The 57,671-nt window shown below is 40.5% G+C and carries 58 protein-coding genes (2 of these 58 running past the window's edge); 40 read left to right on the forward strand and 18 right to left on the reverse strand.

Features of this window, described 5'->3' with window-relative positions; translation table 11 throughout:
• From E6C50_RS07840 to E6C50_RS07870, 7 genes are all read left to right on the forward strand, one after another.
• On the forward strand, nucleotides 1-779 hold the 3' portion of the coding sequence (locus tag E6C50_RS07840) for an AIR synthase related protein (protein WP_136402648.1). The gene continues 400 nt to the left of window position 1, outside the view; only the last 779 of its 1,179 coding nucleotides appear in the window; the start codon falls outside the window, past its left edge; its stop codon occupies nucleotides 777-779.
• Between the two features lie 87 nt (nucleotides 780-866).
• Nucleotides 867-1,307, forward strand: a complete 441-nt coding sequence (locus E6C50_RS07845; protein WP_136402649.1) for a hypothetical protein — start codon at nucleotides 867-869, stop codon at nucleotides 1,305-1,307.
• Between the two features lie 3 nt (nucleotides 1,308-1,310).
• On the forward strand, nucleotides 1,311-1,874 hold the full coding sequence (locus E6C50_RS07850; RefSeq protein ID WP_136402650.1) for a Crp/Fnr family transcriptional regulator: 564 nt from the start codon (nucleotides 1,311-1,313) through the stop codon (nucleotides 1,872-1,874).
• 68 nt (nucleotides 1,875-1,942) lie between these two features.
• Nucleotides 1,943-2,269 (forward strand): DMT family transporter, encoded by a 327-nt coding sequence (locus tag E6C50_RS07855; RefSeq protein ID WP_136402651.1) that lies wholly within the window; start codon nucleotides 1,943-1,945, stop codon nucleotides 2,267-2,269.
• A 105-nt stretch (nucleotides 2,270-2,374) separates the two neighbouring features.
• Nucleotides 2,375-3,118: a class I SAM-dependent methyltransferase gene (locus tag E6C50_RS07860; RefSeq protein ID WP_136402652.1), complete on the forward strand. Its 744-nt coding sequence runs from the start codon at nucleotides 2,375-2,377 to the stop codon at nucleotides 3,116-3,118.
• Nucleotides 3,119-3,127: 9 nt separating this feature from the next.
• Nucleotides 3,128-3,544, forward strand: coding sequence for a Holliday junction resolvase RuvX (gene ruvX, locus E6C50_RS07865; protein ID WP_136402653.1), 417 nt, complete (start codon nucleotides 3,128-3,130; stop codon nucleotides 3,542-3,544).
• A gap of 106 nt (nucleotides 3,545-3,650) precedes the next feature.
• Nucleotides 3,651-5,147 carry a malate:quinone oxidoreductase gene (locus tag E6C50_RS07870; RefSeq protein WP_136402654.1) on the forward strand — a complete coding sequence of 499 codons (1,497 nt, stop codon included), beginning with the start codon at nucleotides 3,651-3,653 and terminating at the stop codon, nucleotides 5,145-5,147.
• Nucleotides 5,148-5,252: 105 nt separating this feature from the next.
• Here the strand turns inward: E6C50_RS07870 and E6C50_RS07875 are convergent, their stop codons facing one another.
• Nucleotides 5,253-7,469 carry an FUSC family protein gene (locus E6C50_RS07875; RefSeq protein ID WP_136402655.1) on the reverse strand — a complete coding sequence of 739 codons (2,217 nt, stop codon included), beginning with the start codon at nucleotides 7,467-7,469 and terminating at the stop codon, nucleotides 5,253-5,255.
• Nucleotides 7,470-7,667: 198 nt separating this feature from the next.
• Between E6C50_RS07875 and def the strand changes: the two genes are divergently transcribed.
• The 5 genes from def to E6C50_RS07900 all read left to right on the forward strand — a co-directional run bounded on the left by def (nucleotide 7,668) and on the right by E6C50_RS07900 (nucleotide 11,058).
• A complete protein-coding gene (def, locus tag E6C50_RS07880) occupies nucleotides 7,668-8,255 on the forward strand; it encodes a peptide deformylase (protein ID WP_136402656.1) in 588 nt (195 codons plus the stop codon).
• Nucleotides 8,256-8,311: 56 nt separating this feature from the next.
• Complete coding sequence (locus E6C50_RS07885; protein ID WP_136402657.1) at nucleotides 8,312-8,740, forward strand: DUF5606 family protein; 429 nt, start codon at nucleotides 8,312-8,314, stop codon at nucleotides 8,738-8,740.
• A 70-nt stretch (nucleotides 8,741-8,810) separates the two neighbouring features.
• Nucleotides 8,811-9,584 (forward strand): nucleoside triphosphate pyrophosphohydrolase, encoded by a 774-nt coding sequence (gene mazG, locus E6C50_RS07890; protein ID WP_136402658.1) that lies wholly within the window; start codon nucleotides 8,811-8,813, stop codon nucleotides 9,582-9,584.
• A 1-nt stretch (nucleotide 9,585) separates the two neighbouring features.
• Entirely contained in the window at nucleotides 9,586-9,903 is a 318-nt protein-coding gene (locus E6C50_RS07895) for an antibiotic biosynthesis monooxygenase family protein (RefSeq protein ID WP_136402659.1), read from the forward strand.
• An 18-nt stretch (nucleotides 9,904-9,921) separates the two neighbouring features.
• The gene (locus tag E6C50_RS07900) at nucleotides 9,922-11,058 is read left to right on the forward strand and encodes a hypothetical protein (RefSeq protein WP_136402660.1); all 1,137 of its coding nucleotides are present in this window, start codon (nucleotides 9,922-9,924) and stop codon (nucleotides 11,056-11,058) included.
• A 94-nt stretch (nucleotides 11,059-11,152) separates the two neighbouring features.
• Here the strand turns inward: E6C50_RS07900 and fabF are convergent, their stop codons facing one another.
• The 6 genes from fabF to E6C50_RS07930 all read right to left on the reverse strand — a co-directional run bounded on the left by fabF (nucleotide 11,153) and on the right by E6C50_RS07930 (nucleotide 16,600).
• A complete protein-coding gene (gene fabF / locus E6C50_RS07905; RefSeq protein ID WP_136402661.1) occupies nucleotides 11,153-12,391 on the reverse strand; it encodes a beta-ketoacyl-ACP synthase II in 1,239 nt (412 codons plus the stop codon).
• Between the two features lie 37 nt (nucleotides 12,392-12,428).
• A complete protein-coding gene (locus E6C50_RS07910; RefSeq protein WP_136402662.1) occupies nucleotides 12,429-12,974 on the reverse strand; it encodes a TetR/AcrR family transcriptional regulator in 546 nt (181 codons plus the stop codon).
• A gap of 47 nt (nucleotides 12,975-13,021) precedes the next feature.
• Nucleotides 13,022-13,456 carry a PaaI family thioesterase gene (locus tag E6C50_RS07915; RefSeq protein WP_230978974.1) on the reverse strand — a complete coding sequence of 145 codons (435 nt, stop codon included), beginning with the start codon at nucleotides 13,454-13,456 and terminating at the stop codon, nucleotides 13,022-13,024.
• A gap of 14 nt (nucleotides 13,457-13,470) precedes the next feature.
• Nucleotides 13,471-14,643 (reverse strand): acetyl-CoA C-acyltransferase, encoded by a 1,173-nt coding sequence (locus E6C50_RS07920; RefSeq protein WP_136402663.1) that lies wholly within the window; start codon nucleotides 14,641-14,643, stop codon nucleotides 13,471-13,473.
• A gap of 43 nt (nucleotides 14,644-14,686) precedes the next feature.
• Nucleotides 14,687-15,271, reverse strand: a complete 585-nt coding sequence (locus E6C50_RS07925) for a TetR/AcrR family transcriptional regulator (RefSeq protein WP_136402664.1) — start codon at nucleotides 15,269-15,271, stop codon at nucleotides 14,687-14,689.
• A 156-nt stretch (nucleotides 15,272-15,427) separates the two neighbouring features.
• On the reverse strand, nucleotides 15,428-16,600 hold the full coding sequence (locus E6C50_RS07930) for an MFS transporter (RefSeq protein ID WP_136402665.1): 1,173 nt from the start codon (nucleotides 16,598-16,600) through the stop codon (nucleotides 15,428-15,430).
• Between the two features lie 277 nt (nucleotides 16,601-16,877).
• Between E6C50_RS07930 and E6C50_RS07935 the strand changes: the two genes are divergently transcribed.
• From E6C50_RS07935 to E6C50_RS07945, 3 genes are all read left to right on the forward strand, one after another.
• Nucleotides 16,878-17,285 (forward strand): hypothetical protein, encoded by a 408-nt coding sequence (locus E6C50_RS07935; RefSeq protein WP_136402666.1) that lies wholly within the window; start codon nucleotides 16,878-16,880, stop codon nucleotides 17,283-17,285.
• Nucleotides 17,286-17,448: 163 nt separating this feature from the next.
• Nucleotides 17,449-17,913, forward strand: a complete 465-nt coding sequence (locus tag E6C50_RS07940) for a protease complex subunit PrcB family protein (RefSeq protein ID WP_136402667.1) — start codon at nucleotides 17,449-17,451, stop codon at nucleotides 17,911-17,913.
• Between the two features lie 165 nt (nucleotides 17,914-18,078).
• Nucleotides 18,079-19,728, forward strand: coding sequence for a patatin-like phospholipase family protein (locus tag E6C50_RS07945; RefSeq protein WP_136402668.1), 1,650 nt, complete (start codon nucleotides 18,079-18,081; stop codon nucleotides 19,726-19,728).
• Here E6C50_RS07945 and E6C50_RS07950 read toward each other — a convergent pair.
• On the reverse strand, nucleotides 19,712-20,701 hold the full coding sequence (locus E6C50_RS07950; RefSeq protein WP_168732768.1) for an alpha/beta hydrolase: 990 nt from the start codon (nucleotides 20,699-20,701) through the stop codon (nucleotides 19,712-19,714). The two genes, E6C50_RS07945 and E6C50_RS07950, sit on opposite strands and share 17 nt — an antisense overlap.
• Before the next feature lie 130 nt (nucleotides 20,702-20,831).
• Here E6C50_RS07950 and cls point away from each other — a divergent pair, with 130 nt between their 5' ends.
• Both cls and E6C50_RS07960 read left to right on the forward strand, forming a co-directional pair.
• The gene (gene cls / locus E6C50_RS07955) at nucleotides 20,832-22,307 is read left to right on the forward strand and encodes a cardiolipin synthase (RefSeq protein WP_136402670.1); all 1,476 of its coding nucleotides are present in this window, start codon (nucleotides 20,832-20,834) and stop codon (nucleotides 22,305-22,307) included.
• Between the two features lie 83 nt (nucleotides 22,308-22,390).
• Nucleotides 22,391-23,137 (forward strand): metallophosphoesterase family protein, encoded by a 747-nt coding sequence (locus E6C50_RS07960; RefSeq protein WP_136402671.1) that lies wholly within the window; start codon nucleotides 22,391-22,393, stop codon nucleotides 23,135-23,137.
• Between the two features lie 7 nt (nucleotides 23,138-23,144).
• On the opposite strand, the gene E6C50_RS07965 is transcribed toward E6C50_RS07960, so the two are convergent.
• Complete coding sequence (locus E6C50_RS07965) at nucleotides 23,145-23,591, reverse strand: nuclear transport factor 2 family protein (protein ID WP_136402672.1); 447 nt, start codon at nucleotides 23,589-23,591, stop codon at nucleotides 23,145-23,147.
• Nucleotides 23,592-23,735: 144 nt separating this feature from the next.
• On the opposite strand from E6C50_RS07965, the gene E6C50_RS07970 reads away from it, so the two are divergent.
• Nucleotides 23,736-24,320 carry an HdeD family acid-resistance protein gene (locus E6C50_RS07970; protein WP_136402673.1) on the forward strand — a complete coding sequence of 195 codons (585 nt, stop codon included), beginning with the start codon at nucleotides 23,736-23,738 and terminating at the stop codon, nucleotides 24,318-24,320.
• Between the two features lie 124 nt (nucleotides 24,321-24,444).
• On the forward strand, nucleotides 24,445-25,140 hold the full coding sequence (locus E6C50_RS07975) for an alpha/beta fold hydrolase (protein WP_136402674.1): 696 nt from the start codon (nucleotides 24,445-24,447) through the stop codon (nucleotides 25,138-25,140).
• Nucleotides 25,141-25,283: 143 nt separating this feature from the next.
• On the opposite strand, the gene E6C50_RS07980 is transcribed toward E6C50_RS07975, so the two are convergent.
• Nucleotides 25,284-25,964 carry a hypothetical protein gene (locus E6C50_RS07980; RefSeq protein WP_136402675.1) on the reverse strand — a complete coding sequence of 227 codons (681 nt, stop codon included), beginning with the start codon at nucleotides 25,962-25,964 and terminating at the stop codon, nucleotides 25,284-25,286.
• A gap of 408 nt (nucleotides 25,965-26,372) precedes the next feature.
• Between E6C50_RS07980 and E6C50_RS07985 the strand changes: the two genes are divergently transcribed.
• The 11 genes from E6C50_RS07985 (at nucleotide 26,373) to E6C50_RS08035 (ending at nucleotide 39,258) form a co-directional block, all read left to right on the forward strand.
• The gene (locus E6C50_RS07985; RefSeq protein WP_136402676.1) at nucleotides 26,373-28,181 is read left to right on the forward strand and encodes a hypothetical protein; all 1,809 of its coding nucleotides are present in this window, start codon (nucleotides 26,373-26,375) and stop codon (nucleotides 28,179-28,181) included.
• A gap of 36 nt (nucleotides 28,182-28,217) precedes the next feature.
• Nucleotides 28,218-29,339, forward strand: a complete 1,122-nt coding sequence (locus tag E6C50_RS07990) for a ferritin-like domain-containing protein (protein ID WP_136402677.1) — start codon at nucleotides 28,218-28,220, stop codon at nucleotides 29,337-29,339.
• 17 nt (nucleotides 29,340-29,356) lie between these two features.
• Nucleotides 29,357-30,184, forward strand: a complete 828-nt coding sequence (locus E6C50_RS07995) for an EboA domain-containing protein (RefSeq protein WP_136402678.1) — start codon at nucleotides 29,357-29,359, stop codon at nucleotides 30,182-30,184.
• Between the two features lie 31 nt (nucleotides 30,185-30,215).
• Complete coding sequence (locus tag E6C50_RS08000) at nucleotides 30,216-31,121, forward strand: TatD family hydrolase (RefSeq protein ID WP_136402679.1); 906 nt, start codon at nucleotides 30,216-30,218, stop codon at nucleotides 31,119-31,121.
• An 8-nt stretch (nucleotides 31,122-31,129) separates the two neighbouring features.
• Nucleotides 31,130-32,020 carry a UbiA-like protein EboC gene (gene eboC, locus E6C50_RS08005; protein WP_136402680.1) on the forward strand — a complete coding sequence of 297 codons (891 nt, stop codon included), beginning with the start codon at nucleotides 31,130-31,132 and terminating at the stop codon, nucleotides 32,018-32,020.
• 23 nt (nucleotides 32,021-32,043) lie between these two features.
• Nucleotides 32,044-33,204 carry a 3-dehydroquinate synthase gene (locus E6C50_RS08010; protein ID WP_136402681.1) on the forward strand — a complete coding sequence of 387 codons (1,161 nt, stop codon included), beginning with the start codon at nucleotides 32,044-32,046 and terminating at the stop codon, nucleotides 33,202-33,204.
• Between the two features lies 1 nt (nucleotide 33,205).
• Nucleotides 33,206-34,501: a metabolite traffic protein EboE gene (eboE, locus tag E6C50_RS08015; protein ID WP_168732769.1), complete on the forward strand. Its 1,296-nt coding sequence runs from the start codon at nucleotides 33,206-33,208 to the stop codon at nucleotides 34,499-34,501.
• Nucleotides 34,446-35,870, forward strand: coding sequence for an alkaline phosphatase family protein (locus E6C50_RS08020; protein ID WP_136402682.1), 1,425 nt, complete (start codon nucleotides 34,446-34,448; stop codon nucleotides 35,868-35,870). The genes eboE and E6C50_RS08020 overlap by 56 nt, the downstream gene beginning before the upstream one ends.
• An 11-nt stretch (nucleotides 35,871-35,881) precedes the next feature.
• Complete coding sequence (locus tag E6C50_RS08025; RefSeq protein WP_136402683.1) at nucleotides 35,882-36,304, forward strand: VOC family protein; 423 nt, start codon at nucleotides 35,882-35,884, stop codon at nucleotides 36,302-36,304.
• A 162-nt stretch (nucleotides 36,305-36,466) separates the two neighbouring features.
• Nucleotides 36,467-38,899 (forward strand): outer membrane beta-barrel protein, encoded by a 2,433-nt coding sequence (locus tag E6C50_RS08030; RefSeq protein ID WP_136402684.1) that lies wholly within the window; start codon nucleotides 36,467-36,469, stop codon nucleotides 38,897-38,899.
• Between the two features lie 131 nt (nucleotides 38,900-39,030).
• Nucleotides 39,031-39,258, forward strand: a complete 228-nt coding sequence (locus tag E6C50_RS08035) for a hypothetical protein (protein WP_136402685.1) — start codon at nucleotides 39,031-39,033, stop codon at nucleotides 39,256-39,258.
• Here E6C50_RS08035 and E6C50_RS08040 read toward each other — a convergent pair.
• On the reverse strand, nucleotides 39,253-39,786 hold the full coding sequence (locus E6C50_RS08040; RefSeq protein WP_136402686.1) for an HdeD family acid-resistance protein: 534 nt from the start codon (nucleotides 39,784-39,786) through the stop codon (nucleotides 39,253-39,255). The genes E6C50_RS08035 and E6C50_RS08040 overlap by 6 nt on opposite strands.
• Nucleotides 39,787-40,123: 337 nt before the next feature.
• Here E6C50_RS08040 and E6C50_RS08045 point away from each other — a divergent pair, with 337 nt between their 5' ends.
• From E6C50_RS08045 to E6C50_RS08060, 4 genes are all read left to right on the forward strand, one after another.
• The gene (locus tag E6C50_RS08045; protein ID WP_136402687.1) at nucleotides 40,124-40,591 is read left to right on the forward strand and encodes a GNAT family N-acetyltransferase; all 468 of its coding nucleotides are present in this window, start codon (nucleotides 40,124-40,126) and stop codon (nucleotides 40,589-40,591) included.
• A gap of 48 nt (nucleotides 40,592-40,639) precedes the next feature.
• Nucleotides 40,640-41,473, forward strand: coding sequence for an EamA family transporter (locus E6C50_RS08050; RefSeq protein WP_230978975.1), 834 nt, complete (start codon nucleotides 40,640-40,642; stop codon nucleotides 41,471-41,473).
• 118 nt (nucleotides 41,474-41,591) lie between these two features.
• The gene (locus tag E6C50_RS08055) at nucleotides 41,592-43,289 is read left to right on the forward strand and encodes a T9SS type A sorting domain-containing protein (protein ID WP_136402689.1); all 1,698 of its coding nucleotides are present in this window, start codon (nucleotides 41,592-41,594) and stop codon (nucleotides 43,287-43,289) included.
• A gap of 64 nt (nucleotides 43,290-43,353) precedes the next feature.
• The gene (locus tag E6C50_RS08060; RefSeq protein ID WP_168732770.1) at nucleotides 43,354-45,048 is read left to right on the forward strand and encodes a T9SS type A sorting domain-containing protein; all 1,695 of its coding nucleotides are present in this window, start codon (nucleotides 43,354-43,356) and stop codon (nucleotides 45,046-45,048) included.
• Nucleotides 45,049-45,869: 821 nt separating this feature from the next.
• Here E6C50_RS08060 and E6C50_RS08065 read toward each other — a convergent pair.
• Nucleotides 45,870-46,766 (reverse strand): 3-hydroxyacyl-CoA dehydrogenase, encoded by an 897-nt coding sequence (locus E6C50_RS08065; RefSeq protein ID WP_136402691.1) that lies wholly within the window; start codon nucleotides 46,764-46,766, stop codon nucleotides 45,870-45,872.
• Between the two features lie 202 nt (nucleotides 46,767-46,968).
• Between E6C50_RS08065 and dapB the strand changes: the two genes are divergently transcribed.
• Nucleotides 46,969-47,769: a 4-hydroxy-tetrahydrodipicolinate reductase gene (gene dapB / locus E6C50_RS08070; protein ID WP_136402692.1), complete on the forward strand. Its 801-nt coding sequence runs from the start codon at nucleotides 46,969-46,971 to the stop codon at nucleotides 47,767-47,769.
• A gap of 42 nt (nucleotides 47,770-47,811) precedes the next feature.
• On the opposite strand, the gene E6C50_RS08075 is transcribed toward dapB, so the two are convergent.
• The 6 genes from E6C50_RS08075 to E6C50_RS08100 form a co-directional block, all read right to left on the reverse strand.
• A complete protein-coding gene (locus E6C50_RS08075) occupies nucleotides 47,812-48,663 on the reverse strand; it encodes an aldo/keto reductase (protein ID WP_136402693.1) in 852 nt (283 codons plus the stop codon).
• A gap of 78 nt (nucleotides 48,664-48,741) precedes the next feature.
• Nucleotides 48,742-49,128, reverse strand: a complete 387-nt coding sequence (locus tag E6C50_RS08080; RefSeq protein ID WP_136402694.1) for a DUF1634 domain-containing protein — start codon at nucleotides 49,126-49,128, stop codon at nucleotides 48,742-48,744.
• Between the two features lie 12 nt (nucleotides 49,129-49,140).
• Nucleotides 49,141-49,974, reverse strand: coding sequence for a sulfite exporter TauE/SafE family protein (locus E6C50_RS08085; RefSeq protein ID WP_136402695.1), 834 nt, complete (start codon nucleotides 49,972-49,974; stop codon nucleotides 49,141-49,143).
• A 109-nt stretch (nucleotides 49,975-50,083) separates the two neighbouring features.
• On the reverse strand, nucleotides 50,084-50,725 hold the full coding sequence (locus tag E6C50_RS08090; RefSeq protein ID WP_136402696.1) for a FadR/GntR family transcriptional regulator: 642 nt from the start codon (nucleotides 50,723-50,725) through the stop codon (nucleotides 50,084-50,086).
• A 145-nt stretch (nucleotides 50,726-50,870) separates the two neighbouring features.
• Nucleotides 50,871-52,571, reverse strand: coding sequence for a ribonucleoside-diphosphate reductase subunit alpha (locus E6C50_RS08095; RefSeq protein ID WP_136402697.1), 1,701 nt, complete (start codon nucleotides 52,569-52,571; stop codon nucleotides 50,871-50,873).
• A gap of 15 nt (nucleotides 52,572-52,586) precedes the next feature.
• Nucleotides 52,587-53,561 (reverse strand): ribonucleotide-diphosphate reductase subunit beta, encoded by a 975-nt coding sequence (locus E6C50_RS08100; protein WP_136402698.1) that lies wholly within the window; start codon nucleotides 53,559-53,561, stop codon nucleotides 52,587-52,589.
• 529 nt (nucleotides 53,562-54,090) lie between these two features.
• On the opposite strand from E6C50_RS08100, the gene E6C50_RS08105 reads away from it, so the two are divergent.
• The 5 genes from E6C50_RS08105 to E6C50_RS08125 all read left to right on the forward strand — a co-directional run.
• Nucleotides 54,091-55,002 (forward strand): NAD(P)/FAD-dependent oxidoreductase, encoded by a 912-nt coding sequence (locus E6C50_RS08105; RefSeq protein ID WP_136402699.1) that lies wholly within the window; start codon nucleotides 54,091-54,093, stop codon nucleotides 55,000-55,002.
• Between the two features lie 125 nt (nucleotides 55,003-55,127).
• Nucleotides 55,128-55,304, forward strand: a complete 177-nt coding sequence (locus tag E6C50_RS08110; RefSeq protein WP_136402700.1) for a histone H1 — start codon at nucleotides 55,128-55,130, stop codon at nucleotides 55,302-55,304.
• A gap of 185 nt (nucleotides 55,305-55,489) precedes the next feature.
• Nucleotides 55,490-56,101, forward strand: coding sequence for a phosphorylase family protein (locus E6C50_RS08115; RefSeq protein ID WP_136402701.1), 612 nt, complete (start codon nucleotides 55,490-55,492; stop codon nucleotides 56,099-56,101).
• A 94-nt stretch (nucleotides 56,102-56,195) separates the two neighbouring features.
• Complete coding sequence (locus E6C50_RS08120; protein ID WP_136402702.1) at nucleotides 56,196-56,738, forward strand: GNAT family N-acetyltransferase; 543 nt, start codon at nucleotides 56,196-56,198, stop codon at nucleotides 56,736-56,738.
• A 202-nt stretch (nucleotides 56,739-56,940) separates the two neighbouring features.
• On the forward strand, nucleotides 56,941-57,671 hold the 5' portion of the coding sequence (locus E6C50_RS08125) for an NAD(P)-dependent alcohol dehydrogenase (RefSeq protein WP_136402703.1). It continues 295 nt past the right edge of the window; the window shows 731 of its 1,026 coding nt (coding positions 1-731); its start codon is at nucleotides 56,941-56,943; its stop codon lies beyond the right edge, outside the window.

The following is a 57,671-nucleotide window of genomic DNA, read 5'->3' on the forward strand; positions in this document are numbered from 1 at the left end:
CCGAATTAAAATCGTTTGGCGTAACCATTCATTCCACCGGAGGCGAAACGGCCGATGTGGGTGATTTGGTACGTACCCTGATTGTCGATTCGACCGTAACGGCACGAATGAAACGCGCTGATGTGATCGATAATGCCAATATTAAAGCCGGTGACGTAATTGTCGGTTTGGCTTCTTTCGGACAGGCAACGTACGAAACCGAATACAATGGCGGAATGGGAAGTAACGGACTAACATCGGCACGTCATGATGTATTTCATAACTACCTGGCGCAAAAATACCCGGAAAGTTTTGATGCTTCCGTACCGGCAGATTTGGTGTATTCCGGAAATGTAAAACTAACGGATGCGGTCGAAAACGCACCGATCGATGCCGGAAAACTGGTATTGTCGCCTACGCGGACGTATGCACCGGTGATCAAAAAAATACTGGAAAAATACAACGCTACTCAAATCCATGGAATGGTACATTGTAGTGGTGGGGCGCAAACTAAAATCCTACATTTTGTAGAAAACCTACATATCATAAAAGACAATTTATTTCCGGTGCCTCCTTTATTTCAATTGATTCAGGAGCAATCCAAAACCGATTGGAAAGAAATGTATCAGGTGTTTAATTGTGGTCATCGTATGGAATTGTACGTGCCGGCCGAAATTGCAGCAGACATTATTGCGATTTCAAAATCGTTTAATATCGAGGCACAAATCGTAGGACGCGTAGCAGCAGCCGAAACAAAAAAGCTCACGATAAACAGCGAATACGGACAATTCGAATATTAATAAAATACCAAAAAATCCCTCAAATGAGGGATTTTTTTTATAAGGAATACCACTAAAAGAAATATCTTTGAAGGAAACAAATTGACTATGAAAATCAACTTAAAAACAGGAATAGCCGAACTGGTTTTCGGAATGAAACAGCAGGATGTGGAAGGGGTTTATGGCAAACCGGACCGTCAGTATAAAGATGATGATAACAACATCATTTACCTGTATAACGACAAGTATTTACGCCTTACGTTTTATGAAGATGAAGATATGAAATTGGGCTATATTATCGGTTCGCATCCCGAATTGGAATTATTTGACGTCAAACTGATCGGTAAGGATATTAAAACGGTACAGGAAGCGATTTTAGCAAAAGGAATCAAAGACTGGGAAACCGAAACATTCGATACGGTGGATAACGTATTCAACGAAAGCAACTGGCTGATTTTACAATCGGAATTTGGAAAAATCATCCGTGTTGAGGTTGGTGCGATTATCAACGATAAGGACGAATTCGACTGGAAATTCAAATCAAAATAGGCGATGACAGCCACAGAGATTGTACAATCCATCCAGCCATTGCCGGAAAAATCCCTGCAAAAAATCCTTGATAAACTGTCGGAAGTGGCCTATCCCAAAGGCCATCATCTGATTGAAAGCAATAAAATCGAAAACGATATTTATTTTATCAAAAAAGGAATGGCAAGGGCATTTTGTTATACCAGTGATACCGAAGTAACCTTTTGGTTTGGTCGGGAAGGAGGGGTTGTACTGTCATTTAACAGCTATATCTTTGGGAAAACAGGATACGAAACAATAGAACTGCTCGAAAATGCCGAATTATACCATATTAAGGCATCCGAGTTAAAAGCGTTGTACGAAGAAGATATCCATATCGCCAATTGGGGGCGAAAACTCAGTGAATACGAACTGGTCAAAACGGAAGAACGACTCATTTCTCGTCAGTTTAAATCGGCTTTAGAACGCTATGAAGAATTGATAAAAGGCGATCCGGAGTTATTAAATCGGGTATCGTTGGGACATATTGCGTCCTATTTGGGCGTTACTCAGGTCACTTTAAGTCGGATTCGAGCCGAAATTCGCTAGCTTTTTTATCATTTGTTAAAAAATAACCGATTAAAAAAACGGAATTTTGCAGTCTAAAATAAATGCAAATGAACTGGATTTTAATTGTTATCGCCGGACTGTTTGAAGTAGGATTCGCTTCTTGTCTTGGAAAAGCCAAAGATACCACCGGAAATGAATCCGTTATGTGGTATTCCGGATTTTTTATCTGTCTAACCATTAGTATGTTGTTATTGATCAAAGCAACACAAACCTTACCAATTGGTACAGCTTATGCGGTGTGGACCGGAATAGGTGCAGTAGGTACCGTATTGGTCGGCATTATTTTCTTTAAAGAACCGGCCGATTTCTGGCGATTGTTCTTTATTGTGACCCTGATTGCCTCAATCATCGGATTAAAATACGTATCCCACTAAGAGCAAAAACTTTAAGAAATATTTAAAGCCGTCTTCCGTTTAATTTTACATTGTTGGAAGTAACTTTGTATAGCATTAGGTTTTATAGTGCTTAACAAAGAAAAGATGAAAGACAATTTTTCAAAAATAGCATCGGAATACGCTGTTTTCAGACCGGGATATCCACAGGAAATTATCGACTATATAGTAGCGTTGGCGCCACGTACGGAACAGGCGTTGGACATGGCTACGGGAAACGGTCAGTTGGCCCGGAAGTTAGCTTTATATTTTGATCAGGTGTATGCGACCGATATCAGTGCTCAGCAAATTGAAAATGCCGAAAAAGCAGCCAATATCACCTATAGCCTGCAACCGTCTGAAAAAACCGATTTTACCGACAAACAATTTGACCTGATTGCGGTAGCGCAGGCGATACACTGGTTTGATTTTAATACGTTTAACAAGGAGATTTACAGAATTCTGAAAAATGATGGGATTTTTGTGGTATTGGGTTACGGATTGCTAAAAACAAACCCGAAAACCGATGTCATTATTAAAAAACTATATAAAGAAATTTTAGGTGACTATTGGGATAAGGAACGGCGGTATATCGACGAGAATTATAAAACGATTCCATTCCCGTACGAAGAAATCAAAACCAGATCGTTCGAAAACCATTACGAATGGGATTACGAACAATTGTTAGGCTATCTGGGAACCTGGTCGGCCGTACAACATTATAAAAAGCAAAATCAAACCGACCCGTTGGAACTTATCCGGAAAGAACTGAAAACATCCTGGAAAGAAAGCGATAAAAAAGTAACATTTCCACTACTTTTGCGGATAGGAAAATTACAGAAAACACTTTAACGACTAGTTATGCCGAGAATAGTAGCCATAGATTACGGACAAAAGCGAACCGGAATAGCGGTAACCGACGAATTGCAGATTATCGCATCGGGACTTACAACCGTTCCTTCCGAAGAGGTAATCGCGTTTTTAAAAACATATTTTGAAAAAGAAGACGTAATAAAAGTACTGATTGGAGAACCCTTACAAATGAACGGTCAGCCGTCTGAAAGCACTCCGGTAATCGAAGCTTTTGTAACCCGGTTTAAAGCGGCTTTTCCCGACATGAAAGTGGAGCGTGTAGACGAACGTTTTACATCAAAAATGGCTTTTCAGACCATGATCGATAGTGGATTAAAAAAGAAACAACGACAAAATAAAGCCCTTATTGATGAGATTTCTGCAACAATTATGCTTCGGGATTATTTAACTCGAAAAATGATTTAGAAAAAAACTATAATTTACTAAAAGTGCGTTTTGCATTGTAAAGGTTGGAAAAAAGTGATAGTTTTTTCAAACTTTCTAAAGTAACTTTGCACTTTAAAATACTGCGATGACTACTACAATACAAAAAACTGAGGCCGATGTGGTCTTAATTGGAGCAGGAATAATGAGCGCAACATTAGGACTACTACTAAAAGAACTACAACCAAACTTAAAAATTGAAATCTTTGAACGTTTAGATGTTGCGGCTGCCGAAAGTTCGGATGCCTGGAACAATGCCGGAACAGGGCACTCAGCGTTTTGTGAATTGAACTACACTCCGGAACTGGAAGACGGTTCCGTAGAAACCAAAAAAGCCGTAAAAATCGTGGAATCCTTTGAAGTTTCCCGTCAATTCTGGGCCTATCTGGTAGAACAGGGATTGTTGGATAATCCGGAAAGTTTTATCAGAAGCGTACCGCATATGAGCTTTGTTTGGGGCGAAAAAAATGTAAAGTACCTTAAAAAACGATTTGAGGAACTACAAAAATACCATCTTTTTAAAGGGATGGAATATACAGAAGACCCGAACCGGATTCGCGAATGGGCTCCTTTGATCATGGAAGGCCGTAAAGGAACCAAAAAACTCGCGGCTACCTCGATGAAAATCGGTACCGATGTGAACTTTGGAGCGTTGACCCGTAGTATTTTTAATCACCTGCAAAAACAGGACGGTGTAAAAATGCACTTTAATCACGAGGTAAAAGATCTTAAAAAATACGAAGACGGAAGCTGGAAAGTAAAAGTAAAAGACGAAACCAACGGACAGAAAAAAAGAGTAAAAGCGAAATTCGTTTTTATCGGAGCCGGTGGCGGATCCTTATTATTACTGGAAAAAGCGAATATCCCGGAAGGAAACGGTTTTGGTGGGTTCCCGGTAAGCGGACAATGGCTAAAATGTGTGAATTCGGAAATCATCGAAAAACACCAGGCCAAAGTATACGGAAAAGCATCGGTTGGCGCGCCACCAATGTCGGTTCCGCATATCGATACGCGTATGATCGATGGAAACAAGGCTTTATTATTCGGACCGTATGCCGGATTTTCGACCAAGTTTTTGAAAAATGGATCGTATTTCGATTTGGCACAATCCATCAAATTAAACAATATCAAACCGATGCTTTCTGCCGGTATTAAAAATATTCCGTTGACGAAATATTTAATTGATCAGGTATTTCAGTCCTCGGAAGATCGTTTAAAAGCCTTAAAAGAATATTTACCGGATGCGAAAAAAGAAGACTGGGTATTGGAAAATGCTGGTCAGCGTGTACAGGTAATTAAAAAAGACAAAGAAGGAAGAGGTGTTTTGGAATTCGGAACTGAAGTAGTGAATGCAGCCGATGGTTCACTGGCGGTATTACTGGGCGCTTCTCCGGGTGCTTCGACTACCGTTTCGATCATGTTGGATTTGTTGGGACGTTGTTTCCCGGAACAATTGGCAACTCCGGAATGGCAATCCAAACTAAAAGAAATGATCCCTTCTTACGGTACTTTACTGAATGATCAACCTGAATTGGCGGATTCATTACGCGCCCATACGGCTAAAGTATTAAAACTGGAAAATTAGAGTATAGTTTAAAATAAACGAATAAAAACCGGCACTGTTATAATAGTACCGGTTTTTTGTTTTATACCCGACAGGTTTTTAAAACCTGTCAGGTATGGATAAACGTTATTCCGCATTTTTATTTTTTAGTGCGATAGTAGCTTTTAAAATATTTTCCGAAAGGTTGGTCAGCCAGATTAATTGTTCGATAACCAATTGCGCTTCTTCCAGTTTTAGTTTAAAGTCGACATCATTTTCCAGATCTTCGTGAAGCTCTTTCGCCCGAATGCTTTTTAATTCCGAAAAACTGACTTCCAGTTTGGTGCGTTCTTCTTCCGAAAGCAAATCACTTTTCGTATTATTCAATACGGCAATCGCCTGATCAAGATTTCGAACCACGGTATTGACCACAATATTAAAAGCCTCCGAAGCCTTAGTGGTTTTATGGGACTGCACATAAGTACCTATCGATGCCAGCGACGACAATAAGGTATGATTAAGTACGGCCAGTTTAAAAACCTGCGACTTCTGACGCTGTTTGGATTTCGGTTCCTGAATCATACGCTGAAACGAAGCCATCAGGTTTCCGATTTCAATAAAAGCATGCTTTCGCGCCAGTTTATACGACGTGGTTACATCGCCTTTTTTATTGTAAAAAGCACTGATTTCCAATAAGTATTCCCGGTTGGCGGCGATCGCTTTTTCCAGAAAAGTCTGTACATTCAGGAATTCCCAGGACGGCCATAGCAGGTAACTAGCGGTAAAGGATAGCACCGCACCTACAAACGTATCGAGAATACGGTATTGAATTACTTCGTTTACATTTGGAGTTAATATGCCGTAAATAAAAATCACATAAATCGTCACAAAAGTCGCTCCGATTTTATAATTGGTATTCGAAAACGTAAAACCCAAAAGCATCGAAATCACACACAAAACGCCTAATATCGTATGATTGTTGGTGATATATAGGAAACCGAAAGCGATAATACCACCTAAAACAGTTCCCAATATCCGTTCGATGGAACGCTGTTTCGTAAGCCCATAACCCGGACGCATGATCACCACAATCGTTAACAGGATCCAATACGGGTTTTGAAACGGTAAAAACTGTCCGATGATATAACCCAGTAACAACGTGATTGTCATCCGTAGGGAATGGCGGAAAAACGTAGAGGAAAAACTCAGGTTTTCGACCAATGTATTCCAACGGTAATTTTGGGGTGTCAGGAATTTTTCAATGTCCTTGTTTCGGTTTTTATAATCCTGAAGGTTGATGGAATCGGAAAAAACGCGTTCCAGTACCTTGATTTTTTCAATCTGACGTTCGGCATAATGCAACATATTGTTAAGCATCAATACGCCTTCATAAGCTTCGGCTTTACCCACGTTTTGTTCGTAAGCTGCGATAACTTTTTGCAACGCCTCCAAATCTTCCAATAGCGAATGCCGGGACGTATATTTGGTGCCTTTTTCGATGCTTCGGGCAATTTTCTTCAGACTGGCGGCAAGGTTATACGCCAGATTCTGATAGGTTGCCAATACTTTCTGATGCTCGGCAAACTTTTTATGTAATTTATCGTAATCGAATGCTGTGGATAAAGCGAGTTCCAAAATATCGACCATCGTGGTAAACACGATCAGCATCTTACGGTTATGATTCGAGTTGGACGAGCTGTTGTTTCGGATTAAAAACTCGCGTAGATTCTCGTGAATTGTATTGATTTCAACCTGTAAGTGCAATTGCTTTTCGATGATTTTAGATTTATTGGCATCGATATTCCAGAGATCACCTCTCAATTTCAGATATTTTGAAGTCAATCGGATACAATCTACGGTGAGCAGTTCTACATAGCGTTTCGGTCGGATAAAATAGAAAAGCAATGAAATCAGAATATAAAAAAGACCACCAACGGCAATCCAAATACTGTGCATGATCAAGTCCCATCCTTTATAATCGTGACTGAAAGCCAGTGCAATAGCGATAAGTCCTGAAAAAGCCACCAGATTCGCCCGTTGCCCATAGGCCGACAACATCGAAAGGAAAAACAGCGTAATCCCCATCACCGGATACAAAACCCAGGGATTGTGACTGCAAGCGCTGATCAACAAAGTACAACCGGCACCGAGAAAAACCGCCACCAGCAAACCGTTTATTTTGTGTTTCAGATTCCCATGGATATCACTCGGAAACGCCATAATCGTTCCCAACGCAACGGTAAAACCAATATTGGAATAATCCAGTTGGGCAAAAGCGATAAATGGAATTACAGCGGCAAGGGTTACTTTAAAAGCATTCGTGAAGTTGGTACTGTCGATGAATTTTCTAATTTGATATAGCATTGTCACAGTGTTAAAAGCAAAGGTAGAAAATGTAAAAAAAGTAAGCATAAAATTAAGAATGATTTTGCATAAAAATGTTTAAAAAAAGTCAAATCCGGAGAATCGATATCGGAATCTGTAAAAAATCATTACTTTTGCGCACGGATTAAGGGTATGATTTTTGCTTTTAATTCACGTAAATCCTTTAAAATAAGAATAATGATTTTACCTATTATCGGATATGGTGATCCCGTACTGCGCAAAGTATGTGAAGAAGTGACGCAGGATTACCCTAAGTTAAAAGAAACGATAGCAAACATGTACGATACGATGTATAATGCCTATGGCGTTGGCTTGGCCGCACCGCAGGTAGGAATGTCAATACGTATTTTTATCATCGATTGTGAGCCGTTTAGCGATAGTGAAGATCTGACACAGGAAGAACAGGAGCTGTTAAAAAACTTCCGCAAAACGTTTATCAATGCCAAAATTCTAAAAGAAGAAGGCGAAGAGTGGGGATTCAACGAAGGTTGTTTGAGTATTCCGGATGTCCGGGAAGATGTATTCCGTAAAGAAAAGATCACCATCGAATATTACGACGAAGACTTTAACAAGCATACCGACGTGTACGACGGATTGATTGCCCGGGTAATCCAACACGAATACGATCATATCGAAGGAATATTGTTTACCGACAAAATTTCATCGTTGAAAAAAAGATTAATTTCAAAAAAATTACAAAACATCATGGAAGGCAAAACGCGTCCGGATTATAAAATGAAATTTATTGCCAAAAAAGGGCGATAATTTTTGTTTTTCAATTCAAAGATTAGATATTTGTCATCCTTTAAAAAAATAGAAAAATGAGCATCGAAAGAATATTAGCAATTTCAGGAAAACCAGGTTTATACGCATTAAAATTACAAACCAGAACCGGATTTGTAGCCGAATCATTATTAGACGGTAAAAAAATCACGGTTGGTTTGCGTAGTAATGTAAGTTTACTGTCTGAAATTTCAATCTATACCTATGATGGAGAAATCCGTTTGGCAGAAGTTTTCAGAGCAATTGCTGAAAAAGAAGACAACGGACCTGCAATTTCACACAAAGAAGATAACGCAACATTGGAATCTTATTTCAGAGAAGTATTACCGGAATTTGACGAAGACAGAGTATATGCTTCCGATATTAAAAAAGTATTGAACTGGTACAATATGTTACAAGCAAATGGATTGGTGTCGAAAGAAGCACCGGCCGAAGCTGCAGAAACAGAAACTGCTACTGAAGAATAATTGCGGAAACAGCTATAAAATAATCCTGCCTTCGGGCGGGATTTCTTATTTTTACACAAATTCTGAACCTATGAACACACGGCAGCAGCAACTGGACGCTTTTAATCGTTTACTCGATATTATGGAAGACCTACGGGCAAAATGTCCCTGGGATAAAAAGCAAACGCTGGAAAGCCTTCGGCATCTTACAATTGAAGAAGTTTATGAACTGGGCGATGCGATTCTGGACAACGATCTGGACGAAATCAAAAAAGAACTGGGTGATGTGTTGTTGCACATTGTTTTCTATGCTAAAATCGGAAGCGAAAAAGAGGCGTTCGATATCGGCGATGTAGCCAATTCGATCTGTGACAAGCTCATTGACAGACATCCGCATATCTATGGCGATACGGTCGTAGAAAACGAAGAACAGGTTAAACAGAATTGGGAAAAATTAAAACTCAAAGAAGGTAAGAAATCCGTTTTGGAGGGTGTACCTAAAAGTCTGCCGGCACTGGTAAAAGCCAGTCGGATTCAGGATAAGGTAAAAGGTGTCGGTTTCGACTGGGAAGAACCGCATCAGGTATGGGATAAGGTTCAGGAGGAACTGGAAGAATTACAGGTTGAAGTGAAGAAAGGGGATCAGGATAAGGTGGAAGCCGAGTTTGGGGACGTGTTGTTCTCGATGATTAATTATGCTCGTTTTCTAAATGTAAACCCGGAAGATGCCTTGGAGCGTACGAATAAAAAGTTTATCAAACGTTTCCAGTATCTCGAAAGTAAAGCCGCCGAAATGGGGAAACCATTAGCCGATATGACATTGGCCGAAATGGATGTTTTCTGGGAAGAAGCTAAAAAACACTAAAATGATCGCACAAACACCGGAACCACCGTATTATGCGGTGATTTTTACATCCGAACGAACGGAAATTGACGATAATTATGGTGTGACAGCCGATCGTATGGTCGAACTTGCCAAACAGCAACCCGGTTTTCTAGGAGTGGAATCGGCACGGAATGCGATTGGTATTACGGTTTCCTATTGGGCCGATTTGGAAGCGATTACCCATTGGAGAAAAGACATTGAACATACTATTGCCCGCGAAAAAGGGCGTGCCGACTGGTATCGTGTTTTTAAAGTGCGTATTGCCAAAGTGGAACGTGATTATGGTTTTGAAAAATAAAAGATAACAAATTAAAACATGAATAAAATTACTCTACTGTTTTTATTGACAGTTAACGTTCTTTTTGCACAAAAAAATATAACCGTAGCCGAAATCGCTTTACAGGTAAAACCCGGCACAACGGAAGAATTGGTTTACGGTTTTGCCGAAGGCGATCAGATTTTGCTCACTTTTGAAGAGGAAAACGGAAAAAAGTTAAACGAAGTGTCGGTTTCGGAATTTCCGGACATCCTGAAATTTAAAGTGATGGATGTCAAAAAAGTAAAAAAGCAGACCGTTGTGGTAAATCATAAAGCGGTTTATAAATTCCTGTTTAAAAATACCGATAAGGAGCCGAAGCAGCTTTCGGTACTGATACAGCGTACACCGGCAACTGAAGAAAACCGGAATTTTAATACGACGGTCAAATGGGTAACAGAACAGGACACGACCTGGAATTCGTTTACCAAAGAAGTTGTGGTGGGTTATGATACGTTATATGTTCGTAAAACCCGAAAGGTAGTTACTTTCGAAAAGAAATATGAGGAAATGGTAGTGGACAAAAGTCAGCGGGTGAGTGCCAAAACGAGTCTGGATCCGAGTCAATCGGGGATCTTTTTTGCACTACCGGGGAATTCCATCACAGCAGACGAAAGCAAAAAAGTAGTGGCCTGGGCGTATTGGGTTGGCGTTGGAAAAGAAAGCAATGATTATTGGCAACAAAACCGTAAGGTCATTGTAGGTGCTGTTCAGGGCGCAACAACGATTTTTACCAGTCCGTTAGGTGGACTAGCGGCCGGAGCGGTGACCAATCTGGCATTGCCGTCTATTGGTGAAGATGTGGAATATGCATTGGTAAACGAAGAAAACAAAAAGTTATACCTTCAGGGGAAACCGATTAAATCCTACGATTTCGGAAAAGGAATTGCTACCTCGAAACGCTTTACCGAACCGGGAATGTTACAGGGGAAATTTTATGTGATGCTGAAAAATGACAACTACGTACAGCCTATCGATGTGAATGTAAAAGTGTCGGCTATTGTAGAACACAAAAAGTTTAAAGAGGAGACCTATATGGACAAACAGATCAGTCCGAAATATGAAAAAAAGATATTGTCCGAACCGAATATCGTAACCCGGAAATTCCCGGCAACGTTCGATTATAAACGGAAATAGGAAGAGAATAAAGAGAAAAGAAGCAGGAATTTCCTGCCTCTTTTTGTTTTACACCTGACAGGTTTCAAAAACGGGTCAGGTGTGAAAAATAAGATTATATCTTTTTAAAGATCACAATTCCATTATGACCACCAAAACCGAATGCATTACTCATCGCAACATCCACTTTTTTCTCAAGTGCCTGATTCGCTACGATATGAATACCTTCCGGTATATTTGGATCAACGTCATCTAAATTGATCGTTGGCGGAATAATACCGTGATTAATTGCTTTAATCGACAATATGGCCTCGATCGCACCGGCCGCTCCTAACAAGTGTCCGGTCATCGATTTGGTTGCACTTACACTAAGATTCGGACTATCGGCAAATACTTTTTTAACAGCGGTTAACTCGCTCACATCACCAACAGGAGTGGAAGTCGCGTGCATGTTTAGATAATCCACCTGATCCGGAGTCAATTGTGCTTCTTCAAGAGCCAGTTGCATTGCTTTAGCCGCACCGATTCCTTCCGGATGCGGTGATGTCATATGATACGCATCGGCTGTCATTGAAGCACCTACGATTTCCGCATACATTTTAGCCCCTCTTTTTACCGCATGATCATAATCTTCAAGGATTAAAGCTCCGGCACCTTCACCCATTACAAAACCGTCGCGATTCATGTCAAAAGGACGACTCGCCGCTGCCGGATCGTCATTGCGGGTCGACATGGCTTTAAGGGCGGCAAAACCACCCATCGAAGCCGGTGTAATTGGTGCTTCCGAACCACCAGTGACAAACACTTTGGCTTTGCCCAGTTTGATATAATTATAGGCATCCATGATGGCCGTATTAGACGTCGCACAAGCCGAAACCGTCGTATAATTAATGCCGCGCAATCCGTATTTCATTGAGATCATTCCTGATGCCATATTGATAATCAACTTAGGAACAAAAAACGGACTAAAGCGAGGTGTTCCGTCACCTAAAGTATAGTCGCGTACTTCATTTTCGAATGTCTCCATTCCACCTTGTCCAACACCCCAGATTACACCGATATCAAACGGATCGATTGTTGTTAAATCCAATCCCGAATCTTCCATCGCCTCAGCGGCACTATATAAGGCATACTGTGTAAACAAGTCACTACGCTTGATTTCATTATGGGTAAGATAATTCGATGGTGTAAAATCCTTTACCTCACAGGCAATCTGCGATTTGAATTTCGAAGCGTCGAAACGTGTTATTTTGGAGGCTCCGCTAATTCCTTTGATACTGTTGTTCCAGAATTCGGTGACCGTATTTCCAATTGGGGTAAGCGCCCCAAGTCCTGTAATTACAACTCTTTTCATTATTAATGGTTTTCTACTGATAAGTATGTTTAAAAATCTACGTTTCCTGAATATTTTGCTGAATCACCTGGCAAACATCGTTTTGCAATACCTTGTTTAAAAGCAAAGAAGCCAATAACGACGACTGGATGCAATAGGCTTTTGCTTTTGGAGTTTCCGTAAAATGAAAACTACCATCGGCTTTTCCTTTTTCCAGTAAACCGGTGAGCCATTGAAGGATACTTTCGGCCATTTCTTTTAGCTTTTGCTGCATTTCGGGCGATAAGGTATCGTGTACCGGAGACAAAGCGCCCATAAGGCATACCCAACGATTCTCACGGGTTTTATTATGCATACAGGTATACTGATGCAATTGCGTCTCATACGGTAATGCTTCCCATGCGGCAATAGTTTCCTTAAATCGTTCCGTTGTATGATCAATAACAGCTGCGCCCAAATCCGATTTGGAGGGGAAATAGTAGTGTATGGCCGCGTTTTTAATGTTCAGTTCTTTGGAAATATCCGCATAACTAAATGCATTATAGCCTTTTGACCGGATCAATTCGTCGGCAAGCCGGATAATATGGGATCGGGTATCCTTCATCGGGACAAAGATATAAATTTTACTTATTAGTAAGTAAGTATTGTAATTTATTTTATATCGGTGCGCAACAAGTTGGTATAACCTTTTGCTAATAAGCGGGTTTTATCGTGATTCCAGATTTCGCATTGGGCATTTACGATTTGTTTTCCTTTTTTGTTGATGGCGGTTTCGGCAATGATCACATCGTTTTCGCGTGCCGATGCAAAATAATCGATCACATTATTAATTGTCGGATAAAAATAAGGCTCATTATAGGAAATCAGCGTCGCACCGATTGCATCGTCGATCATGGCAGCGATAATGCCACCGTGTAGTGTGCGATACGGATTTGTCATTTCGTGACGTATGGTATATTGGAAAACCAGTTTGCCTTCTTCCACTTTCAACATGGTTGGTCGAAGCCAATTCATAAAAGGCGAGGGTGAAGTACTGACTTCCTTGCCAATATGTTGTTTTAAAAAATCAAAAGCGTCGTTTTTCATAAGATAAAATACGATTACAATTTTTCAAGAACTACTGCCGATGCACCGCCACCGCCATTACAGATAGCCGCTACACCATAGCGACCGTTTTCCTGTTCCAATACGGATAATAAGGTTGTGATGATTCGGGCGCCGGAAACCCCGATAGGATGACCCATTGCCACCGCGCCACCGTATACGTTTACCTTTTCGGGCGAAAGACCAAGAATTTGCTGATTAGCAAGAATCACAGCCGAATACGCTTCGTTGATTTCAAAATAATCGATTGCATTCAAGGATAGCTTTGCCTGTTCCAAGGCCTTTGGAATTGCAAGCGAAGGCGCAGTGGTAAACCATTCCGGGGCTTGCGCTGCATCGGCATAACCGATAATTCGGGCAACGGGTTTTAGATCGTATTGCGCTACCGCTTCGTCGGATGCCAGCAAAATAGCGCAGGCAGCGTCGTTTAGGTTACTCGCATTGGCCGCGGTTATCGTACCGTTTTCTTCAAATGACGGCGCCAGTTTTGCAATTTTTTCCGGGATGATTTTATAAATATCCTCATCGTCAGAAATGATCCGGGTTTCCTTTTTGTCTTGTATGGTGATCGGAATGATTTCGTTTTTGAATTTACCCGATTGGGTCGCTTCGGTGGCTTTGCGATAGGATTCCAACGCATATTCATCCTGTGCTTCCCGACTGATATTGAATTTTCGGGCGCAGATTTCGGCGGCATTTCCCATATGAAAATGGTGGTACGGATCGGTTAGTCCGTCTTTTAAAAGTCCGTCGGTTACCGTATCATGTCCCATTTTGGTTCCTTTTCGATGTTGGATATAATGCGGAACATTACTCATGCTTTCAAAACCTCCGGCCAATACGATTTGATCAATGCCTAATTGAATTTGTTGTGCGCCCAACATAACCGCTTTCATACCGGAAGAGCAAACCTTATTGATCGTTGTACAATCTGTTTTGTCCGGAATTCCGGCGGTTAATGCAGCTTGTCTGGCTGGCGATTGTCCGAGATTGGCCGAAAGGACATTCCCCAAATAAACGGAATCAATAGCAGTTGGCGGTACTCCGCTTTGTTCTAAAAGCCCGGTTATGGCGATATTACCCAATTCGGTCGCACTTAGTGACGATAAACTACCCATAAACCCTCCAATAGGAGTACGTCGGGCTAAGATGATGTTTACATTTTTCATAAAATAATTTTATACCGATCGGTATATTTTTGGTTAAAAAAAATCAGAGTTCTACAATCAGTTTTCGAAGCGTCTGCATGATGGAACGGTTATGGTTTAGTTTTCCAGTTAGTTTGATCATCATACGCGAACCTTCGATCAACGCAATAATTGCCAATGCATTTTCTTCGGCATCGGTTTCGGGTTTAAATTCCCCTTTTTCTTTTCCTTTGTTAATAAGATACGTCAGGGAATCTTTCCAATATAATAAGGCCTTTTTGGCGGTCTCTTTTAACGGCGGATGCGTATCGTCTGCTTCGATAGCAGTATTCAGAATCGGACAACCGCCAGCCGGGAAATCGTGCTTAGCGAAATCTTCGTATAAATCCGGATAGCATAACAATTTGTCCCGATAGCTCTTTTTTTCGGCAATGGCGCGGATCACAAGACTACTTACTTTATTCAGATTGTGTTCCAAAACAGCCAACGCAACCTCGTCTTTATTTTTAAAATTCCCGTAAATGCTCCCTTTGGTCAAACCGGTTGCATAAGTAAGATCCTGTAAAGAAGTACCCCAAAATCCTTTGGAATTAAAGACCGGAGCGGTTTTTTCGATAATAAATTGCCTGGTTTTTTCAGCTTTGCCCATTCGTACGGATAAAAAACAAATATATACCGATTGGTATTATTTTGCAATACTTTTAATTTAAAATTAGTATTTAAAATGGTGTTTCGCCTATTTTGGTACTGATAAAACCGCAAAAGACCATGAAATTATCCGATTATATCATTAATAGACAAGCAATCAGGTTAATTGTGATCGTTTTCGCAATAGCATATAAACTAAAGCAAAAACCGACATAACAGCGGTGGTATACATAATAATAGGGATTTTGGCGATAACATCCTGATAATACCATCCGGCACAAAGCGCGCCAAGACCAATACCGGCTTCCAATGCGATATACATCGTAGCCATGGCTTTTCCACGATGATCCACATGACTCATATCGACAGTCCAGGCGTTTAAAGCCGGAGATAAAATACCGGTTGCGATACCATAAATAGAAGAACCGATCATCAATCCGGTAAACGTATCGGCATAACCGATGACCGCCAACGAAACGAACAATAAAACCAGTCCAATATTGATCACGCGGATGCGTCCGTATTGATCGGAAGCTTTACCGGCTATAAATCGGATCACTAAAGAGGCGATCGTATACACCATAAAAAACAAACCTTTATTCTCAATTCCCATATGCTGACTCCAATCCGGGATAAGCGTCAGGATCGCGCCATAGGCAATATAAGACAGAAAAGTAACAATAGCGGCCGGAAGTACTTCGACGGCTATGATATCCTTTCGGGAGATTTTTAAAATGGAAAAACGAAAACGTTCTTTGTCCTTAAGCGTCTCTTTCATGTTCAGTAAAATCAAAATCGACAACAGCGCAAACAGGGAAGAGGCATAAAACAGTATATTCATTGAAAAATAGAGCTTTATCGAACTCCCGATTGCCGGTCCGATTGCCATTCCGGTACTAAAACAAAGTCCGTGTAATCCAAGTGCTTCGCCCCAACGTTCTCTCGGAATAATATCGGCCACATAGGCAGCCGTAGCGGTAGGCTTAAAACCGGTTGAAAAACCATGTAGTAATCGCAGAAATAAAAAGCCGGAAACCGTACTTAAAACCGGATATAGGAAACCACATACAAAGCAAACGATAGAACCGGTAGCCATAACGGGAACGCGTCCCATCGTATCGGTAAGTCGGCCGCTAAAAGGCCGTGAAATACCGGCAGTAAGTGTAAATAAAGCTATGATCAAGCCTTTATATTCCGCACCGCCCATACTACTCAGATATTCCGGTAGTTCGGGGATAAGCATATTAAAACTGGCTGAAAATAGTAAAGAACTCAGGCATACCAAGCCGAAGTGAATATTGTAAATAGGATGGGAGGGCTTAGTAATCATTTCCGATAAAGATTTTAAGCACGCAAAAATACGAACTAAATACGAGACCGGAAAAAATAGTCCGACCTATTTGGAGGCACGACCGACCAGTTTTCGATTGTTCCGTTTGTTAAAAAAATGAATTGAGATGTGTTTTAGGTCGTTGATCTGTATTTTTTGTAAGGTGATTTTGGTTATGTTTTGTTTTTGTAAAACTTTTTTAGTTAAAAAAATAGCGGAGTTAATTATTTTTTTTTATACTTTTAGGAGTAAGTTTCAACCATTAAAATTATAACTAATGAAAAAGTTAACGTTAACCCTTGCTGTATGCGGAATGTTATTCGCAACATCGTGTAAAAAAGAAACACCAAAACCGGAAGAAGAAACAATGGAAGTAGCGCCACCACCGGCACCTGCTGAAATGGAAGCTGACACCAATTCGGATATGGCGAAATTGGAAGCTGACGTAAAAGCGGCTGAAAAATCGTTAGAAGAAGCGAAAGCTAAAGGTGACAAAGCGGCTGAAAAACTAGCTCAGGAAGCTGTAGACAAAGCGAAAGCGGCTTGGGAAACAGCAAAAACCAAAACTGTTGAAGCAGCTCAGGACGTAAAAGATGCGGCCAACAAAGCAGCTGAAGACGTTAAAGCGGGAACTGAAAAAGCGAAAGAAGACGCTAAAAACGCTATGGATAAGTTGAAAAAATAATTCAGAATAAACCAAAAATGAAAACCGGGATGTGAATCCCGGTTTTTTTATAGTTTTAATTTTAAGGTGTTGATATATAGTGTTTTGTTGAATATTTTTTTAAATTTGAAAAGACTAAGGCGATAGCGCCAATGTCTAATTGTAACCTTATAAACGAATGATCATGAAAAAAATACTACTTCTTTTTACAGGTTTACTTCTTGTGGCCTGTAGTGACGATGCGACTACGGTTGCAAGTGCTCCACAGGATCAGAATGTCAATTTCCAGTTGGTTGGAAAAGGAAACCTTTATGGCGGCAGTTCTGAAAATATTAGCCAGCAAAATTTAGTGATCAATTCACAAACGGAATGGGATGCCTTAAAAGCAGCGATGGATGCCGTTAATAATACGACCTATCAGTTTACACAAACGGATGTTGATTTTGAGCACTATCAGGTATTGGCTATTTTTGACGAAGTTAAAATGAGCGGCGGATGGACGATTGACATCACCGATATAGCCGAAAATCAACAAAACCTGTTGGTCAATCTGGACAATATCAAAACAGGCGATGCGACTACCGTGATTACACAACCCTTTGAAATTGTCAAAATCAAACGAACCGGGAAACCAATCGTATTTGAGTAATAAAAATCCGGAATAGCAATACAAACAGTATGAACCATTATGGCTCATTTTTGTTTTAAGATAATTACAAATACAATCGTTATTGTGTTATTATTGGAAACATAATGGTGAAAATTTGCGTATTCCGTCGTAAATAATGATTTTAGCGAGGCCAAACCAACACACATGAAAAACATTGCACTCGCTTTTTCCGGAGGCGGATTCCGGGCAGCGGCCTATAGTTTGGGATGTCTGTCGTATTTAAACAGAATCCAATACGAAGGGAAACCGTTGTTGCATAATGTCCGTTATATTTCGTCGACTTCCGGTGGTAGTATCACCAATTTGTCCTATAGCACTTTTCTATTTGAAGGGAAAACCTTTGAGGAATTTTACACCTTTTTAAACCAACAACTCACAGGCGAACAACTGTTGGGAGATGCCATCCGAACATTGGATAACGCAGCTTCGTGGAAAGGCCGACCGCAAAAGAGTCGGAATTTGATCAACGCTTTTAGTTTGGTTTACGACAAAATGTTTTCCGGAAAAACCTTTGGTATGTTTTCGAAATCGGAACGACCGGTACACTTGGAGGAAATCTGCGTCAATGCGACCGAGTTTTCAAATGGATTGCCCTTTCGTTTCCAATCGCAAAAAGGCGGTAAAAAAGGATCGGGTGGAAAGATTGGAAACCGCTATATCTATTTTACGCCAAAAGGAAAAACCGTAGCCGATCAGCTTAGATTGGCCGATATTTTAGCTTGTTCGTCGTGTTTTCCGTCCGGTTTTGAACCCATGTTGTTCCCGGAAGACTTTACAGGTCCGAATCTGACTAAAGAAGCGTTGGAAAATGCCATTGCCTATGAAGAAAACGAATATACGCTGTCGGATTACAACCGGGTAGATTTCCTGAAAAATAAAAATTTCGAACAAAAACAATTCGGAATCATGGACGGCGGAATTACCGATAATCAGGGAATCGGGTCTTTTTTAAAAGCGGATGAACGCCGGAAAAAAGCCGATAAATTCGATTTGTTTATCAGTTGTGATGTAAGTAGTTATCTAATGGACGGTTATACCTTACCGGTTTATAAAAACCGTTGGTATAATGGTTTTTCGCTTCGCAGCATCGGAACGCTGCTTTTTCTGCTGGCATGCGTACTTCCTTTGCTATTGGTTTTGATTGACGATTGGAAACCGTGGCACTATATCGTGGGAACGCTGACCGGAATTTTTTCGACCGTAGTGATCGGATGTATGGTTTCAAAAATGATAAAAGCGATCCGAAAGCCTTCCGAAACCGGATCCTGGAATACCGTGTTTAAAAAATACAGCAATGTATTGTACCGACTGCGGTTTGATATTTTAAAGCATATGTTATTGTCAAGAGCCAAATCGGTCTTTATTTTGGCCAATGATGTTTATCTGAAACAAATCCGACGGATGTATTACGATCGTTTGTTTACGGATAAAAAATACCGCAATAAGGTCATTCAGAATACGATTTACGATCTGAGCCGAACCAAATTTAATCCCGAAGATGTTTCCATCGATCCGTTATATCCGTCGCAAAAACTAATTGCAACAGCCGAAAAAGCCAGAACAATGAGTACAACCTTATGGTTTGATTCCCGTCATCAGTCCGAGAAAGTAAAGGAAAGCATTATTGCTACCGGACAGTTTACCACTTGTTATAACCTGTTGCAATACCTGAAAAAAATAAAAGAAACGGATAGAACGCCGGAAATTATCGAATTGGAAGCCGAGTTAAAATCCGATTTTGATGCCTTTAATACGAACCCGTTTTTTATGATCGCGGCTACGGCAACTTCATAATAAACTGAACAGAACGTTGTAAAGCGGTAGTTCCGGCTTTATGGTCGAGATCAAACTGGTATTCATGCGGTAGTTTCGGAGTATAGGCATTCGGAAAAAACAAGGTATCGACCGGAACGCTCAAATCAGCTAGATGTCGGGCCAATACCTGCGATTGAAACAATAAATCATCTCCGTTTCCGGCCGAAATAAAAGCGGGTGGGAAATGTTTTGTGAGGTATTGATTTACCGAAGCGGTTTTAAAATAAGCATCCGTTAGAAAATCTTTTGTACCGCTATACGACCATAATATTGGTCGGGCGAGTCCTTTAAATCCGGTTTCCACATCGGTTTTGCCAATGTCGTATGGCCCACAATACAGAACCAGTCCGGCAATGCGACAAACCGGGGTTTTCGGAACAATCCCCAGTAGTTTCGCATATTCCGGGGACGTAAGTAAAGCAGCGGTTTGTGCTGCAATTTGCGCTCCGGCCGAATCGCCTGCCAAAATCATTTTCGCAGTGCAGATATGCAATCGTTGTTGGTTTTGTATCAGATAATCCAAAGCTGTATTCAATTGGCGTACCGGACCGGGGTAGACTACAGATGGTGCCAGTGCATAGTCAATACTAACCACCGAAAAGCCTTTTGAGGCCAATATTTTACCATAATTGGCCACCTGTTTTTTATTTCCGGAAAGCCATCCGCCACCGTGAACCCAGATTATGGATGCCGTTATAATTTGGTTTTCGGGATAATATACGTCCAGAAGCGCCTCTGTATCGGTCGAATCATAACATTGATCCTGTATTACGGTAATATGATCCGGAACGTGTTTTTCTAAAGCCTCCGACTTTTTATCGGCACCGTAATCAAACGCATACCGGAGTAAAAGCGCCGTAGGCCACGGACTAATTTTAGAAGTAGCATAGCCGGCAATACCTAAAACCAACAGGGTTCCCAACAATCCTAAAATGATCTTTTTAATTTTCATAACGAAGTATTGGTTAAGCATTTTTTTGATCCATATTGCGAGGTCATACAAATATAACACTTCTGTTTTTCCTGTTAAAATTTGTTACTGTAACGAAAACAAGGTACATTTAAGGTAAAATCTGGCTTTCATGACTCTGGAAGAATTGATCAATCAGTGGAGCACCTTATTTTTAGCAATTTATTACCTGATCGTAATAGCGGTTTGTTGTATCGTTATTTACAATACCAAATCACCTGCCAAAGCATCAGCCTACCTGCTTTTGGTTACTTTCCTTCCGATAGCGGGTATTTTTGTTTACTTTTCTTTTGGATTCAATTACCGGAAACGGGAAATCTATTCCAAAAAAATCATAAAAGACGATAATTTACTGGCGCAGGTAATTCGGGCGGTCAACGATAATTCCCGGAAGATACTGCAAAACAAACCGGAAGTTTTCGGCAATTTTGACAGTGTAGCGAAGATGGTTTTAAAAAATGAAAACAGTCTGATTTCCGATACCAATCGTGTTGATTTACTGATTAACGGGGAACAAAAGTTTCCAAGATTACTGGAGGATATGGAGGCGGCCGAAAAAAATATTCATCTCGAATATTATATCTACGAAGACGATGAAACCGGAAATGCGATTGCCAACCTGCTTATCCGAAAAGCCAGAGAAGGTGTAGCGGTACGTTTTGTTTATGACGCTTTTGGGAGTTCCGGGATCAAAAAACTGGCGCGTCGGCTACGGGAAAACGGTGTGGAAGTCTATCCGTTTTATAAAATCATTTTTTCATTGTTTGCCAACCGTGTCAACAACCGGAATCACCGTAAAATAGTGGTGATAGATGGTAAAATTGGCTATGTAGGTGGCATTAATGTAAGCGATCGCTATATAAACGACTCCCGGTTTGAAAACGACTATTATTGGCGGGATGCCAGTATTCGTATCGCGGGAACAGGCGTATACAATCTGCAATATACGTTTCTGAGTGATTGGAATTTTGCCTCCGGACAAACCCTACAACCGGAAGAATGCTTTTTTCCGTCCGGATTAAACCGCGAAAAGGCAGGAAATACTATTGTGCAGACGGTTGTTAGTGGAGCCGATTCAAAGATACCGTCCATTATGTTATCGATGGCACAAAGCATCGCGGTATCGCGTAAGGAAGTATTGCTCACCTCACCATATTTTATTCCGGACGAAACCCTGTTGAACGCGATTAAAGTTGTCGCGTTAAGCGGTATTGTGGTTAAAGTACTGGTTCCAGGTATTTCCGATTCGAAAATAGTAAATGCGGTATCGGCTTCGTATTATAAAGAATTGATGGAAGCGGGAGTTGCGGTATATCGTTACCGAAAAGGATTTGTTCATGCCAAGACTATGGTTTGCGACGGACAATTTAGTATGGTAGGTTCGGCCAATATGGATTACAGGAGTTTTGATCTGAATTTTGAAGCCAATGCGATTATTTACGATACGGCAATTGCAGAAGCCCTGCGTGTTCAGTTTTATAAAGATCTGGATGATTCTGAACAGATTGATCCGGTACAATGGCGAAAACGATCCCGGATGCAAAAATTTAAAGAGCGACTGGTACGTTTGGCAGCTCCGTTAATGTAACTGATCGTGATAAAAAGGGGAGTCATCGGAAAATTTGTATCAAAATTGACAAATGCCGTACCTTTGTAACAAACCCCAAGCCTATGAGTCGAATAGCTATTTTTAGTGATGTACATGGAAACCTTCCGGCTTTAAAAACCATTTTAGCTGATTTGGATGTACGAAAACCCGATCAGGTATATTGTCTGGGCGATCTGGTCGATTTTGCGCCCTGGCCGAATGAAGTGATCGAATTATTGCGAAGTTCCCGTATACCTTGTATCATGGGAAATCATGATGAACGTATTGCTTTTAATCACCCGGTGATTCCGTTGAAAAAACATTCCGAGGATGAAACCCGCGCGCGGATTCAGGCTGTTGATCATACGCGTGATACCATTACGCCCGGAAACAAAGACTTTTTAAGCAAACTGCCGCAAAAAATCAGGCTTACTTTTACGCAACAGGAACGCGAGCTGGCACTATTACTGGTACATGGCAGTACGAGAAGTAACGAAGAATATATTTATGAAAACCATAACGAGGCCGATCTGTACGACATGATGGAACAGGAAAATGCCGATATTTTGGTTATGGGACATACGCACCAATCGTATATCCGAAACATAAAAACAGGTGAAGCCAGCGTAAAACTGGCCTTGAATTGCGGTTCGGTGGGACGTTCCAAAGAAGGGGAATCGATGGCTACCTATTTACTGTTGGATATCGGAACAACAACATTAACTGTCGAAATCATTAAATTACCTTATCCGGTAGAAGAAACGGCTGAGGCTATTATGACAAGCGGAATTCCCGATTTTTACGCCAATTTCCTGTTGTTACAACGTTAGGAACGGGTTATTCGAAATTATCGTAATACGTAAAATCTTTAGTGATCATTCCATTTTCAATTGTGAAAATAGTACAGATCGGCAGCAGGAACCGGGACTTATCCGGTGCTGTACCACTTGACGTAAACTCGACTACTACATGATGTTCTCCAGCCAGATAAATCGTCGAAACGGTATCCTTAAGATCGGGAAACAGCTGCGCCAATTCCGTATATTTTTTAATGATCTGATAGCGGGATTGCTTGACCACTTCCGGACCGAGTGACGGATCCCGGAATTCGGCGGTTTCGGTATACATTTCAGACAGTTTTACCCAATCGTGCTTGTTAAAATAGTCGAAATACTGTTGGATCAGTTTTTCGTTTTGGTGTAACGTTTCTTTTCGATCTGTTTTTTTATCGGAACAAGACACCATTACCGCTAAGGCGAACAAGGCTAAGACAAAATTTTTCATAAGCGTATCAATTAGATATAATTGTAAAAGTCACAGAAATTTAGTAATTTAAAACCAAATAGTAGTTTCTTCTGACAGGAAATTTTGAATTTGGACAGGTAAAAGAAGAAATAAGAAGCTGTATTCACTTTTAAATCGATCGATATGGAAAAACAATTGTTCAAAAACATTAAAAATGCTGTAAAACATTGGTATTTATCGCTTATTGTAGGTGTTCTCTTTCTTTTATTCGGATTCTGGATTTTAAAAACACCATTAGAGTCCTATGTAACGCTGGCACTTTTGTTTGGTGTTGTTTTTTTAGTAAACGGGATTTTCGAAATTATTTTTTCAATTAGCAATCGAAAAGAAATCGATAACTGGGGTTGGATATTGGCCGGTGGGATTATCGATTTGCTGTTCGGAATTGTATTGGCATCCAACGTGGGATTGTCGATGGCAGTATTGCCGTTTTATGTCGGTTTTATGTTATTGTTCCGTTCGGTTGCAGCCATAGGCTATGCTTTCGATCTGAAAGGCTTTGGCATTCGTGACTGGTATTGGCTGTTGCTACTGGGAATTTTGGGATTACTTTTTTCGTTTATTATGATCTGGAATCCGGTTTTTGGCGGAATGACCATCATCATCTGGACGGCACTGGCTTTTATCACCTATGGTATTTTTAGGATTATCCTGGCTTTTAAACTACGCCGATTGCATACATTCAGTAAAAAGCATTTTGAAGACTAATGTTTTTAAAATCTGTTGATTATAAGTGCTTTGGACTGTTAAATATAAACGAAGAAAAAAGAAATCCTTTTTACCGGAAAGGATTTTTTCGTAATTTTAAGAGGCTAAATTTAAAAAGAAAGTTATGTCTGATAAACTCAATATAGTACTGGTTCACGGTGCATGGGGTGACGGTTCGCATTGGAAAAATGTGATTCCGGAACTCGCAATGGCAGGACATATAGTAGTGGCGGTACAAAATCCGCTAACAGCATTGGCGGATGATGTGGAAACGGTTAAGCGACTGGTTGAATCTTTGGAAGGTCCTACACTTTTGGTTGGGCATTCGTATGGAGGAGTAGTTATTACAGATGCCGCGGCAAAATGTCCGGATGTAGTAGGACTAGTCTATATCGCTGCTTTTGCGCCCGATGAAACTGAAAACCTAAAAACCCTGCTGACCAAGGATGCTATTCCGGCCGGAGGTGCTCATATTTATCCGGATGCTTATGGGAATTTCTGGATCAAAAGAGACAAATTCAGAGAAAGTTTTGCCCACGATTGTAGCGAAGCTGAAGCGCTGGTTATGGCAGCAACCCATAAACCCACTTCGGGAAGGTGCTTTGAAGACAAGCCCACAACCGTAGGCTGGAAGCGATTACCGGTTTGGTATCAGATTTCGGAAAGCGACCAGATGTTACCACCGGTAACGCAACATTTTTTTGCTGAAAGAATGAATGCCAAAACCTTGTCGCTCGATGCGAGTCACGCGTCAATGGTTTCACATCCGCATGAAATTGCAAAACTGATATTGCATGCGGTTAAAGAATTGGAAAAATAAGACCAAAACAAAATAAAACACCCGGATTTCCGGGTGTTTTATTTTAGTATTAATGGTGTAAATAATTACTAGGGCCACCGGTACCTTCGATCGATTCCGGCAATATGCCGTAACGATTTCGTAAATCGACCTTGCCTAGTTTTTCACCGGTCTTTACATCGACTACTGTAATTGTACCGGAATTTAAGTTCGGTAGATTTAGCAGGTTGTTTTGAACCGCAACCACATCCCTTCCGGATTTGGTTTTTAAAGAAAACCATATGATGCGCCCCTTCATCTGCGTCCAAAGTTCGTAACAATCGTAACGTAGGCAATTCGCTGATATCGAACACCAGTACTTTTCCGGGCACTCCGAAACTAACGTAAAGCTGTTTGTTGTTGTCCATATACATTTCCAAAGCCCATCCCAATCCCATAGTCGAACCGTCGAATGTCTTTGTAAAAGCATCGTATTTGCCGGTATTGATAGACGTGGCGCTAACCAATGTAGGCTGTCCATTAACATCTTCCATCGTACGGATCTGATAGCGATAACTGCTGCCTAAAGCTGTAGTATAGCGCTTTTGAACAAAATAATCGTAATAAATATAATGGGGAAGTACACCAACACCCAATTCCAAGCGACTGCTAATATTTCCAAAATTAGGCGATTCAGGATCGAGTTCGATCACCGCCATGCCATCCGAACCACCGTTCAGATCCCGATAATCGATAAAAAACATCGAATCATGCGAAGTACCAACCGGATTGTCGTCGTGATCATTACAACCGGAAAGAAGTGTCAAAAAAAGGCATCCGGAAAAGAAAAGTAATTTTTTTGCCATAACAGTATTGATTTTTGGGATTAATTCTAAAAACTAAAACACGCAAAATGTGATTTATTTTAAAATAAATATAAAAAATAATGGTTCTTTTTGAGAATATTTTATATTTTTAAATTCACTAAAGCTAATTCCTTTTATTACAGTATTTTATGGTATTTGTTGAAATTACTGCTGTTATCAATAGCATTCGGTATAAATACGTGAATTGATAAACGGGTATTTGTACTTGGTGATTAAGGGTTTGTATTTGTGATATTTATAGTTTATTAAATTGAAAGTGAAGGTGTTGAACATTCACTGTCGAATAATGAGAATTACTAGATTTTGAATACATAAAAATATTCTCATTTTGAGAATAAAAAAATACCTCAAATCGTTCATTAACGTAATTATTTAACTTGTTATAATATGGCTTATTTAAATTCACCAAGACTAACCTTTTCGGGGAAGTTTCAGGCAGATCCTTCCACGGTAAACAATGATGTGAATCATTACAACAATGCGACCTTCCAACCCAGCTATCAGGAATACGGGGAAGGAGGAACGAATGGTTGGTGGAATCCGGACGGAACCGGAAACTGGCGTTTGATAGACTGCGTCATTACCAGTGTGACCTATATGGACGGCACTACAACCAGTGATCCTGGCAAAGACCCGATTATCGGGATGAGTATTATGGATGCTAACAGTCGGGTAGCCGGAAAAATTGTGGATCTGGATCCGCAACAACAATCGGTTTCCCAGATTTGGGGGATGATTGTTCGGATTGGACAAGGCGAAACCGATTTTGTAAAAGGAAATTTTGAACCAATTGCCTTTAACGACATCTGGTGGAATCGTTCAACGACTCAAAAAGGATCCGGTGGCGCATCGGCTAGCTATCAGTCGGTAGTTACAGACCTCCAATGGTCGGAAGTAGAAAGTAAGTCCCGTTATCTTGAGGAATTACGAAAAGAAAGCCCGGATCGCTTATCGATGAAATTCAATGTGGATATGTTTAACCAGCAACACGATTCTGCCCATTTTACAATTGGCCGAATAGTGGGAAGTATCGGACCATCGCGTATGGACGAACCGAAACACTTTATAATGGGTAGACAATTCGTTTCCGATCTTACCTGTAACCAAGGAATGTATATGCCGTTGAGCACCTCCGTATATGTGGCCAATGGACTACTACAGGAAGAAACCAAACAATTTATTCTGGATCTTGGAAATTTTCTGCAAACAGCAGGTCCGGAAGGAGCCATTGCAGAATCACGCACATTGGTTCTAGCTGCAAACGTTGGAGGTGAAGCATATGTTCCGCTGGGAGAACTCAACTTTAAACTACCAAAATGGTATGAAAACAGAGGTGGTTTGGTTAAGATCAGGCTAACTGACGAGCAGGTGGATATGGTGAGAAATTGCCCATTGGCCATCATGAACCAGCAATCGGACGGAAGCTTATCGCCTTTAGTTAAAGAACTTACCCATTATGTAAGAGCCGACCAGTTTGTATTCCGGATGAATTCGGGAGAAGAAAGTAACATCGATTTCTACGCAACCTATTTAGGGAAACCGATGGTAAATCAGGCTATTGTTTGTCAGTTTCAAGATAGTTTGATCAATATTATGGGACAAGGAGACGGAACGCCGGCCACTTCCACACCAAATATTCTGGCTTTCGAGCCCGGTGTAGTAACCGATACTAATGGAAAAGCGACACTAACAGTAAAAGCATCCAATCCGCAAAATCCAAGAGGATTTATCGATGGTCAGGTTTATGCACTATGGTATTACCTGGAAGGATATCCAACGGTCGATTTCACTTTTACAATAAAAGATGGAAATCCGGTTGTATTACCAGCCGCATTATCGGGGATCGATCCGACGAACTTTATCAGTATTCTGGTTTTCGATTCCGTTAAGCCGGAAGTCATTGCAAAACCAGATTGGGACAAAGACGTGCAACCGGTAATGCAGCAATATGCCAATTTGTACCCGCTAATGTCCAAAGGCATTTTTAATCTTGCCAATAGAGAAGTGGTCGATAATAACGCCAAACTACTGCGCTTTGTTTTCGATCTGCCAAGAGAAGATCCGAACCATATGCCGGTTACCCGTGACCTTTCGAGAGACAAAAAACAGATGATACTGAATTATTTGGACCGTGCCATAAAAGAAAATGCATTGGCCGATTTATCAACAGCAGAACGTATCATCCAAAGCACCTAAAAACAAACAACAAAACAAAAACAAAACCAACTACTCATGATTTATCTTAAAAATATACAAATAGAAACGATTGAAGATGTCAGAAAGGCACTTCAAACGGCAATTGAGCTGGAACACTCGACGATTCCACCTTACCTGACTGCGATGTTTACCCTGTTTGAAACCGGGAATAATGAAATTTCAAAATTAATCGGATCCGTTGTAGTAGAAGAAATGCTGCATTTATCCATCGCATGTAATTTAATGAACGCTATTGGAGGAAAACCGGTACTAAACCAACCGGGTTTTATCCCAACGTATCCGGGGCCACTTCCGGGCGGCGTGGATTCCGGTTTGATTGTACCGATCGCAAAATTTACAAAAGACCTGATGAAAGACGTTTTTATGGCGATTGAAGAACCGGAAGATCCGATCAAAATAAAAAGTTTTATGATGATGAAAGGAGCAGAAGACAAACTGACCATCGGAATGTTTTACGATAAAATTGCCAAACAGCTTACCTTTTTGGAAGCAGAAGCAAAATTAAAAGGTAAAACCATTTTTACAGGCGATTCGACGTATCAGATGACCAATGAAAAATGGTTTCCGGCCAAAGAATTATTCCCGATCAAGGATTTGATTACTGCATTAAAAGGGATCAATATTATAGTGGATCAGGGAGAAGGAACCAGTACCGATCCTTTTATAAGTGAAAAAGATTTAGGGCCGGGTGAAGCAACAGAACCGGCACATTACTATCGTTTTGAGGAAATCTATAAAGGTCGAAAACTGGTTAAAGATCCGAATGCCGAAAGTGGGTATTCGTACTCCGGAGATCCTATTCCGTGTGACGAATCAAAAATCCCGAATATGGCCAAAAACCCTAAAATGAGCGATTACCCTGTAGATTCTCCAGCTTATGTAAACAGCAAGTTTTTTAATTACACCTATACCAACCTGTTAAACAGTTTGCATATCACATTTAACGGAGCACCGGAAAAAATCGACACGGCAATGGGGTTGATGTATTCGTTGCGATTATACGCTTTACGACTATTAAAGCTGCCTAGTCCGAACCAACCGGGATATACCGCCGGACCTAGCTATGAATATATCACAAACGATAATCTAACGCCAAGTGAAAAAGATCAGTACATGGAAAACAAAGTAAATGTTTAATATAAAACACCGGACAGATGTATAAAACGGCAGAAATTACAGCACACCAGGTACTACTGGAATTGTTGCAGGACAGCTTACCGGAAGTCCAACGCAGCTGGTTCGACGCCAACATAGGTTCTAAAAATAGAGATGAACTGGGAAACCAGTTCATTTCCTTATTTAGTTTGATTCCGCGTCATATCACGCCGGATTTACCGGAATACAAACCGGAAACCCTAAGCCGACTGGAAAAATTGTATCCCGGATTTGCGGCTTCAGAATGGAACAACCAACAATTGAGCCGGGTATTTTTAATGGTTAACCTACCGTTGGAAAGAAATGAAAACCTACTGAAACTGATCTTTGAAACTGCCGATATAAAAGAGCTGATAACCCTTTACAAAGGCTTGTATTTTCTGGATAATGCAGAAGATTTCACCTTGCGGATGCAGGAAGGTGTGCGCACCAATATGACCGATGTTTTCGAAGCCATAGCGCTGCACAACCCGTATGCTTATTTGTATTTACCCGAAGATGCCTGGAACCAATTGGTTTTAAAAGCCGTTTTTACCGCACGACCTTTATTCCGTATTTATGGTTTGGATTTGCGGGCCAACGAAAAACTGGCTTTTATGCTCCACGGATACATCCACGAACGCTGGTCGGCGGGAAGAGCCGTAACCCCGGAAATATGGAGGGGAATTGAAGGTTTTGTCGATGAGGTAATCGAAACCGATCTGTATAAAGTCATGCAAACCGGTACGCCGCTCGAACAAGAAGTGGCCGCCAAAGTTTTGGAGTCCAACGGCAGAGGTTGGAACGAAATAGGAGCCGATTATGAGGCGCTGATCAAAAACACATAACACTATTACAAATTATTAAAAAAGAAACACGATGTATTTTATAGACCCACATATTCACATGGTATCCAGAACAACTGATGATTACCAAGCCATGCGCGCCGCCGGAATTGTAGCCGTAATTGAACCCGCTTTTTGGTTGGGACAACCCCGCACCGAAGCCGGATCGTTTAAAGATTATTTCAGTACGCTAATCGGTTGGGAACGCTTCCGTGCTTCCCAATTTGGAATCAAGCATTATTGTACGATGGGACTTAACTCCAAAGAAGCGAATAACGAAGCACTGGCAGAACAGGTAATGGAATTATTACCCTTATTTGCCGGAAAAGAAGGCGTCGTGGCCATTGGCGAAATTGGTTATGATGATCAAACAGCTGCGGAAGACAAATATTTCAGATTACAAATAGAACTGGCGTTGCAGTTTAACCTTCCGGTGATGGTACATACGCCACATCGCGATAAAATCAACGGAACCATCCGAAGTATGGATGTGCTCGAAGAACACGGTATTCCGCCTCATATGGTTGTGATTGATCACAACAACGAAGAAACCGTAAAACACGTATTGGACAGAGGCTATTGGACCGCATTTACCATTTATCCGAATACCAAAATGGGGAACGAACGAATGGTTGAAATTGTCAAAAAATACGGCTCTGAAAGAATTATTGTCGACAGTTCAGCCGATTGGGGTGTAAGTGATCCGTTATCCGTACCCAAAACAGCCGCTTTAATGCTGGAAAGAGGTATTGCTAAAGAAGACGTACACCTGACTTGTTATAAAAATGCCTTAACCGCCTATTCGCAAAGTGGACAGATGAAAGAAGACGACTGGAAAAAAGAAATGATCGTAGAGCAGTCGGCTTTGTATGACGGTAGCGGAGTCCTGAGAGGACAAGAAGCCCAAGTAGTATCGTTTTCGAATATCGTTGATAATTAACCGATATTATGAAATTATATTATTATCTGACGTTAATGCGACCGGCCAATATCATGACGGCTTTATCCGACATTTTGGGTGGTGTAGCGATTTCCGGTTTCCTTATCGCAACCGATTGGGACACAACGTCGTGGAGTAGTGTCGGATGGTTATTGCTTGCTACCATTGGTCTTTATGCCGGAGGAATCGTTTTTAACGACGTTTTCGACCTTAAAGAAGACCGTGTCAATCGTCCGGAAAGAATTTTACCCAGTGGAAAAGTCTCCGTTACGGAAGCATCGGTACTCGGAATTGTACTTTTCGTTATGGGGATTGTATCCGCTTTTATGGTGTCCAAAATCAGTGGCATTTTGGCCCTGATTATTATGGTATTGGCTTTAACCTACGATAAAATCGGGAAACACCATTCGTTTCTGGGGCCCTTAAATATGGGACTTTGTCGTGGCGGTAATTTATTACTCGGCATGAGTATCATCCCCGAAAACATATTCCGTGACGGGTATATGGTGATCATCCCGGTGTTGTTTATTGCCGCGATAACCTTAACCGGACAAAAAGAAGTAAGCGGCAACAACAAAACATCCATTTTGCTAGCCATGCTTTTGGATGCCATAGTCGTAATTCTATTTATCGGGATTAGTCAATACGGCAACCTTAATTTAAAAATTGCCGCACCGTTTCTGGTACTTTGGTATGGTGTTAACTTTTTAGCCAAGTACAAAGCCTATAAAAACAACCAACCCGATTGGATCAAAAAAGCCGTAAAAACAGGCGTGTTGTCGCTAATACTACTCAATGCCTGTTATATCGCCGGATTTGCAAACTGGAATTATGCCCTTCCGGTTTTAATCTTATTGCCATTATCCGTTTTACTGGCTCGAAAATTTGCAGTAACCTGATTTATAATTTAATACGATAAATTATGTATAAAGCCCAAAATATCCGTCAGCATTTTCAGGTAGACTATCATTACGATGTTGTTTTTACCCGTAATGTCTTTAAAACCGACAATAAAGAACTTATAAACATCATTAAAACCGAAAATTCCAAAATAGTGGTGGTGATCGAACGAGATATCGCGGTTTATCATCCCAACATCATTAACGATATATCCGATTATTTTGAATTACATACAGTTGACAGCAGTATCTTGATTGTAAGAGGCGGCGAAAACATTAAAAATGATGATCATACTATTGAAGAAATATTACAACTCATTCACAACAACCGCATCGACAGACATTCCTATTTAATCGCCATTGGAGGAGGCGCCGTACTCGATGCCGCAGGATATGCCGCCGCTATTGCTCACCGCGGGATTCGTTTGATTCGCGTTCCGACAACGGTATTGTCGCAAAACGATTCGGGAGTAGGCGTAAAAACCAGTATTAATTACTTTGGAAAAAAGAACTTTCTGGGAACCTTTTCGCCACCATATGCCGTTATCAACGATTCCTGTTTTTTGGAAACGCTCGACGATAGAAACTGGCGTTCGGGAATTTCAGAGGCGATAAAAGTAGCGTTGATCAAAGATGCTGCTTTTTTTAACTGGATCGCCCAAAATACCGAAGCACTAAACGAACGGAATATGGCGGTTATGGAACAATTGATTTTCCGTTGTGCCCAATTGCATATCGAACATATAGGAACCGCAGGTGATCCGTTTGAAAAAGGCTCGTCACGACCATTGGATTTCGGACACTGGGCTGCGCATAAACTCGAATATTTGTCCGGATACGAAGTGCTTCACGGTGAAGCCGTTGCTATTGGAATAGCACTGGATTCGGTATATTCATACAAAACCGGACGATTGGATGAAGAAGCGTTACAGCGCATTCTGACCTGTTTAACCGATTTAGGCTTTGAAATTTTTCACATTTTATTATCGGATAAAACCCAATCGGAAGTCAATCCGCTATTGTATAAAGGACTTGAAGAATTCAGAGAACATCTGGGAGGAGAACTCACTGTCATGTTGTTAAAAGGTATCGGAACTGGTGAGGAAGTACACCATATCGAAAAAACGATCCTTTCGCAGGCAGTTCAATATCTGATAAAATCGAATGTTCTAATTCAGGAATAAAATGAAAATCAGGAACAACGCCCATTTAAGTTATTGTACGAACATTCATTCCGGGGAAACCTGGGAGGAAGTGTTTACAAATTTAAAACGCTACACACTCGATGTAAAGTCGAAAATGGCCGAAGGGAAACCTTTTGGAATCGGATTGCGATTATCCAATGAAAGCGCGTTGGCATTACAACAGGAAGAAAATCTGACCGTATTCCAGCACTGGCTAACGGAAAACGATGTTTACGTATTTACAATTAACGGTTTTCCGTATGGCAATTTCCACAAAGAGGAAGTAAAAGATCGTGTGCATTCGCCCGACTGGTTAAGTCAGGAACGGGTGGATTATACGCGTTTATTGTTTGATCTGTTGGCACAATTAGTACCCAAAGAAATTGACGGAGGCATATCCACTTCGCCACTTTCGTATAAATATTGGTTTGCCAATGAAGCGGAAAGGGAAGACGCTAAAAGGAAAAGTTGTCTTCAGATGATCGATATCGTAATACATCTGATCGGTTTAAAACAAACAACCGGAAAGAAAATGCACCTCGATATCGAACCGGAACCGGATGGATTACTTGAAAATACCGATGATTTTATTGATTTTTTCCAGAACTACCTCTTAAAAGAAGGCGCGAACGAACTGATCAAAAAAATAAAATGTAGTGGAGCAGAAGCGCGCAATTATATCCGCGAACACATCCAATTGTGTTATGACGTTTGTCATTTTGCGGTTGCTTTCGAAAAACCGGAAGAAGTAATCCGCATCATGGAACTCAACAGGATAAAAATCGGAAAGATACAAATCAGTGCTGCTTTAAAATGCACTATAGTATCCGAATCAGACAAGGAAGCGCTTTCCGGACGCTTACAACAATTTGATGAACCGATTTATTTGCATCAGGCGGTAATTAGAACGAAATCCGGCGCTTTACTAAAGTTTCCCGATCTAAAGCAAGGTATCACAAACATGATGGAATGCGATTCTGAAGAACTTCGAACCCATTTTCATGTGCCGATATTCCTGTCGGATTATCAAGGCTTACTGTCAACGCAGGAGGACATTATCAAGGCGTTGCAACTTTGGTCGAAAAAACCATATTCGACCCATCTGGAAGTCGAAACCTATACCTGGGACGTATTGCCATCGCAACTGCAAATGCATTTGACCGATGCGATACACCGGGAATTATCATGGGTGCAAATGCAGCTGGAAAAAGAACATTCAACCGTAACAAAAGCAGTAAAAAATGCAGCAAACAGCAGTCATAAACATAGTAGGGCTTACGTCCGGTTTACTCGATAACGAAACACTTTTCCTAAGCCGATGGATAAAGAAAAAAGCGGCTAAAAGTCTTATAGAACCCGTTTTTCCGGCGTTAACCTGTTCGGCACAAGCGACCTATTTAACCGGGAAATGGCCTTCGGAGCATGGGATAGTAGGGAACGGATGGTATTTTCGGGACGAAGCCGAAGTCAAATTATGGCGGCAATCCAATAAATTGGTTCAGGCACCCAAAATCTGGGACATGGCCAAAGCGATCAATCCTGAATTTACCTGTGCCAATATGTTTTGGTGGTACAATATGTATTCCGATGCTGATTTTTCGGTGACACCACGGCCGCAATATTGGGCAGACGGACAGAAAAAACCGGATTGCTACAGTCAGCCGGCTGGCCTTCGCGATCGGTTACAACAAACCTTGGGCACTTTTCCGCTTTTTGATTTCTGGGGACCGAAAACATCCGTAAAGTCCAGTAAATGGATCGCCGATGCTTCCAAATTGGTACACGAATGGCATGATCCGACATTAATGTTGATTTATCTTCCGCATTTGGATTATTGTTGTCAGAAATTCAAACAAGGAACGCCAGAAATCACCAAAGACCTAAAAGAAATTGATGCCATTTGTGAAGACTTGATCCTGTTTTTTGAAGCAAAAGGAGTGAACCCGATTATTGTATCGGAATATGGGATTACCAATGTCAGTAACCCGATTGCGATCAATAGGACACTACGCGATAATGGACATATTGCAATCCGGGAAGAAAGAGGACTCGAACTGTTGGACGCCGGACAATCATCGGCATTCGCTTTGGCCGATCATCAGATTGCCCATGTTTATGTCAAAGATTCATCGCAGATTGCCGCAGTAAAAGCCCTGTTAGAAACCATTCCGGGAATAGAACGGGTATTGGATGAAAAAGGTAAAAAAGAATACCATATCAACCATGAAAGAGCCGGAGAGTTGGTTTGTATCGCCGATAAAAACAGTTGGTTTACCTATTATTACTGGGAAGACGATCGTCGCGCGCCGGATTTTGCCCGAACGGTCGACATTCATAAAAAACCGGGTTACGATCCGGCGGAAATGTTTTTTGATCGGAAAAAGAAAATGCTCTTTCCGCGAATAGTGATAAAATTACTTCGCAAAAAACTTGGATTCCGAACCGTAATGGACTTGATTTCTCTGGATTCCGGATTGGTAAAAGGTTCGCATGGACGAATTGACACAGATGATGTGGATAAACCGGTTTTTATCAGTACATCCGCCATTAAGGAAAAGATAAGCGCTATAGACGTTTGTCCGCTTGTACTGAATGCGATCTTTGGAGAAGATGCCCGGAAAATACAACAAACCGACCGGATTACAGAAAAAGAACTAACCGATTAAAAACGAATACCATGATTTTTAAAGCAATAAAGCAACAACAACAAATGGTGATCAAACTATCTGTGAGCAATATGCCGGTTTCCGAAAAATTCTATACCGAAAAGTTAGGATTTAAAGTACAGTCGGATTACACGATCAACAATGGCGGGACGTTTGAAAAGGACTCCTATGTACAACTGTTACACGATGCTATGGACACCATAGCTATCGGCTTGTTTAAAGATATTGACAAACCGTTAGAGCCCGAAGAAACGGGAACCGCGCCCACTTTTATGGTGAGTGATATTATAAAAACAAGAGAACATTTAATCGCGGAAGGTATAGAAGTAAGCGAAATTGTTGAAAATACATCTGACAAAGGATATATTGATCATTTCGCATTTTTTTCCGATCCGGATAATAATACGCTGGCCATCCGTCAGAATATGAATTAATAGAATGGATTAAAAACGATTGATTGGGCCTCCTTTTGGGGGCTTTATCTTTTTAGAGCCATGCGATTTTATTTTAAGTAATATTTAACACCAATTTTAAGAGTAATATTATTTTTATTTAGTCTAAATAGTGGTAATTTTGGCCGCAATAAAGACAAAACCGTGAGACAATTTTACCTACTAATGCTGGTCGTATGGAGCCAGTGTGTCGTATACGCCCAGGAAACTGCAACAACCCTAACCGGAAAGATCGTTAGCGGAGCCGTACCGATGGAATTTGTAAACATCGTGTTACTCGATTGGGAAACCAAAAAAATAGTAACCGGAGCCGTAACCGATGCGGACGGAGCTTTTTCATTTGCGATCGCACCGGGAACCTATGCGGTTAAAGCCAGCTTTTTAGGATACCAAAACTACGAATCGGATGCTATAAAAGTGGGTAGTGATACCATGCAGACTATACCTTTGATCAATCTAAAACAGGACGGCAAGTTGCTCAACGAAGTCGTGGTGGAAGCCACAACCAAAAAACCGTTAATCCAGTTGCAATCCGATAAAATCGTGATGAATGTTGAAAACAGTGTACTATCGGAAGGGAACACCGCATTGGAATTATTAGAAAAAGCACCCGGCGTTATGGTCGACAATGATGGAAATATAAGCCTGAGAGGAAAACAGGGTGTTACAATTATGATCAACGATAAAAAGACCTACTTGTCACAACAACAACTCACCAACCTGCTAAAAGGAACATCCTCCTCGTCGATCAGCGCGGTAGAAGTCATCACCAACCCTTCGGCTAAATACGATGCCGCAGGAAATGCCGGAGTGATCAATATTAAACTTAAAAAAAATGCCCGCAACGGATTCAACGGATCGGTTAATGCCAACTATGGACGCGGTTGTAAAAACCGTTTCGGAAGCGGATTGAATCTGAATTATAAAACCGGGAAATACAATTTTTATGGAAGTTATGATCAATACTATCGTGGCGAAAGTGAAACCTTTACGTTCGACCGGAATTTTTATACCGATGCCACGCGACAAACCCTTGACAAATTTTCGAACCAATATAGCGTGACGGACGAACCGTTAAAAACCAACAATTTTAAAGCCGGACTGGAATACGATCTTTCCGAAAACACATTTGTGGGCTTTAAAGTGAGCGGCGATATCGGTAGTTATACCAACAACAGCATGTCGGAAAACAAAGTCCGTTCGGCCGATACGAGTCTTTTATCGGACGCTTTGACCAATAATCACAACCATTCCAAATGGAATAGTATGAGCTATAATGGAAGTTTTTTACACAAATTTGACAGTGCCAAACAGGAAATCAGCGCCGATGTCGATTATACCCATTCCCGTTTTCGGGACAATGCACTATTGGCGACACAATTTAATCCGACACCGGTGCAACAAGCCTACGAATCGACCCGCCGCGGAATGACGCCGTCCAGCACCTCGATTTTTGTAGCAAAAGCCGATTATGTATATCGGGTCAAAGAAAAACTTTCGTTTGAAGCCGGTTGGAAAAGCAGCTTTGTAAAATCGGATAACGATGTACGTTACGATACGATTTCCGGTGGTAACTGGACGATTGATCAAGGAACGACCAACCATTTTATTTATAAAGAACAGATCCATGCCGGTTATATCAACTACAAACAAAACTTTGGATTTATCGATGTTCAGGCCGGATTACGCGCCGAACATACCATCGCAGAAGGCAATCAGGTTACGATGCAATCTACGGTAAAAAGAAACTACACGCAGTTGTTCCCAAGTTTGTTTCTAAAAAAGAACCTCGGCGAGGCGCATACCGTGCAACTATCATATAGCAGACGAATCGACCGACCGGATTATTACGATCTGAACCCGTTCCGTTTTTTTAGAGACCCGTTTATTTTTTATGAAGGAAATCCGTATTTACAACCGGAACTAACGCATTCGATAGAATGGGGCTATTCGTTTCGAAGTAAACATATGATCAACTTTTTTTACAGTACAACCAGTGATGTTATTGTCGATGCGATCACGCAGATTGACAATACCAATACCACGATATTGCGTTCTGAGAACTTGAGTACACGGAAAAATTACGGGCTAAGTCTTACGTCTTCTATAAAACTAACCCGTTGGTGGGATTCGAGCAATTTTCTAAATCTATACCGAAATGAATTTAGCGGTGAACAAAACGAAACCGATGTTGCGACCGGAATTTGGAGTTATACGATTAATTCGCAAAACAGTTTAAAACTTACAAAAGGATTGTCTTCGGAATTTAGTTTCCAGTACAACTCCCGATCGATATACAGCACGTTCGAACGTAAGGACTTCTTTGTCGTTTCGGCCGGGATTCAGAAAAAACTGTTTTCGGATAAAGCAACGGTAAAACTGGCGGTCAATGATATTTTTAAAAGTCGACGCTTTTATCGAAACATGCAGTTTAACAACATCAACATGAAAGAAAACATCAACCTCGACAGTCGTATTTTGAACGTTTCTTTTACCTATAATTTTGGTGATCAAAGCCAGTCGGCCCGGAAAATAAACATCGAGGACGACGAAACCAAAAAACGAATGAAAAATTAAAAAAGAGACTACCTTCGGGAAAGCCGCTGTTTCGAATGAAATGGCGGTTTTCTTTTTTAGAAAAACAGGTTGTATTGTTTTATAATTTGCTACATTGTAGTGGATTAACCGATTAAAAAAAAACGAAAATTATGCGTTTCTTCACTCTTAAAACCACCTGGACCAATGCGGAATTTATTCCGTTAAAACTATGTATTGCCTCGGCCTACGTTATAATTGGAACCTGTTTTCATTCTTTTTTTGAAAAGTATTACATGCTCTTATTTATCCTGTTTGGTATTACTGTAATTTGGTGCGTAAGGTTATGGTTACGAAAAATGAAACAGGAAAACCCATCGGGCGGAAAAAATGAATTATAGAATAGGCTGTATATTTTGCGGATAAAGCATGATATATAGAATTTTAGAAATTCCGATAGTAATAAAACTAAGTGAAGTCCAGGTAATTATGGTAATCGCTGCAAAAAGTGGATTCAGAATCAGGAAAAGAGAGAACAGAAAACCGAAAGCACCGAACAACATATACCAGCCCCAATTGTGTCGTTTTAGCGAAAGGAGCTCGAAACCTAAAGCGAATATGGTTGACGAACGAAATAAAAGCATAAAACCGATAAAATAGGGAAGTACGATTTCGGAGAGTTCCGGATTGGCCAACAGGCATATTCCTAATACCAGATCGAGTATACCGGCAGAAACGCCCCATCCATAGCCATATACTTTTTCTTTTTGGGTGATATAATAACCCAGTTCCAAAAGACCATTTACAAGGAAAGTAATACTAAATAAGGTGGCCAGTACGGCATATGAAGTTAACGGTGTGCAAAACACTTTTATTCCAACTCCGATAAAAAGTAAACCGAGTACCAGAAAAATAAGCTTGTTATTCATAATTTTCTAAGCAATTAAATTAAATCGTATTCTAAAAACGATCGGAATCGCCTTCGTTTTTTGTAAGTCCGAAATCACAATAAATATACTATTTTAATCTTAAAACCAGTATAGTATTGATATAAAAAATAAGATTAGGTTGAAGTAAAACAAGAGCAGTTGGCATTCTATTGCTCTTTGTGTTGGTAATTCAATTTATAATCTGAAGAAAAAACAATCCGTGATCGATCTAAATCTTCCAAAAAAACAAAACTGTGTCCTATAAAAATAAAGAAATTGTATCTGTGTACAGTAGTGTCTTTTTGCGAAATTTGTGGGTACAAAATAATTTACACAAATGATCACTATAGAAAAATACAAACCGGAATACCAATGCTATTTCGAAGCATTTAACAAAGCCTGGCTTGAAAAATACTTTGTAGTTGAAGCAATAGATGAATATGTATTGACGCATCCGGAAGAAGCAATTTTAAACGATGGCGGGCAGATTTTATTTGCCGTTTATCAGAACGAGGTCATTGGTACGGTGGCGTTGCGAAAAGTAGCCGATGGTGTAATGGAATTTACCAAAATGGCGGTTGATGAAAAATACCAGGGATTGGGCGCCGGAAAGCTATTGTGTGAAGCGGCAATAACACTGGCACGTGATCTGAAACTTCAAAAATTGGTTTTATATTCCCAAACACAATTGGAAACAGCAGTTGGAATATACCAGAAATATGGCTTTATACATAAGCCAATTGACCGCTCAAAATACAAAAGAGCCGATGTATATATGGAAATGGACTTGTTGTACGAATCGTAATGCAGCATAAAAAATAAACTCAAAAAGCGAATGTTCCGGAATAAAAAAATGGCCCTACCAGCCCTACCGGCAGTTCTTTTATCGATGATCAGTATACAATCCGGTGCTTCACTGGCCAAACAATTATTTCCGGTTTTAGGAATTAGCGGTGTGGCAACCCTTCGGATAGGTATTTCGGCCATGGTATTGTATGGGTTTTTCCGACCGGATTTCCGAAAACGAACACGAAAAGAATTACTACTAGGTCTGCTATACGGATTATGCCTCGGAGCCATGAACCTGATCTTTTATTTTGCGATCCAACGTATTCCGTTAGGATTGGGCGTAACCTTGGAATTTTTAGGACCATTGGTATTGGCATTGGCCGGATCGCACAAGCTACTGGATTGGATTTGGGCGTTATTGGCCGGGCTGGGAATTTTCCTTATAGCTCCATGGAATGAAGACACTGTAGACGTATTGGGAATTATACTGGCGATACTTGCCGGTGCCTTTTGGGCGGGTTATATCGTGATAGGTGGAAAGATTTCAAAAATGATGAAAAGCGGCGATGCCGTAACACTTGGTATGTTATTTGCGTCTCTGTTTGTGATTCCATTTGGGGTTTTTAGTGGCGATCTGAATGTATTGAACGGTAATTTACTACTATTAGGATTGGCAGTTGCTTTACTTACCAGTGCAATTCCATTTAGTCTCGATATGGGTGCTTTGCGACAATTGCCCTCCAAAACATTTAGCATTTTGATGAGCTTGCATCCGGCATTTGCAGCTTTATCCGGTTTACTCTTTTTAAACGAACAATTAAGCCTTATACAGGCAATCGCTATAACCTGTGTCATTGCAGCCAGTATAGGCGCTACCCTAACAATTAAGAAGAAATAAAGTATCGGTTTTTAATATGAAAAATGTATTTAAAATCGTGGTATTTTGTGTTAATGATTTATTTTTTGGTTAAAATGATGAATATTTTTATAAATTCGTTATTCTAACCAAAACTACTATGCCAAAAATTACACTACTGATTGCATTATTTTTCTTTCAAATGACCGGCGCTCAAACACCCGATTGGGAATGGGTCAGGAGTATGGACGGAAATCTTAATAATTGGGCACGCTGCGTGACTGTTGATAATAATGGTGATGTTATTGTTGTTATCGATTTTGTAGGATCTTCCATATCATTTGGAGATATAACACTGACAAGTGATAATCCTTCTCATTATTATAGCGAGATTGCAATTATAAAATACGATAATCAGGGAAATGTGTTATGGGCTAAAAATTATGGCGGACCCAAAGCGGATATTCCATCTGCAGTGACGACAGATAATAATGGAAATATTTATCTGATAGGGCGATTTGAGGATGCTATTACGTTTGGTTCTTTTACATTAAATGCTACAGGGAAAAGCGCATTTATAACAAAGCTGGACGCTACCGGGAACACTATTTTTGCCCGGAAAATTATACAGGAAGATGCTTTTACGTTTTATGCGGCTATAAAAACCGATACTTCCGGGAATGTTTATCTGACCGGTTCTTTTAATACAGCGACAGCCACATTTGGAACAATTAGTTTTAATAACGAAGGTTGGACAGCGAATGCGCCTTGGGCTCAACGACCTTATGTGGCAAAAATGGATAGTGAAGGGAATTATATTTGGGTGAAAGTCCCGAGAAGTCCGAATGCTGAAACGAAAACAGTTGTAGCCTACAGTCTTGATATTGACGCTGAAGGGAATGTGTATTCGGGTGGATATTTTGCCTGTAATACGCTTCAGTTCGGGACAATCGTATTAAATAAAACGACCAATGGACCGGATGATAAAAATATATACCTGGTTAAATATGATCCTAACGGTAATGAGCTATGGGCGCGTAATGCAGGAAGTAGCTCCGAAAATAAAAGTGCTCACCTTTGGTCGGTAAAAGCCGATTTGGACAATAACGTATACGCAGCCGGTCATTTTGCGAATGACATACGTTTTGACAATATAACCTTGCAACCTCCTGGTCAGGCGGGACAACTATTTGTTGTTAAGTATGATGTAAATGGCAATGTACTTTGGGCGAAAACAGCGATCAACGAATCGGGAATCAATCAGATACAAGGTTTGGCTATTGATGAAGCAAATAATCTGTATGCCGCCGGAATCTTTTCAAATATTCCGCAAATCGATTTTGGAAATGAAGTCGTACTAACAAACCCGACATCGTTCGAAGGAGCGCTTTTTCTGGTAAAATTTACACCGGAAGGTGAAGCGGTTTGGGGACGAAAAGCATTGCCGTTTAATGGAAATTGCCTGGTGGATATCTATTGTAAATCGGAAAATGAAATCTATTTGTCCGGTTCTTATGCTTATGCGATGACTTTTGGAAATCATGCAGTGGAAAAACTGGATGGGATTTACGATCAGTTTCTGGCAAAGTTGTCTTTCGATCCATTAAGCACCACCAACTGGAATGCGCATACGATTAAAGTATATCCAAACCCTGTCAAAGATCAATTGTTTATCAACCAACCGGAAGCTTACACCAACTATTCGGTATATAATGTTTTCGGAGCTAAAATAACAAGCGGGATGATCCGTCCCGAAACCGGACCGATTAATGTTGGTTTCCTTTCGAAAGGTGTTTATCTGTTGCAATTATCAAATAGCGAATCAAAAACCGAAACGATCAAAATCATAAAAGAATAACAAGCCGGATCGGACTATAGAAGTCTGATCGTTATAATCATAATTAGAAGCTGCAATGCAAAAAATGATCCTTTTAATAGCTTTTTTTGGTGTGCAAATTGCCTTTTCACAGATTCCCGACTGGCATTGGGCTCGTAGTATGGGCATACATTATAATAGCGTAAAACAATTTACTGCAGTCGATCCTAATGGAAACAGTATTGTGATTACCGATTTTATAACACCATCGATAACCTTCGGAAACATAACCGTATACAACGATAGTCCATCCTATTATTATTCGGATATTGCTATTGTAAAATACGACAATCAAGGGAATGTGGTATGGGCCAAAGCCTATGGCGGTCCGAGAGTGGATCAGGCCACCGCGATTACAACCGATACAGCGGGCAATTTCTATATAGCCGGTGGATTTTTAGATACGATTACCTTCGATTCCGTTACTTTAACTGCCGACCCATCCGGAGTAGCCGGAAATTTTATCGCAAAATTCGACACGAATGGAAACCTTATTTTCGCCAAAAAAGTTACCAACGATTCTTCAGGAACGGTAATTCGTATGATTAAAACAGATAATGCTGAAAATATTTATCTCACGGGATTTTTTAATACCCCTTCGATACAGATGGGAGCGATCACATTAAATTATGAAGACTATAACAGTGCGGGTTCGGGCTCATCGTATAGAACATATGTTGCCAAAATGAATAGTCAGGGGAACTACCTTTGGGCGAAAGCGTCTCAAAGTAATGAGGCGCATTACACGGGAATCATACCCTTTGGGCTTGATGTAGATACGAATGGTAATGTATATGCCGGAGGTCATTTTGGATGTAATACCATTCGTTTTGGAACCATAACATTGACAAAGACCACAACCTATAATTATAATTTCAACATGTATCTGGTGAAATACGACAGCAACGGAAACGAAATCTGGGCTCGTAATGCCGGCAGCAGTTACGATAACGGCACCTGTACGCTGGCTGTAAAAACCGATTTAAACAACAATATATATGCGGCCGGTTATTTTTCGAATACAGTAAGTTTTGGAAGTGCAATATTGAGTGCAAGTGGTGGCTCCCAACAATTTCTTGTAAAATATGATACAAATGGAAATGTACTTTGGGCTAAAGCTGCCAATTCCGGTTCGGGTTATAATGCGATTCATTCGATGGATATTGATGGAAATAATAACGTGTATACAGCGGGAACCTTTGGTAATGCCCAGTTAAATTTTGGAAACGGAGTACAACTGACAAACGCTGTTGTTCCGGATGGAGCTGTTTTTGTTGTAAAATATACACCCGGAGGCGATGCTGTTTGGGCCAGAAAAGCCGCTTCGCTTAATATAAATAATACGTTGAATCTTGTTTGTAAATCGCAAAACGAGTTGTATATCTGTGGTACGTTTAATAATCCGACGATGACTTTTGGAAACCAGACGGTGACAAAATCGGAAAATAATTACGATTTGTACCTGGCGAAATTGTATTACGAACCATTAAGTACGACCGACTGGAATGCGAATAAAGTTCAGGTGTATCCAAACCCTGTCAAAGATCAATTGTTTATCAACCAACCGGAAGCTTACACCAGCTATACAGTATATAATGTTTTGGGAGCTAAAATAACAAGTGGAATGATCCGACCTGAAACCGGATCGATTGATGTTAGTGAGCTTACAAAAGGCATTTATATACTACAGCTATCGGATAACGAATCAAAAACGGCTGTGATAAAAATTATAAAAGAATAGCAAGCCCCGACAGATCCTACACCTGACAGGTTTTAAAAACCTGTCAGGTGTGAATAAGTTATTTCTGGGGAATAGGAATTGTATCGTTTTGAATAGGGACTTTACTATAATAAAGAGGGGTATTAATAAGTTGATAATAAACAGGGCTGCTATCCAATATTTTACTAAGATCGATATCTTTTCTGATATAAGGAATATCTTTATGGATCATACAAGAAGAGAATAAAGCAATGATAATTAGAACTAAATACTTCATCTTCATTTATTTTGCATATAGGCCGCCAAAGCATTTGTTGTTAAGAACTTGTGTAGCCGGACTTGCGGGAGTGAAATTGTTGTGGATATCATAATATCCATAGATCCAACAGCCTCCATTGTATTTCTGTTGCAACTTATATCCGGATCTTGATGGAAATTTTTTTCGGGAAGAAGGATTAAGTAGGCTTTGACGATACATTTTTTTTATAATAATTTCGGTGTATTGATTTGTATCTGTATTAAGAGCCTTGACTACGTCATATAATTTAGATTCTATAACTAGTGGTGCAGTAGAAATGATTTTTACAGCACAAAGAATAGAATTTTCTTTTGAATTGTTTCCCAAAGAGGTATTGTCATGAGTACTACAACTAATAGTTGTAAGTAACAAACATAGCATACAAAAGAAATAAAAAGGTAATTTTTGACATAAGGATAAGTTTTAAATGACAGGCAGATGCCAACGTTTGCATAAAAGCAGAAATAAAAAATCCCTCTGACATAAAATTGCCGAGAGGGATTGTTTTATAAAGTTAGCCAAATCAGGAATAAAATCAAAAGGGCTACTTTAGAAAATCAGGGTCAATATAGGACGGATTAGGGTATTTATAAAACCCTTCACCGGTGGCGACACCCAGTTTTCCAGTATCGATAAAATGGGTTTTCAGATAGTCCACCACTTTTTGTTCGTGGCCGTTTTTGGTCTTTTCGGCTGCAATTTTATTAATATTATAGGCCGTAGTGATTCCTACGACATCCAATATACCAAAAGGACCAACAGGCGCACCGGTTGCCACCATCCAGGTTTTATCGATGGTTTCCACATCGGCGACACCTCTTACCAAAAGTCCGAGTCCGGCACCCAACAAAGGTACCAGTAAAGAGTTCACAATATAACCCGGTTGTTCTTTATGTAAAGGTAAAGCCACCATTCCGATCGATTTAGCAAAAGCGACAACTGTATCAAAAACCTGAGAACTGGTTCCCGGATGTCCCATGATTTCAGCAGTATTGTGTTTCCATATTTCATTGGCAAAATGTAATGCTAAAAAACGTTCCGGCCGGCCGGTAGCAGCTGCAAACTGACTTGGTAATAAGGTGGACGAGTTTGACGCAAAAATGGTCTTTTGAGGCGCTACGGTAGCCAGTTTTTGATAGAAATCAATTTTGATTTCCGGATTTTCAGGAACGGCTTCAATGAGCAGATCACTGTCGGCAACTGCCTTACCTAAATCGGAAAAATAACGAATGTTTCCAATAGCTTTTTGAATTTGATCTGACGTTGCTTTCAGATCTTGCTTATAGGCTTCTCCCAGTTTTTGAAACGTTACTTTGGCTTTCTCCAGTAGTGCCTCGCTGATGTCATAAACATTTACGGTATAGCCGTGGAATGCTGTTTGAAACGCGATTTGCGCTCCCAAAACACCACTTCCGGCTACAGTTACAATTTGAATCGGCATGATGAATATTTTTTAGTTATATCGAGTTTTATGCAGTATTGATTTTTATGATTTCCGGGATAGCAATTGGAAATTATATCAAGTTAAAATTACATAATTTGGATCAAAAACCGAAAACAGAATATGTGTTTTAAAAATAAAAAGTTGCTTTTTTAATGAGGATACGACTGCTGTAAAAACCGTAACTTTAAAAGAAAAAACGATGAAAATAAAAGTGTGTATAGCCGGTGCCACCGGATGGGCAGGTTCAGCGTTGAGCCGTGGCGTGGCAACCGATCCGGAATTGGAATTGGTTGCCGGAATTTCAAGAAAAGCAAAAGGGCAGAATCTTTCGGAGCTATTAGGATTGGAAACGGCTCCAGTTCCGGTATATGAAACCGCTTCGGAGGCATTGAATGCTGTAAACTGTGATGTTTTCGTCGAATTTACCCAACCCGATAGTGCCAAAACAAATGTTATAACAGCTATTCGTAAAGGTGTTCATGTTGTAATCGGAACTTCTGGTCTAACCGATGCGGATTATAATGAGATAGCAGCACTGGCGGATGAACATAAGGTGGCGGTACTTGCAGTGGGAAATTTTGCGATTACTGCGGTCTTACTACAGAAATTTTCGGAGATGGCAGCAAAGTATATTCCGAATTTTGAAGTGATCGATTATGCCGATGATCGAAAAGTGGATGCGCCAAGCGGTACGGTACGCGAACTGGTAAAAAGACTGTCGGAAGTACAGGTTCCGAATGAAACAGTTGCTGAAGCCGATCGGGTAGGACCACCGGAAGTTTGGGGTGCCAAAATGAATGGTGTACGCGTACATGCATTACGTTTGCCCAGTTATACCATTTCGGTCGAAACCATTTTCGGACTTACAGACGAACGACTTACGATCCGTCATGATTCCGGAACCGGAGCCGAACCTTATGTAAAAGGCGGTATACTGGCGATTAAAAAAGTAAGTAGCTTTACCGGTTTTAAAAGGGGATTGGATAGCGTAATGGATTGATAAAAGTAGCCCTGATCGGTTACCGATCAGGGCTATAGTTAGCTAGAAAGCCACTTCGTCGGGAAGCAAGCCCGATCCGCCAATATAGGGCAGGGCATCGATACGTTTCATATCGCTTTCCGAAATTTCGAAATGGTATACGTTTAGATTTTGTTTGATTCGCTCCGGAGTAACCGATTTCGGTAATGGCAGGGTTCCGTTTTGTAAGCACCAGCGGATACACAATTGTGCCACCGAAACATTGTAATTTGATGCGATTTCCAATAAAGTAGGATCGTTAAGCATTTTTCCGGTTCCCAGTGGCGACCAGGCTTCGATCAAAATGTCGTTTGCTTTACAAAATGCCACAACTTCCATCTGTAAATAACCCGGATGGTATTCGATTTGGTTGATCACCGGTTTCACGGTAGCTGTTTCCAATAAGGCTTCCAGATGATGTACCATAAAATTACTCAATCCGATCGCTTTGATTTTTCCGTCCTGATATAATGTTTCGAAAGCACGCCAGGTATCGGCATTTTTTTGCTTCCAGTCGGAAAATTGTTTGGCATTTGCCGGCCAGTGAATCAGGTATAAATCCAGGTAATCCGTTTGTAAGTCGCTTAATGTCTTTTCAAAAGCCTTTAAAGTACTTTCATAACCACGCTCGGAATTCCAAAGCTTACTGGTAATAAACAATTCTTTACGGTCGATTCCTGAATCTGCAATCGCCTGACCAATACTTTTTTCGTTTCCGTAGATCGCAGCGGTATCGATATGACGATAACCGTTTTCCAAAGCCGATTGTACAGCCAGTACTGCGGTCGCTCCGTCGGGAGTTTGCCAGGTTCCGAAACCAATTTCCGGAATGGTAACACCGTTGTTAAGGGTATAATCTGGGATGCTTTTATGCATGATTGTTGTGATTTATAGATTTATGATCAATTCAAATGTACCAATTCAAAGGTAAAGAGATGTTAAATTCGTGTTGTATTATACCTTTAATCCTCCAAAAATGCTGGTCATAATAATACTGAGAACGATTAAAGTAATGACGATATACATTTTGTCTTTTTCAAGAATAAAAGCAAATAGTGAGAGTACCACGCGCAGGATTGGTGTTGCAATCAATGCCAAAACGCCAAACTGTATGATCTCGGTAGGATTTAATGCCATGGCACCTTTAAGAATCCCTTCGAAAGTGGTATATGCTGCACCTTCTCCCTGAAAAGTATGATAGGAAGGAACAGCCGATCCGCCATGATGTGCCAGATAAGCGACCCCGCCGGCAATCGCCAGAAAACAGGCTGTTAAAACGCCATAACGCAACACTTTTCCCACCAGTTGCTGTACATCGGTATCTGAAATATGTTTTTTCATAAGGCGTCGTTTTTAAAATTTATGATGATAACCGTTATAAATCATTTCCAATGCGACAAAAGTGATCGCCACACAGAAAATAATTCGCAATACTTTCGGATCCATTCGGGTGAGGAGTTTTGAACCCGTAAAAGCACCGGCCAATACACCGATGATCACCGGAAAAGCAATTCCCGGATCCATATAACCGCGTTGTAAGTAAACAACAGCACTCGCTGCGGCCGTAACACCAATCATAAAGTTACTCGTGGTCGTACTCACTTTAAATGGGATATGCATGGTCGCATCCATCGCTAATACTTTTAAAGCGCCGGAACCAATTCCCAGTAAACCCGAAAGTACACCGGCTACGGTCATAATTGAAAAACCGGCTCCGATATTTTTGAGTTTATACGGAACTTCTCCGTTTGGAGTGGGATAGGTACTGTTTAATTTCAATTTATAAGAAAGCGGACTACCTTCAGTCAAAGCGGATTGATTTTTTTTTCGCAACGTCATCGCAGCGGAGAAAATCAGGACGCATCCAAATAAAATGGCAATCGTATTGGTAGGCGTATACACGGCTATCAATGCCCCGATAACGGCTCCAATGGTGGTAGCAATTTCGAGAAACATACCCAGTCGGATATTGGTAATTCCTTCTTTTACATACGCACTGGCCGATCCCGATGAGGTAGCGATTGAAGCCAATAAAGCCGCTCCGATAGCATAACGGATATCCACACCAAAAGCCAGTGTTAATAGGGGAATAACGACAACACCACCGCCCAAACCGGTTAGCGATCCCAAAAGACCAGCCAGATAGGCTCCCAATAAAAGGATTAGGGTAAAGGTTAGTACAGACATAATATAGCGGTTTTTAATTTGTAATCGTGCTAATTCAATACAAACATACGCTCTTTTATTTAAACATATGATGTTTTGGAATTTTTTGCACTAATTTTAACACCGGAGTTTACGGATTCTGATTCAGTATTTTTCGGAGTGTAGCGATTCCGGCGGCTTCCTGTTGTGATTTTAGTGCTTCCAGCAACTGTTCGTGCAGGTGATGGTTCATCGCAAACTGACTGATTCCTTTCGGCTCGCGGGCAGCAAAGAAATTGCGCAGAATCACGGTAAAGCCATAGTATAATTCGGCGAGTACCTTATTTCCGGAGGCAAAAGCAATCGCCATATGAAAATCGATATCGGCATTGGCACATTCCTCTGGGTTTTCGGCGAGTATGGCTGTTTTCCGACGTTCCAGACAGTGTGTGATTTCGACCAATTGTGTGTCTGTCCGGTTGGCAGTTGCGAGGCGTATGATTTCTTCTTCCAACAGTTTTCGAACGGCATTGACATCTTTAAAATCAGCCCGTTGCAAGCGTTGTTCCATATTTAGTTCCTGGTAATTGCTAGTTACCGTAGTACCGGAACCTTGTTTGACTTTAAGGATTCCCGAGATGGCCAGTGTTTTAATGGCTTCCCGTATGGTGGAGCGACCTACACCATATTTTTGCATTAATTCCGGTTCGGCAGGAATTTTTTCACCGGGTTGGTAAACTCCGTTGGCAATATCTTCTTTAATACTGTTGACAATCCTGGTATACAGTTTCATAAGCCTTATTTTATGCAAACATAAGATGTTTTAGCGATAAGACGGATGTTTTTAGGAGGGATTTATGAAAGAGTACTAAAAAAGGACTTTATTAATGCTAATAAAGTCCTTTTAAATTAAAACCGTATTGGTTTTTTATCTGTTTTTACGATTCGCAGCTACTGCAACTCACCAGATTGGTGATAAATTCTTTGGAAACACTTTGACTGCGTTGGTAATATAAGGTTTTAACGCCCAGTTTCCAGGCTTCAATCAGCAGGCTATTGACCTCTTTGATAGGCAATTCCGAGGGAATATTCAGGTTTAGACTTTGCGCCTGGTCCACAAACTTCTGACGGATAGCCGCTTGTTGAACAATCTCCAACTGACTGATTTCTTTAAAGGTTTTAAAAACATCCTTTTCCTGTTGTGACAACTCTGTAATGTGTTGCACACTACCACCATTTAGCATAATACCACGCCATATTTCTTCGTTATCCAGCCCTTTTTCCTCCAATAGTTTTTTAAGGTATTTATTTTTACGCATAAAATTCCCTTTGGAAAGTCCGGCTTTATAATAGTTACTGCTAAACGGTTCAATTCCAGGAGAGGTTTGTCCCAAAATGGCCGAAGAGGATGTGGTAGGAGCAATAGCTAACGTAGTGGTATTACGACGACCGTATCCTTTTAGCAATTCCGGTTCACCGTAAATACGTGCCAGCTCCTGAGTTGCCTTATCGGCTTTATCACTGATATGTTTGAAAATTTCGGTGGTTTTCATTTTGGCTTCCATACCTTCAAACGGAATCATGTTCTTTTGCAGGTATGAATGCCATCCTAGTACACCTAGTCCTAGAGCACGGTGTCTTTTCGCGAATTTGTTTGCAGCGGTCAGGTAATAATTTCCTTCCGTTTTTTCGATAAACTCCTGTAATACGGCATCCAGGAAAAAGATAGCCAGTTTAACGGCTTCGGTATCTTTCCATTCCTCATATAATTCCAGATTCATCGATGACAAGCAGCAGATAAACGATTCATCCTTTGTAGATGGCAACATGATCTCGCTACACAGATTACTGGCATTGATACGCATGTTGAGATCTTTATAGACCTGCGGTTTATTTTTATTCACATTATCGGAAAAGAAAATATACGGAAGTCCTTTTTGCTGACGGCTTTCGAGTACTTTGGCCCAAACATGGCGTTTTTCGGTATCACCGTCAATCATTTCCTGCATCCAGTAATCCGGTACGCAAACTCCGGTAAACAGGTTTTGAATTGGATTTCCAATGTTTTTAATTTTTAAAAACTCTTCGATATCTGGATGATCAATATCAAGATAAGCAGCAAAGGCACCCCGGCGAACCCCGCCCTGAGAAATGGTATCCATAGCAGTGTCGAATAGTTTCATAAAACTAACAGACCCGCTACTTTTCCCGTTGTCGGTTACGGCACTGCCGCGTTCGCGTAACTCTCCGAAATAACCCGAAGTACCGCCTCCGATTTTGGTTTGCATGATCACTTCGCCCAATTTATGGGTAATTCCTTCGATATGATCGGGAACGTGTACGTTAAAACAGGAGATCGGCAACCCTCTTTCGGTTCCCATATTGGCCCAAACCGGTGAACTGATACTCATCCAACCGCGTTCGATCATTTCCTGAAACGATTCTTTTAGTTCCGGGCGGAACAAACGACGTGCCGCAGCGCTACAAATCCGGTCAATGGCACCTTCTACGGTTTCTCCTTTTAAAAGGTAACCCCGGTTTAAAATTTGTTCACTTTCTGAATTTTTCCACCATAATTTTGGTAAGGGCGCATTGTCGGTTGCGATTTCGTTATTGGTTTGTGGGATATCTTGCAGCATGTTTAAAAACTCAAATTAAAATAAATCGTTAGCGGTAATACTTTTGTCATGTTTGGTATAGTCAACCGGACGTTTAGCGAAGAAATCATCCAAACTATTCGCGAATACTTCTTCTTCAAACCATGCCATAGCCTGATAGTCTTCCGGAGACACATAGAATACTTTCTCTATGCCAATCTGACTAAGACTTTCATCGATACGGAACTTCATAAAATTCACCAAATCGTGTTTTTTAATGATTTCAATTTCACCTTCTTCAAAGATCCAGTCCAGTATATCCGATTCAACGTTGATGGAATCTTTAACACTTTCGCGAATCAGGTCGATGGTTTCCGCGTCAAAATATTCCGGATGTTCTTCGCGAATTTTGTTTACGATATAAATACCGGCATTAGCATGAACCTGTTCGTCAACTGAAGTCCAGGCAATAATGTTGCTTACGTTTTTCATATAGCCTTTAAAACGGGTAAAGGCAAGAATAATCGCAAACTGACTAAATAACGATACATTTTCGATCAGGATACTAAACAAAATCAATGCCACGACATATTTTTTATTGTCTTCTGAACGGGTGTCCTGCAATACTTTCGACAAATAGTTTACCCGTTGCATGATTACGGGAATGTCCAGTAATTTTTCGAATTCGTCGTTATAGCCCAACACTTCCAATAAACGGGAATACGCTTCCGAATGGCGAAACTCACATTCGGCAAAGGTGCTACCCAATCCGTTGAATTCCGGTTTCGGGAAATGTTCATAAATATTGCCCCAAAAACTTTTTACGGCCACTTCAATTTGTGCAATAGCCAGTAAACTATGTTTGATTGCCGTTTTTTCGGATGAACTCAGATGCGAGTGAAAATCCTGCGTGTCGGCTGTAAAATCAACCTCACTGTGTACCCAGTACGATTTGTTGATAGCTTCTGTAAATTGTAGTACTTCCGGGTACTCAAATGGTTTATAGTTGATTCGTTTATCGAAAATTGACATATATATAGAATTAAAATTGAACCTGATTTGGGGAGGTAGGGTCGGGCTTTTTTTCGATCGGAAATAAGCTTGTCCGGTATTTTTTCAAAGGTACGACAAGCCTGATTTTTGGTCAAAAGATTTAAGAAAGAAATCCGGATGTTTTATTAACAGCCTGTATGGAACGTGTAAAAAAGAGTTATCAACAGCAGATAATTTTACGGAAAGTAGTAGGATTGTGGCAGCTTATCCGGTATCGGAAAAAAGTTATAAACAGATTTTTCCTTGATTCGTTTTTACCTTTTAAAACGACTTATCAACAGTTTGTATCCGGAGCTATTTTGTTCCAATATAAAATAGAAGTCAGATAAGACGATTTTATCTAAAATGATTTTAAATAAGTGGCTTGTAGCCGTATTCTTATTTGTTGTTTGGAATCAAACAGTTATGAAATTAAATGCAATTAAGTTGCGTTTATTAAAATAATTGTATTTTTGTTCCCGAAAGGATATTTTTTTGTCCTGATATTTCTATATAAAACATAAAAGCTATGACAAAAACGACTTATGATGTTATTATTGTAGGAGGAAGTTACTCCGGTTTATCCGCTGCAATGAGTCTGGGACGGGCTTTGCGACAGGTATTGGTTCTGGACGATGGAAAACCCTGCAACCAGCAAACGCCACATTCCCATAATTTCCTGACACACGACGGAGAAACGCCACAACATATTGCCGCAATTGCCAGGGAACAGGTTAGCCGTTACGAAACGATCCGTTTTTATAAGGGTCGTGCAACAGAAGCTAAAAAAACAGCCGGGAATTTTGAAATCAAGACGGATGACGGTAGCGTTTTTACCGCCAGACGACTGTTATTTGCTACCGGTTTAAAAGATAACTTTCCGGATAATAATGGCTTCGCAGCTTGTTGGGGTATTTCGGTATTACATTGTCCGTACTGTCATGGATATGAAGTAAAGGGACAACCAACCGGAATCATCGCCAATGGAGATGTAGCCTTTCATTATGCACAACTTATCTTTAACTGGACCAAAAAGCTGACGATTTATACCAATGGAAAATCGACACTTACAGAGATACAGGAACAAAGAATAAAAAGCAATTCAATTGCGATTATTGAAAAAGAGATTGCTTCCCTCGAACATGAGCAAGGGAAATTAAAAAAGATCGTGTTTCAAGATCAGAGCAGTGTGCCGCTTCAGGTGGTCTATTTCCGCCCGGAATTCACACAAAATTGCCCGTTACCGGAAACATTGGGCTGCGAAATAAATGAAATAGGCTTACTAAAAGTAGATTCATCTTTTAAAACGACTATTGAAGGGGTATATGCATCAGGCGATTGTTGCAGCATGCGAACCGTGTCAGTTGCTGTCGCTACAGGCACTCAGGCCGGAGCTTTTATCAATAATGATCTGGTGACGGAAGATTTTGTTAAGTGGTAAGGTGTTGATTTTTAGTGATTAATGCTTTAAATGGGTAATAAAAGTAAAATTAACCCATCCGGAAGCTTTTTTCCTAACCTTAAAATGCTATTTTTGTTTTTTAATTTTTAACAAAATATAATATTATGAAAGACTTATTAACGAAGATCAACGCCGAAATTGATGCATTCAAAGCCGAGTCAGAATTACAAGTTGAAAAAGGAAATAAAGCTGCAGGAACAAGAGCTCGTAAATCTGCTTTAGAACTAAGCAAATTATTAAAAGAGTTCAGAAAAGTATCTGTAGAAGAATCTAAAAAATAAGAAGCTATAGCAGGTGTATTTTCATTTATAAATGCACAAGGTTATAACAACATCGAATGCCACCGGACTACCGGTGGCATTTTGTTTTTGGAGGAATCGGTATAAAAACAGTTGTTTCTGTATCTTTGTCGGACCAAAACAGGAATTAGACATTACAGTTTATTTCCACCATAAATAGTAAAACCATGCAAACCCAATCCAAGACGATAACGCAATTACTAAAGGAGAATCCCCTTTATGTATTTGCACTAAATTCCGAAGCAGGAGAACTGTTTCAAGACGAGAAAACCCTTTTTGTTGGTATTGGGAAAGTCAACGCAGCCTATCATTTGACCCGTGAAATTCAGCGAAACCGACCAGAGTTGATCATAAATCTGGGATCGGCTGGGAGTACTACCTTTACAAAAGGAACTGTAGTAAATTGTACCCGTTTTATCCAACGGGATATGGATGTAAGAGGATTGGGATTTGATTTGTATAAAACCCCACTTTCGGATGAGGACATCGTGTTGGAATACGGATTAACAATTCCGGGTTTACCGGAAGGAATTTGTGGAACCGGCGACAATTTTGAAACCAATCACGATACAACCGATTATACCGTTGTGGACATGGAGGCTTATGCGATGGCACTGATTGCGAAGCAGGAACAGATTCCGTTTTTATGTTTAAAATACATTTCGGATGGTGCTGATGGTGCTGCAGCGGAAGACTGGACAATTCAGGTGCATAACGCAGCAATAGCTTTTAAAAAAGTGTTGGATTCGATCGCTGTCACTTCACAACCAATCGTATAAAGTGTCGGATAAAATGGAGTAGCCTTTTTTATAAGAATGGCCTATACTGGTAGTCCGCTTTTGGATTAATTTTGAAAGTCAAAAAAATAAAAACATGTTATTTTCCATTCAAACACCCTTAGAAAACGATAAAGTCGGGTTATACCCGTTACAGGAAACCGATTTTGCCTCCCTTTTTGCCCTGGCTTCGGATCCAAAAGTCTGGGAACAACATCCGAACAAAGACCGGTGGAAAGAAGCCGTTTTTCGTGTTTTTTTCGACGGAGCGATGCAAAGCAAAGGCGCTTATAAAATTGTAGACAAAACGACCGGAGAAGTCGCCGGATGTACCCGTTTTTACGATTACGATGAAAAAGAAAACACGATTCTGATTGGTTATACTTTTTATGCGGTACCATTTTGGGGAACCGGAATCAACCCGTCTGTAAAGAGATTGATGATGGACTACGCTTTTCAATTTGTCGACGCAATTGATTTTCATATTGGTGCAACCAATTACCGGTCGCAGATTGCCATATCGCGGCTTGGCGTAACCAAAATTGCCGAAGAAAACATAGCCTATCATGGCGAAACGCCCAAGTTGAATTTTATCTACCGGATCCGGAAACAGGATTGGGAAACCATCGAAAAAATATAAAAACAGCAATAGTAAAAATGACGATTCAAAACGAGTCGTCATTTTTTTTGGAATGCAGTGGTAGGTATAACGGTCGATTGTAAACAGAGTTCTAAGAAAGCCGGATTATTTGGTTTGGCTATAGCGGATTTAACGCTTATATAACTTTTTTTACCTTGTATTTACTTAAATTTATAAGGTTAATCTTTAAAAAACAGTAAGTATGAAAGCAGTACGATATTTTGGACATAAAGATGTCAGAGTAGTAACCGATATGGAAAAACCGGTTCCGTCGGGTGATGAAGTACTATTAAAAATTGGAGGAGCCGGTGTTTGTCATTCCGATTTACATATTATTGATGAAGGGATTGTTTCGGGAGTTACGTTTACATTAGGACACGAAAATGCCGGTTGGGTAGAAGAAGTGGGACAGGATGTAAAGGGTTTTAAAAAAGGTGATGCTGTATTGGTTTACGGTCCGTGGGGATGTGGACATTGCAAACCGTGTCAGCATTCGCAGGAAAATTATTGCGATCATCAGTCGGAACAGGCTTTTGGAGGTGGATTAGGACTTAATGGCGGTATGGCCGACTATATGTTGGTACCATCTTCCCGTTTATTGGTTCCGATTCATGACCTTGATCCGGTAATTGCAGCACCTTTAACGGATGCTGCTTTGACACCCTATTCGGCTATCAAACGATCGTTACACAAATTAATGCCCGATGAATATGTAGTAGTAATTGGAGTTGGCGGATTAGGACATGTGGCCTTGCAAATACTAACAGAAATGAGTGGTGCTACGATTATTGCCTGCGATATCACTCCGGAGCGACTGGAATTTGCTAAAAAACTGGGCGCTGCTTATGCGATCAATTCGATGGATAAAGATGCAGCGGAACAAATCCAGAAGATTACCGGTATCCGAAAGGCCAAAGTCGTAATCGATTTTGT

Origin of the sequence: Flavobacterium supellecticarium (genome assembly GCF_004801375.1) — a bacterium.
Lineage (GTDB): Bacteria > Bacteroidota > Bacteroidia > Flavobacteriales > Flavobacteriaceae > Flavobacterium > Flavobacterium supellecticarium.

Excerpts from the sequence above, each read along its gene's own strand:
- E6C50_RS07895 (WP_136402659.1), top strand. The coding sequence starts at position 9,586 with ATGATCGCACAAACACCGGAACCACCGTATTATGCGGTGATTTTTACA.
- E6C50_RS07925 (WP_136402664.1), bottom strand. The coding sequence starts at position 15,271 with ATGGGCAAAGCTGAAAAAACCAGGCAATTTATTATCGAAAAAACCGCT.
- ruvX (WP_136402653.1), top strand. The coding sequence starts at position 3,128 with ATGCCGAGAATAGTAGCCATAGATTACGGACAAAAGCGAACCGGAATA.
- E6C50_RS07960 (WP_136402671.1), top strand. The coding sequence starts at position 22,391 with ATGAGTCGAATAGCTATTTTTAGTGATGTACATGGAAACCTTCCGGCT.
- E6C50_RS07995 (WP_136402678.1), top strand. The coding sequence starts at position 29,357 with ATGTATAAAACGGCAGAAATTACAGCACACCAGGTACTACTGGAATTG.
- E6C50_RS07855 (WP_136402651.1), top strand. The coding sequence starts at position 1,943 with ATGAACTGGATTTTAATTGTTATCGCCGGACTGTTTGAAGTAGGATTC.
- E6C50_RS07980 (WP_136402675.1), bottom strand. The coding sequence starts at position 25,964 with ATGGCAAAAAAATTACTTTTCTTTTCCGGATGCCTTTTTTTGACACTT.
- cls (WP_136402670.1), top strand. The coding sequence starts at position 20,832 with ATGACTCTGGAAGAATTGATCAATCAGTGGAGCACCTTATTTTTAGCA.
- E6C50_RS07945 (WP_136402668.1), top strand. The coding sequence starts at position 18,079 with ATGAAAAACATTGCACTCGCTTTTTCCGGAGGCGGATTCCGGGCAGCG.
- E6C50_RS07900 (WP_136402660.1), top strand. The coding sequence starts at position 9,922 with ATGAATAAAATTACTCTACTGTTTTTATTGACAGTTAACGTTCTTTTT.
- fabF (WP_136402661.1), bottom strand. The coding sequence starts at position 12,391 with ATGAAAAGAGTTGTAATTACAGGACTTGGGGCGCTTACCCCAATTGGA.
- E6C50_RS07915 (WP_230978974.1), bottom strand. The coding sequence starts at position 13,456 with ATGAAAAACGACGCTTTTGATTTTTTAAAACAACATATTGGCAAGGAA.
- E6C50_RS07870 (WP_136402654.1), top strand. The coding sequence starts at position 3,651 with ATGACTACTACAATACAAAAAACTGAGGCCGATGTGGTCTTAATTGGA.
- E6C50_RS07860 (WP_136402652.1), top strand. The coding sequence starts at position 2,375 with ATGAAAGACAATTTTTCAAAAATAGCATCGGAATACGCTGTTTTCAGA.
- E6C50_RS07985 (WP_136402676.1), top strand. The coding sequence starts at position 26,373 with ATGGCTTATTTAAATTCACCAAGACTAACCTTTTCGGGGAAGTTTCAG.
- E6C50_RS08115 (WP_136402701.1), top strand. The coding sequence starts at position 55,490 with ATGCAAACCCAATCCAAGACGATAACGCAATTACTAAAGGAGAATCCC.
- E6C50_RS08025 (WP_136402683.1), top strand. The coding sequence starts at position 35,882 with ATGATTTTTAAAGCAATAAAGCAACAACAACAAATGGTGATCAAACTA.
- E6C50_RS08000 (WP_136402679.1), top strand. The coding sequence starts at position 30,216 with ATGTATTTTATAGACCCACATATTCACATGGTATCCAGAACAACTGAT.
- E6C50_RS07990 (WP_136402677.1), top strand. The coding sequence starts at position 28,218 with ATGATTTATCTTAAAAATATACAAATAGAAACGATTGAAGATGTCAGA.
- dapB (WP_136402692.1), top strand. The coding sequence starts at position 46,969 with ATGAAAATAAAAGTGTGTATAGCCGGTGCCACCGGATGGGCAGGTTCA.
- E6C50_RS07940 (WP_136402667.1), top strand. The coding sequence starts at position 17,449 with ATGAAAAAAATACTACTTCTTTTTACAGGTTTACTTCTTGTGGCCTGT.
- def (WP_136402656.1), top strand. The coding sequence starts at position 7,668 with ATGATTTTACCTATTATCGGATATGGTGATCCCGTACTGCGCAAAGTA.
- E6C50_RS08050 (WP_230978975.1), top strand. The coding sequence starts at position 40,640 with ATGGCCCTACCAGCCCTACCGGCAGTTCTTTTATCGATGATCAGTATA.
- E6C50_RS07920 (WP_136402663.1), bottom strand. The coding sequence starts at position 14,643 with ATGAAAAATGTAAACATCATCTTAGCCCGACGTACTCCTATTGGAGGG.
- E6C50_RS08065 (WP_136402691.1), bottom strand. The coding sequence starts at position 46,766 with ATGCCGATTCAAATTGTAACTGTAGCCGGAAGTGGTGTTTTGGGAGCG.
- eboE (WP_168732769.1), top strand. The coding sequence starts at position 33,206 with ATGAAAATCAGGAACAACGCCCATTTAAGTTATTGTACGAACATTCAT.
- E6C50_RS08020 (WP_136402682.1), top strand. The coding sequence starts at position 34,446 with ATGCAGCAAACAGCAGTCATAAACATAGTAGGGCTTACGTCCGGTTTA.
- E6C50_RS08090 (WP_136402696.1), bottom strand. The coding sequence starts at position 50,725 with ATGAAACTGTATACCAGGATTGTCAACAGTATTAAAGAAGATATTGCC.
- E6C50_RS07950 (WP_168732768.1), bottom strand. The coding sequence starts at position 20,701 with ATGAAAATTAAAAAGATCATTTTAGGATTGTTGGGAACCCTGTTGGTT.
- E6C50_RS07970 (WP_136402673.1), top strand. The coding sequence starts at position 23,736 with ATGGAAAAACAATTGTTCAAAAACATTAAAAATGCTGTAAAACATTGG.
- mazG (WP_136402658.1), top strand. The coding sequence starts at position 8,811 with ATGAACACACGGCAGCAGCAACTGGACGCTTTTAATCGTTTACTCGAT.
- E6C50_RS08060 (WP_168732770.1), top strand. The coding sequence starts at position 43,354 with ATGATCCTTTTAATAGCTTTTTTTGGTGTGCAAATTGCCTTTTCACAG.
- E6C50_RS08085 (WP_136402695.1), bottom strand. The coding sequence starts at position 49,974 with ATGTCTGTACTAACCTTTACCCTAATCCTTTTATTGGGAGCCTATCTG.
- E6C50_RS08035 (WP_136402685.1), top strand. The coding sequence starts at position 39,031 with ATGCGTTTCTTCACTCTTAAAACCACCTGGACCAATGCGGAATTTATT.
- E6C50_RS08120 (WP_136402702.1), top strand. The coding sequence starts at position 56,196 with ATGTTATTTTCCATTCAAACACCCTTAGAAAACGATAAAGTCGGGTTA.
- E6C50_RS07965 (WP_136402672.1), bottom strand. The coding sequence starts at position 23,591 with ATGAAAAATTTTGTCTTAGCCTTGTTCGCCTTAGCGGTAATGGTGTCT.
- E6C50_RS07845 (WP_136402649.1), top strand. The coding sequence starts at position 867 with ATGAAAATCAACTTAAAAACAGGAATAGCCGAACTGGTTTTCGGAATG.
- E6C50_RS08105 (WP_136402699.1), top strand. The coding sequence starts at position 54,091 with ATGACAAAAACGACTTATGATGTTATTATTGTAGGAGGAAGTTACTCC.
- E6C50_RS07850 (WP_136402650.1), top strand. The coding sequence starts at position 1,311 with ATGACAGCCACAGAGATTGTACAATCCATCCAGCCATTGCCGGAAAAA.
- E6C50_RS07975 (WP_136402674.1), top strand. The coding sequence starts at position 24,445 with ATGTCTGATAAACTCAATATAGTACTGGTTCACGGTGCATGGGGTGAC.
- E6C50_RS07930 (WP_136402665.1), bottom strand. The coding sequence starts at position 16,600 with ATGATTACTAAGCCCTCCCATCCTATTTACAATATTCACTTCGGCTTG.
- E6C50_RS08040 (WP_136402686.1), bottom strand. The coding sequence starts at position 39,786 with ATGAATAACAAGCTTATTTTTCTGGTACTCGGTTTACTTTTTATCGGA.
- E6C50_RS08075 (WP_136402693.1), bottom strand. The coding sequence starts at position 48,663 with ATGCATAAAAGCATCCCAGATTATACCCTTAACAACGGTGTTACCATT.
- E6C50_RS07875 (WP_136402655.1), bottom strand. The coding sequence starts at position 7,469 with ATGCTATATCAAATTAGAAAATTCATCGACAGTACCAACTTCACGAAT.
- E6C50_RS07885 (WP_136402657.1), top strand. The coding sequence starts at position 8,312 with ATGAGCATCGAAAGAATATTAGCAATTTCAGGAAAACCAGGTTTATAC.
- E6C50_RS08080 (WP_136402694.1), bottom strand. The coding sequence starts at position 49,128 with ATGAAAAAACATATTTCAGATACCGATGTACAGCAACTGGTGGGAAAA.
- E6C50_RS08010 (WP_136402681.1), top strand. The coding sequence starts at position 32,044 with ATGTATAAAGCCCAAAATATCCGTCAGCATTTTCAGGTAGACTATCAT.
- E6C50_RS08110 (WP_136402700.1), top strand. The coding sequence starts at position 55,128 with ATGAAAGACTTATTAACGAAGATCAACGCCGAAATTGATGCATTCAAA.
- E6C50_RS08055 (WP_136402689.1), top strand. The coding sequence starts at position 41,592 with ATGCCAAAAATTACACTACTGATTGCATTATTTTTCTTTCAAATGACC.
- E6C50_RS08095 (WP_136402697.1), bottom strand. The coding sequence starts at position 52,571 with ATGCTGCAAGATATCCCACAAACCAATAACGAAATCGCAACCGACAAT.
- E6C50_RS07910 (WP_136402662.1), bottom strand. The coding sequence starts at position 12,974 with ATGAAGGATACCCGATCCCATATTATCCGGCTTGCCGACGAATTGATC.
- eboC (WP_136402680.1), top strand. The coding sequence starts at position 31,130 with ATGAAATTATATTATTATCTGACGTTAATGCGACCGGCCAATATCATG.
- E6C50_RS08100 (WP_136402698.1), bottom strand. The coding sequence starts at position 53,561 with ATGTCAATTTTCGATAAACGAATCAACTATAAACCATTTGAGTACCCG.
- E6C50_RS08045 (WP_136402687.1), top strand. The coding sequence starts at position 40,124 with ATGATCACTATAGAAAAATACAAACCGGAATACCAATGCTATTTCGAA.
- E6C50_RS07935 (WP_136402666.1), top strand. The coding sequence starts at position 16,878 with ATGAAAAAGTTAACGTTAACCCTTGCTGTATGCGGAATGTTATTCGCA.